This window comes from Aeromonas sp. 82P, assembly GCF_051919365.1.
GTDB lineage: Bacteria > Pseudomonadota > Gammaproteobacteria > Enterobacterales > Aeromonadaceae > Aeromonas > Aeromonas veronii.
Genome location: NZ_JBQBEV010000001.1, coordinates 2660516 through 2717546 on the forward strand (window position 1 = coordinate 2660516; position 57031 = coordinate 2717546).

Here is a 57031-nt window from a genome sequence, read left to right on the forward strand (position 1 = left end):
AGGCCGGGAATTTCTCGACCAGGTAGGCAACGATCTCTTTACTGTTCTTCAGCTTCTCAGTGTTTTCCATGTATAACCTTGGCTTTCATATAAACGCACGGGCACGTCCCGAGCACAACAAAGGCCCCATTATAGAGAGCTTGGGGCCTTTTGCGAACCATCTAGCAATGACTTAGAGCATGCTTTCCAAAATTTGCACCGTTTCTTCGAGGCCAATCCGGTCTTGCTGGTCGAAACGGTTAAAAATCGGACTGTCGATATCGAGTACCCCGATGATCTCGCCACCACGGCGCACCGGGATCACGATTTCCGAGTTGCTCGCACCATCGCAAGCGATGTGACCGTCGAACTGGTGGACATCGTCAATGAGCTGGGTTCTCCCCTCTGCCACTGCCGTACCACACACCCCGCGGCCGACCGGGATCCGCACGCAGGCCGGTTTGCCCTGAAATGGCCCCAATACCAGGGTCTCGCCCTGCAAGAGATAAAAACCGACCCAGTTGATCTCCTCCAGCTCCTGATTCAGCAGCGCGGAGAGGTTGGCCAGATTGGCAATCAGATCGGTTTCCCCCTCCAGCAGCGCCTTGGTCTGCTGGTTGAGGGTGCGATAAAACGGTTGTTTTTCAATCATGATTAAATGAACTTCACTCCCTGATGGTTTGGGGAAGGTAACGCCTGGCCGGGAAATTTCAAATATTTTTTCCACTCCCCACCTCTTGCGCCGTTATTCCCGGGCAACGGAAAGCGCCAATTGCTGGCGTTGACCATTACTCCACTCAATATTTAACAACCAGATCATGACGGGTGACGTACAGCTCCCCACCTGGGTTACCCCCTGCCACTGTCCATCTATTTGTTCAAAGCTCACCGGAATGGTGCCCATAAACATATCTTTGCCTTCGAGTGTCGCTTTCACCGGTTTGATGGCCGGATCGCCGCCGCTAATAGCGATGGCGAAGTCATGTTCAGCGCGCAGCGGTAATTCCTTGATGGCGACCGTCAGCGGCTTGTCACCAATCAGCGCGCTGCAAGGGGTGTGGGAAAGATCACAAATCTGATCTTTTTTCTGGTCAGCAGAGACGCTGTTATCGGCCGAAAACCAGGTGCGATAGGCCATCAGCGCCAATAACAGCGCCAATACCAGTACGAGGTGCAAAACTTTACGTGCGGTAAGTCTCTCTTTCATCAAAAACAGCCCGATTAAGATGCAATTAAAATAGTTTTTTGTGATCTCGAACAAGGTAAAAAACTGCCATAACGAGACCGGACGGAGCCAAATATATCACTGTTTATACTGTTATTTTACCTGTCAGTTCAGTATCATTCCCATGCAGTTTTCATTTAGCCATCTTTTGCTTTTCCTTTCGTTAACAGATGTTAACAACTGGTCGGCGGTGGCTGATGAAGCCAGTCCGGTTCTCCGGATACAAAACCAAACAACAGCAGCATCGGAAGCGGAATATAACGATGAGCCATACAACTAACCATCCTGAGTACAACTACACCGTTGTTCGCCAGTTTACCGTCATGACGATTGTCTGGGGAATTGTCGGCATGTCGGTTGGCGTACTGATCGCAGCCCAGTTGATCTGGCCTGCCCTCAACTTCGAGACCCCGTGGCTGACTTACAGTCGTCTGCGGCCCCTCCATACCAACGCAGTGATCTTCGCCTTCGGCGTCAGTGCACTGATGGCCACCTCGTTTTACGTGGTGCAGCGCACCTGTCAAACCAGACTGTTTGGTGGCCCGCTGGCAACCTTCGTCTTCTGGGGCTGGCAAGCAATCATTCTCTCTGCCGCCATCTCTCTGCCGCTGGGTTACACCTCTGCCAAAGAGTATGCCGAGCTGGAGTGGCCGATTGATATCGCCATCACTGTGGTATGGGTCGCCTATGCCATCGTCTTCTTCGGCACCTTGGTGAAGCGCACCACCTCCCACATCTATGTGGCGAACTGGTTCTTCGGCGCCTTCATCATCACCGTTGCGGTGCTGCACATCGTCAACAACATGGAAGTGCCGCTCTCCGGCATGAAGTCCTACTCCATGTACTCCGGCGCCATGGACGCCATGGTGCAGTGGTGGTATGGCCACAACGCGGTAGGCTTCCTGCTGACCGCTGGCTTCCTGGGGATGATGTACTACTTCGTGCCCAAGCAGGCCGGTCGCCCGGTTTACTCCTATCGCCTCTCCATCGTCCACTTCTGGGCGCTGATCTCCCTCTATATCTGGGCCGGTCCGCACCACCTGCACTACACCGCACTGCCTGACTGGGCTCAGTCACTGGGCATGGTGATGTCCCTGATCCTGTTCGTCCCCTCATGGGGCGGTATGATCAACGGCATCATGACCCTCTCCGGTGCCTGGCACAAACTGCGTTATGACCCCATCCTGCGCTTCCTGATCGTCTCCCTCTCTTTCTACGGCATGTCGACCTTCGAAGGCCCGATGATGGCGATCAAAACCGTCAACGCCCTCTCCCACTACACCGACTGGACCGTCGGTCACGTGCACTCCGGTGCGCTGGGCTGGGTTGCCATGGTCTCCATCGGTGCTGTCTATCACCTGATCCCGAACTTGTTCGGCCAGGGCCGGATGTACAGCGTCAAGCTGATCAACGTTCACTTCTGGCTGGCTACCGTGGGCACCGTGCTCTACATCGTTGCCATGTGGATTTCCGGCGTGATGCAGGGCCTGATGTGGCGTGCAGTCAACGAAGACGGCACCCTGACCTACAGCTTCGTTGAAGCGTTGCAGGCATCCTATCCCTTCTATTTCGTGCGCTTCCTGGGTGGCTGCTTCTTCGTCACCGGCATGTTGCTGATGGCTTACAACGCCTATCGCACCATCACTGCGCCCAAAGGTTCTCTGGAACCTGTCGCCCAGCCAGCATGATTGAAGAGGTCAACCCATGAGCAACAATAACCGTCACGAAATATTTGAAAAAAGCGTTCCCATGCTGGTGGTCGGCATCATCTTCGCCATCAGTCTGGGGGGCCTGGTTGAAATCACTCCGCTGTTCTTCCAGAAGCAGACCACCGAGCCGGTGGAGGGTCTCAAACCCTACACCGCTCTGCAGATGGAAGGACGCGACATCTTCATTCGCGAAGGCTGCACCAACTGCCACAGCCAGATGATCCGTCCGTTCCGTGCCGAAACCGAGCGTTACGGTCACTACTCGGTCGCTGGCGAGAGCGTCTGGGAGCACCCCTTCCTGTGGGGCTCCAAGCGTACTGGTCCGGATCTGGCCCGTGTTGGTGGCCGCTACTCCGACGAGTGGCACAAGGTTCACCTGATCAACCCGCGCGATGTGGTACCGGAATCCAACATGCCCGCCTACCCCTGGCTTGATACCAATGTGCTGACCGGTGAGATGACGGCCAAGAAGCTGGCGCTGTTCCGCGATCACTTCGGTGTGCCCTATACCGACGCCGATATTCAGGGTGCAGGCGAAGCCGTCAAGGGCAAAACCGAGCTGGATGCGCTGGTGGCCTATCTGCAATCACTGGGTCATGCCCTGAAATAAGGAGGCGAAGATGGACTACGGTACATTTCGCGGTCTGTATACCCTGCTGTTGATGGCCATCATGATTGGCATCATCGTCTGGGCATACAGCAAACGCCGCAAGACCTCTTTCGACGAGGCTGCCAATCTGGTTTTTGCCGATGATGAGCAACCCGGTGCTGATAAAAAGAACGCAGGAGCGAAACAATAATGAGCACTCTGTTTAGCATTTTTGTGACTGTCATCAGTCTGGGAACCATCCTCGGCTGCTTCTTGCTGCTGATGTGGTGCCGCAAGGACAAGATGGGTGTTGAAGAAGGCAAATCGATGGGTCACTCCTTCGATGGCATCGAGGAGATCAACAACCCGCTGCCGAAGTGGTGGACTTACATGTTCCTCTTCTTCATCGTCACCGGTCTGGTCTATCTGATCGCCTTCCCGGGGCTTGGCAACTTCAAAGGCCTGCTGGGCTGGCAAAGTTCCAACCAGGACGTGCGCTCGCTGGCCGAGTCCAAGGCTGCAACCGCATCGGCAAAGGCTGAAGGTCGCGCGGTGGAGTATGACCGCGAGGTCGCCAAGGCTGACGAGATCTACGGCGCCAAGTTCCGTGAACTCACCTACGAAGCGGATGGCAAAACCTATCGTGCCATTACCGAGATCGCCAAGGATCCGGAAGCCCTGAAAGTGGGTCAGCGTCTGTTCCTGCAGAACTGCTCCCAGTGCCACGGCTCCGATGCCCGTGGTGGCCGCGGTTTCCCGAACCTGACCGACAGCGAATGGCAATGGGGCGGCCAGCCTGATCAAATCAAGACCACCATCATGGGCGGTCGTCAGGGGATCATGGCTGCCTGGGGTGAAATCCTCGGCAAAGATGGCGTTCAGGAAGTGGCCTCCTATGTGCTGAGCCTCTCCGGTCGCAAGGTCGACCTGGTGGAAGCGAAGAAAGGTGAAGCACGCTTCGCCATCTGCGCTGCCTGCCACGGGGCCGATGCCAAGGGCGGTGTTGCCGTCGGCGCGCCAGATCTGACCAACAACACCTGGCTCTACGGTGGCTCCCGCGAAGTGGTAGTGCAAACCATCACCCACGGTCGTCACGGCGTGATGCCAGCCTGGAAAGATATTCTGGGTGAGGACAAGGTTCACCTGCTGGCCTCCTACGTTTACAGCCTGTCTCATCAACAGTCTGCCAAATAAGGTTCGCCCGTAACGTTGTAACATGTGATAAACACGTGATTACACAGCAAAAAGCCTCGACTCCTCGAGGCTTTTTGTTATCTTGTGTTGCGTAAAAACCATCTTCCACGTTAATCATTCGTTTCATGGCAGTAGCAATCATGACCCAACCTCTATCCAAACCGTGGTATCGCCAATTCTGGCCCTGGTTTATCATCGCCCTCCCCACTGCCGCTGTTATCGGCAGTATCGCCACCGCCATCATCGCCAGCAAGGATGGGGTCAATCTGGTGGCCGAGGACTATTACAAACAAGGGAAAGAAATCAATCAGGACTTGAGCAAGTTTGACCGCTCCGAAGCCCTCAATATCCGCTTTGGGCTGGAGGTTGACGGCAACGAGCTGACTCTCAAACCCATCAGCGGCGATATTCCTGCCGGGCAAGCTCTCTATCTCTCGTTGTTCCACCCGACCTTGGCCGGTCAGGACAGCGAACACATGATCACCGCCGATGCGAGCGGCACCTATCGCCTCCATTTCGACAAGCCGCTGGTCGGCAAGTGGCACATTCGGGTCGATGCCTTTGACCACGAGTGGCGATTGCAAGAGACCGTCCAGCTGCCCACCCTGGCCCCTGTCGAACTCGACCCGAAAGGACGCTAAGCCATGACCGGCTGTTCTCACTGTGGCGAGCCGGTTCTCGCCAGCGCCCCTGCTGCTTGCATTCTGCATTCAGGGAGGCATAACGCATGACCCCCTGTTTTCACTGCGGCGAGCCGGTACCCGCCAATAGTGGCTATTCCCTCGAGATAAAGGGGATTGTTCGCCCCATGTGCTGCCCCGGTTGTCAGGCGGTGGCGGAAACCATCATGGAGTGCGGCCTCGCCAGTTACTACGATCACCGCACCGCCCCCGGCACCAAGGGGGATCTGGTACCCGAGGAGCTGGCCGCCCTCACCCACTACGATCTGGCAGAAGTGCAACAGGAGTTTGTCACCGATAGCGGTACCCTTCGCGAAATCCAGCTGACAGTTGAAGGGCTCACCTGCGCCGCCTGTGCCTGGCTGATCGAACGCCACCTGATGACCCTTGGCGGCCTGCGCTACATCAACGTCAACACCACCACCCACCGGGCCCGCATCAAGTGGGATCCGGACCAGCTCTCCCTGAGTGACATCCTCAAGGGATTTGCCCAGATCGGCTATCGCGCCTATCCGTTCCAGACCCATCAACAGGAGGCGCTCTACGCCAAAGAGGTGCGCAGCTATATGTTCCGGCTGGCACTGGCAGGGCTTGGCTCGATGCAGGTGATGATGTGCGCCGTGGCCCTCTACATGGATCTGTTCATCAGCGTTGAAGATGAGTTCATGGTCTACTTCAAGTGGATAAGCCTGCTGCTCTCCACCCCCATCATGATCTACTCGGCCCAGCCCTTTTACGTGGGGGCCTGGCGCAGCCTGAAGCAGGGTCACCTGTCGATGGATGTGTCGGTGTCGCTGGCGCTGATCGGGGCTTTTATCGCCTCCATGTGGGCCACCGTGTTCAATACCGGCGAGGTCTATTACGACTCCATCACCATGTTCGTCTTCTTCCTGCTGCTGGGGCGCTTTCTCGAGTTGCGGGCCCGGCGCAAGGCGTCGGAATCGAGCTCCAACCTGGCCAGACTGGTGCCCATCATGGCGACCCGCATCGATGATGAAGGGGAACGTGAAGTGGCGGCCAAGACCTTGCAGGTCGGCGATCGGGTACGGGTGCTGGCTGGCGCCACCTTGCCGGCGGACGGCATCATTGTCGAAGGGCAAGCCAGCCTCAACGAATCCATGCTGACCGGTGAACAGCTGCCCCTGCTCAAACAGCGCGGTGAGCAGGTCTATGCCGGCACCATCAACACGGATGCGCCGCTACAGATCCGGGTGACCCACCGCATCGAAGAGTCGCGGATCGCCCAGATCATGCGGCTGCAGGATCACGCCCTCGATGACAAACCAGCCATCGCCCAGATGGCGGATCAACTGTCGCGCCACTTTATTCTGGTGCTGCTGATCATTGCCGCCGCGGTCTGGACCTTCTGGCACTTCCATCAACCGGATCAGGCGTTCTGGGTCACCCTCGCCGTGCTGGTTGCCACCTGCCCCTGTGCCCTGTCGCTGGCCACCCCGACGGCGCTAACCTCGGCCACCGCCAATCTGACCCGCAACGGCATTCTGCTGCGCCGTGGTCATGTGCTGGACGTGCTGACCAAGGCCAACCGGATCGTGATGGACAAGACTGGCACCCTGACCACAGGTGAGATCAGTCTGACAGGCACAACCACCTTGGCAGAGATGGACGAGACGCACTGCCTCGCCATCGCCCGGGCCATGGAGGCGCAATCCGAGCACCCCATAGCTCGCGCCTTCCGGCTACCTGCCGACAGTATCAGTGTGCTGCCATCCGCCCGCGAGATCACCCCGGTCATCGGTCATGGCATCACGGCGTTGGTGGATGGCGTACGTTACCGCATCGGCAGTGCCCGCTGGCTTGGGCTGGATCCGGCGCAAGAGCGCGGCCGCGGTCTGGCTATCTATCTGGCCAACGAGCAGCAGGTATTGGCCCACTTCAATCTGGAAGATACCCTGCGCCCCGATGCCAGGGCGCTGATCGCGGCATTCAAGGCGGCAGGTCTGCAAACTACCGTGCTGACTGGCGACAGCTCTTTGCAGGCAGACGAGATTGCCCGCGAGCTGGGAGTGGATGAGCTGGTCAAGGGGGTCTCACCCGATGGCAAGCTGGCCTACCTCAAGGCCCGGGAAGCCCAAGGGGATATCAGTATCATGGTGGGCGATGGCATCAACGACGCCCCGGTACTGGCTGGCGCTCACGCCTCGTTTGCCATGGCCGGTGGCACCGATCTGGCGAAAAACAGCGCCGACGCCATCCTGCTGGCCGATGACCTGAGCCGACTGCTCGAGGCCAGAGTGCTGGCAATGCGTACCCGCAAGATCATCATCGAGAACTTCGCCTGGTCCATCGGTTACAACCTGCTGGTGCTGCCGCTGGCAGCCTGCGGCTGGCTGCCCCCCTATCTGGCGGCGGCGGGCATGTCGCTCAGTTCACTCATCGTGGTAACCAACTCCATGCGCCTCAACCGATGAGGCTGGTGGCGGAAAATTGCTGAAAATGTGGCCTGCCTCCTATGCAGGCCACATTTCTCACTGATAGCGGCTGGCCCCCTGCCCGAACAGGGTTACCATAGGGGACGCTTGCCAAGGATGAACGCCAAGGTACCTCTCATGAATATAATTTTTGTCCTGATCCCCATCGCCATCCTGTTTGTGATCATCGCCGGGGTCGTCTTCTTCTGGGCCATTCGCTCCGAGCAGTTTGAAGATCTCGACCGGCAGGGTTCCAACATCCTGTTTGACGAAGAGCAACCTGCCCACAAACCGGTAAAGCCTGCTGACCATGACCCACAACCTTGATCTGGCCGGCGCCCTGCTGGTCGGACTGGCAGGCTCTGCCCACTGTATCGGCATGTGCGGGGGTGTCTCTGCCGCGCTCTCCATGGCGATCCCCGCCAACAAGCAGCACTTTTGGGGGCGACTCGCCTATCTGCTCAACTACAACCTCGGCCGGATCCTGAGCTATGTCATTGCAGGTGCACTGGTGGGCGGCCTGCTCGCCACCACCAGTGAGCTGGGCGCTGGCAAACACGCTATTGCCGGCTTGCGTCTCGTGGCAGCGCTATTGATGATTGCGCTTGGTCTCTATCTGGCGGGCTGGTGGCAAGGGATCTTGCTGCTGGAGCGGCTCGGCGCCAGACTTTGGCCCCGTATCAAACCGCTGGCGGGCAAGTTTCTCCCCTTCACCTCGCCTGTGCAGGCACTGCCCTTTGGCATGGTGTGGGGCTGGCTGCCCTGCGGGCTGGTCTACTCCATGCTGACCTGGAGTGCGGCGGCCGGTTCGGCCAGCGGCGGGGCACTGATCATGCTCTTTTTTGGTCTCGGTACCCTGCCCACCCTGTTTGCGTTGGGGGGGCTTGCCGATCGCCTGAGATACTGGCTCACCCTGCGCAGTTTGCGCCTTGGCGGTGCCCTGCTGCTCATTTTGTTCGGGGTGCATACCTTCTGGATTGGCATTGCTTCCTTTTGAAACCCTATCCAAAACGGATGAGTTGATGGTAAACTTGTTTGATATAAATCAATTATTCGTATGAGCCTATGATCCCGGAAAAGAAACCTGGCAGACGTATCCAGAGCGGTGGCTGTGCAATTCATTGCCAGGATTGCAGCATCAGTCAGCTCTGTATCCCCTTCACTCTGAACGACAACGAGCTTGATCAGCTGGACAGCATCATCGAGCGCAAGAAACCGATTCAGAAGGGTGAAGAGCTGTTCAAGGCTGGCGATGAGTTCAAATCGCTCTATGCCATCCGCTCCGGGACCATCAAGTCTTACACCATCACCGAGCAAGGGGATGAGCAGATCACTGCGTTCCACCTCGCTGGCGATCTGGTCGGTTTTGATGCCATCAACAAGCAGGCCCACCCCTCCTTCGCCCAGGCGCTGGAAACGGCCATGGTGTGCGAGATCCCGTTTGAAGTGCTGGATGATCTCTCCGGCAAGATGCCCAAACTGCGCCAGCAGATCATGCGTCTGATGAGTAGCGAAATCATGGGCGATCAGGAGATGATCCTGCTGCTCTCCAAGAAAAATGCCGAAGAGCGCCTCGCCGCCTTCCTGCACAATCTGTCGGTACGCTTCTCCGAACGCGGCTTCTCCGCCAAGGAGTTCCGTCTCTCCATGACCCGTGGTGACATTGGCAACTATCTGGGTCTGACCGTCGAGACCATCAGTCGTCTGCTCGGCCGCTTCCAGAAGTCCGGTCTCATCAGCGTCAAAGGCAAATACATTACCGTGCTTGATCAGGTCGCGCTGGGCATGATGGCCGGTGCAACTCGCCCGCCCTGCGGCTGATTTTTCCGCTTACTCTCCTGCTTTCTCTGCCGGATCCTTTCCTCTGGAATGTGATCCGGTACGTTCCCCATACCCTCCTCCTGCGCTAAGCTGTAATGGCTAAGATTCTGCTGTCATTGGACTTTTCCAAGGAGGAGAAGATGGTCAAATATCAGAATATTCTGGTGGTTATCAATCCAGAAGAGGAGCGTCAAATCGCCCTCGAACGGGCAGTCAAAGTCGCCGAGCTGGACGAAAACGCCCATCTGACCCTGCTGCTCACCATCTATGACTTCTCGTATGAAATGACTGCCATGCTCTCGGTGGACGAGCGGCAAGAGATGCGCGACGGCGTCATTTCACAGCGACGTGAGTGGCTGGACGAGATCCTGACCCCCTATCGGGCACAGGGGATAGAGTGCGAAGTGAAAGTGGTCTGGCACAATCGTCCCTTCGAGTGCGTGATCCAGGAGGTGCTGGAGCAGCGACACGATCTGGTTGTCAAAGCCACTCACCATCACAGCTTCCTGCAAACCTTCATCTTTACCCCCACCGACTGGCACCTGCTGCGCAAATGCCCCTGTCCGGTGCTGCTGGTCAAGGAGGGTCACTGGCAACGGGGCGGCAACATCATCGCCGCCATCAACTGCTCAAGCGACGATCCGGATCAGAAACTGCTCAACGAACGGATCACCCAGGAGGGGAGCGACATCGCCGAGCTGCTGGGCTCCAACCTCTATCTGGTCAATACCTACCCGGGCACCCCGGTCAACGTGGCCATCGAGCTGCCGGAGTTTGATCCCAACGCCTACAACGAAGCGATCCGCAAACACCACGAAAGCCTGCTGCTCAGCCATGCCGACAAGTTCGGGATCGGTCATCTCTGGACCCGGGTAGCAGAGGGGCTACCGGAAGAGGTGTTGCCGGATATGGCCGAAGAGCTCAAGGCAACCTTGATGATCATGGGCTGCGTCGGCCGTACCGGGCTTTCTGCAGCTTTGCTCGGCAATACCGCCGAACATGTGATTGACCGCCTCTCCTGCGACATCCTGATCCTCAAACCGGCGGACTATAGCTGCCCGGTCGACAGTCGTCGCAATCAATCATAAGGTGCCTGGCACCTTGCCCTCCCCCGGGACATGGCTATAATAACGCGCTTATTTGTGTCCCGGGTTTTACGAGCATGCTAGAAGAGCTGAACGCCAAAGAAAAATACAGTTTTAACAAACTGCAGAAGCGCCTGCGGCGCAACGTGGGTCAGGCCATTGCCGACTTCAACATGATTGAAGAGGGCGACAAGGTCATGGTCTGCCTCTCCGGCGGCAAGGACAGCTTCGGTATGCTCGACATACTGATGAGCCTCAAAGCCAGCGCCCCCATCCATTTCGATCTGGTTGCCGTCAACCTGGATCAGAAGCAGCCCGGTTTCCCCGAGCATGTGCTGCCCGAGTATCTGGATTCCCTCGGCATCGAGTACAAGATCGTCGAAGAGGATACCTACTCCATCGTCAAAGAGAAGGTGCCGGAAGGCAAAACTACCTGCTCCCTCTGCTCACGGCTGCGTCGCGGTATTCTCTACCGCACCGCCCAGGAGCTGGGTTGCACCAAGATTGCCCTTGGCCACCACCGCGATGACATCCTCGAGACCCTGTTCCTCAACATGTTCTACGGTGGCAAGCTCAAGTCCATGCCGCCCAAGCTGGTGAGCGACGATGGCAAGAACGTGGTGATCCGCCCGCTGGCCTACTGCAAAGAGAAGGATCTGATCCGCTACGCCGACGTCAAAGCCTTCCCCATCATTCCGTGCAACCTGTGCGGCTCGCAGGAAAACCTGCAGCGTCAGGCCATCAAGCAGATGATGCAGGATTGGGATCGCCGCTTCCCCGGTCGTATCGAGACCATGTTCACCGCCATTCAGGACGTGATCCCGAGCCACCTGCTCGACCACAAGCTGTTTGACTTCAAGAGCATCAACCGCGACTCCGGCATCATCGATGGCGGCGACAAGGCGTTTGATCCGCCCGAGATGCCAAAGGCGCCGCTGCTGGATATCGACGAGATGGACATGCTGGATGTGATTGAAGTGCGCTAAGCCGCGCTCACAGGGCAAATGCCAAACAATAAAAAAGGAGCGAACATCGCTCCTTTTTGCTTTCTGGATTAGCCTGTCACTGCGGTGACAGCGCAACCGATCTCACCCTTTATGCAGCCAGGGGGTCAGGCGCAACACGTCACCCTGCAGGCGCAGTTGCCCGGTCGCGAACGCGGCCAGCTGCTCATTGCTCAGCAGCAACTGCCCCTCCTCCCAGGGCAGCGCCTCCTGACGGGCGCCATCAATCAGATAAGCGGTGCCGCTCTGCTGCACCAGGGTAATGCGTACCCCTTCCATTTTCGGCAGGAAGTGCTTGCCGACCATGCCCGCCATCTTGTCGAGCAGCGACTGCATCTGCTGCTGACGGGCCGCCAGCTCGGCCAGCGGCAGCTCGGGTCCGTTTGGCGCATCGGCCATCACCTGTACCGTCATATCGCATGTGGCGTGCTCTTCTTTCAGGCCGACGGTCACGATCCCCTTGTCGAGGTTGAGATCCTCATCAAAAGGCAGGCGCAGTTCGCTATCGACCGTTACCTCGCCCGCCACTTCCTTACTGTCGGTTGCAACCCGGGCAAAGGTGAGGCCGCAGCGTTGGCCATTTTGCGGATCGGTCAGATAAAACCCCAGTCTGGCGTGACCAAACTCCCCTTTGGCAAAGGTCTTCATCTGGCTGTAGAAGGTGCTGTATTGCAGAGCCAGCACCGGCTCAGCCAGCGCCAGTCCTGGCAGCAAGAGCGTGGCCAGCAGGCTCTGGCGCACAGCCTTGGTCACTCCATATCGACGGGTCATTCAACGTCCTTTTGCATCATGCATTGAAATGGTTGGGGCCTTCTGTCACCTCGTTAACCTCTACCCCCACCCCGCAGAGATCCCGATAGAGGATCCCCTTGCAGTTGAAATAGAGCGGTGCCACCCAGATAAGCCCCAACCCCATGGGGATCAGAGCCAGGAAGAAGAGCGCGGTCATCACGCCGTGGAACAGCACAATGCTGGGCCAGCCGCGTGCGAAAAGCTTGAGAGAGACCAGAATGGCCTGGGGCGGCGTCAGGCCACGCTCAAGCACCAGCGGGACGGTAAAGAGCAGCCCCATGCCGATCAGGGCCGAGGGGATGAAAGAGAGTACGGCGGGCAATCCCAGCAGATCGAACAGCGGGCCAAACAGGCTGGTGAGCAGACTGCCAAGCAGGCTCAACATGCCGAGGCGTACAAAGTGGCGGAAGAAGTCGAACACCTGGTTGGCGCGGGCGCGCACCCCGACCGACTGCTGCAACCCCAGCATATCGAGGGAGCTGGTCATGGGGGCCATCACCACCGTCATCAGCAAGCTCAGCACCATGGCCACATTCATCTGGCTGTCATCCCCCAGATAGGGCAACAGCAGCACATTGCTGAGCAGGATCCAGATCGCCGTCACCCCGACAATCGCCAGCAGCAGGCCAAATCCGGTACGGCGGGTCTGTTGCCATCCCTCCTGGATGACCCCTTTCAGATCAAGGCGGTAGCCCTGGTTCAGAGACTGCTCAAGGGAGCCGCCAATACGCATTTTATTACTCAATTGACTATCCAATATCGAAAACGACCAAATCAGGTGGCACATTATAGCGATTTGGTCTGCTATTCGTAGCCGTTTTTCCTGCACACTTGCGGCTAATTCGGGCCAAAAAGCCTTTAATTTCATGTGTCGGCTGCATAGAATGCGGCCCTCTTTCAACACGATGGCCACTGGCTGGGGTGAGACTGGCGGATGATGAACAATCCACAGGTAATTGTCGCGCTGAACAAGATCAGCAAAAAATACGATGGCAAGGTGATCCTGAGTGACCTTGACCTTGAAATCTATGACGGTGAATTTCTTACCCTGCTGGGCCCCTCCGGCTGTGGCAAGACCACCCTGCTGCGCCTGCTGGCCGGGCTCGAATCGGTCGACGGTGGCACCATCCATCTGGCCGGTGACGAGATCACCCATATCCCCGCCGAACACAGGCACATCAACACCGTGTTCCAGAGCTATGCGCTCTTCCCTCATATGACGGTGTTTGAAAACGTCGCCTTTGGCCTCGAGATGCAGAAAGTACCGGCCAGCGAGATCCGCCAGCGGGTCGAGGAGACTCTCGCCATGGTGCAGCTCACCGAGCTGGCCAACCGCCGCCCGGATCAGCTCTCTGGCGGTCAGCAGCAACGGGTCGCCATCGCCCGTGCCGTGGTCAACAAGCCCCGCCTGCTGCTGCTCGACGAATCCCTCTCGGCGCTCGACTACAAGCTGCGCAAGCAGATGCAGAGCGAGCTCAAGGCGCTGCAACGTCGCCTTGGCATCACCTTTGTCTTCGTTACCCATGATCAGGAAGAGGCGCTCACCATGTCTGATCGCATCCTGGTGATGGAGGGCGGCAAGATCATCCAGCGCGGCACCCCGCGCGATATCTACGAATCGCCAGCCAATCTGTTCGTGGCCCGCTTTATCGGCGAGATCAACGTGATGGACGGCAAGCTGATCAGCCAGCGCGAGCCCGGTATCTGGCAGGCCGAGGTAGAGGGGCGCGAATGCCTGCTCCATACCGCCTTGCCGTTCCAGCCAGACGACAAGGTGCTGGTGCTGCTGCACCCGGAAGATCTGCGCATTCTCGATCAGGATGACGATCAAAGTGGCGCGCTGCGGGGCAATATCCGCGAGCGCAACTACAAGGGGGCGACGCTGGATTCGGTGATCGAGCTCGAAAGTGGCAAACAGCTGCTTATCTCCGAGTTCTTCGACGAGGATGACCCCGACTTTGACTACCGTCTCGGTCAGGAGGTGGCGATCCACTGGGTTGACAGCTGGGAGGTGGTGCTGCCCTATGAGCCTCACTAATCTGCGGGTAGCGCACAGCTTTGCCCACAACGGCTTTCGCAACACGGCCATCGCGCTGATCCTGGGCTGGCTGACGCTGTTTGTCTTCCTGCCCAACCTGATGATCATCGGTGTCAGCTTCCTCACGCGCGATGAGTCCGAGCTTATCGCGCCGCTCTTTACCCTGAGCAACTATGGCCGCCTGCTGGACCCCCTCTATTTCGAGGTGCTGCTCCACTCCCTCTGGCTGGCGCTGCTCGCCACCGCCATCTGCTTGCTGGTGGGCTACCCCTTTGCCTGGCTGCTGGCTCATCTGCCAGCGCGTATCCGCCCGCTGCTGCTGTTTCTGGTGGTGGTGCCGTTCTGGACCAACTCCCTTATTCGCACCTATGCGCTTAAAGTGCTGCTCGGCACCCGGGGGCTGATCAATGGCTGGCTGCTGGATATGGGGCTTATCGAGCGGCCGCTGCAGATGATGTATACCGAGGTGGCCGTCATCATCGGGCTGGTCTATGTGCTGCTCCCCTTTATGGTGCTGCCGCTCTACTCCAGCATCGAGAAGCTGGATGGCCGTTTGCTGGAGGCGGCGCGAGATCTTGGCGCCAACGGCTGGCAGCGGCTGGTACGGATCATCCTGCCCCTCACCCTGCCCGGCATCATCGCCGGTTGTCTGCTGGTGTTCCTGCCCGCCATGGGGATGTTCTATGTCTCCGATCTGCTGGGGGGCGCCAAACATCTGCTTATCGGCAACCTGATCAAGACCCAGTTCCTCAACAGCCGTGACTGGCCCTTTGGCGCGGCCATCAGCGTGATGCTGACGGTGCTGATGGCGCTCTTGGTCTACTGCTACTGGCGGGCGGGCAAGCTGCTCAGCAAGAAGGGGGAGCTGGCATGATGCGCGCACTGAAGGCTCTGTTCTTGCTGCTGGTGTTTGGCTATCTCTATGTACCCATCGGGGTGCTGATCGCCAACTCCTTCAACCTGTCGAAATATGGCATCGACTGGCGCGGCTTTACCTTGGGCTGGTATGAGAAGCTGTTTGCCAGCGCCAGCCTGATGCAGGCGGCCCAGCACTCCCTGACCATCGCCGCCCTCACCGCCACCGCAGCCACCCTGATCGGCACCCTCACCGCCGTGGCGCTGTTTCGCTACCGCTTTCGCGGCAAGCAGTACGTGAGCGGCATGCTGTTCGTGGTGATGATGTCCCCCGATATCGTGATGGCCATTTCGCTGCTGACCCTGTTTGTAGTCACCGGCATTGCGCTGGGCTTCTGGTCGCTGCTGATCGCCCACATCACCTTCTGTCTGCCGTTCGTGGTGATCACCGTCTACTCGCGGCTGTGTGGCTTCGATGTGCGGATGCTGGAGGCGGCGCGGGATCTGGGGGCTGGCGAGTGGATCATCCTGCGCCGCATCATACTGCCGCTGGCCCTGCCGGCGGTGATGGCAGGCTGGCTGCTCTCCTTTACCCTGTCGCTGGACGACGTGGTGGTGAGCTCCTTTGTTACCGGCCCTGCCTACGAGATCCTGCCGCTCAAGATCTACTCCATGGTCAAGGTGGGGGTCTCCCCCGAGGTCAACGCCCTGGCCACCCTGATGCTGGTCGCCTCCCTCGGGATGGTGCTGCTGGCGCAACTGTTACTGCGTAAACGGCAGGGTTAACCCTGCTCGTTTCGTCCCCGCCATCTTTGGCGAACTCTGTCACGGTGGGCCGCAAGGCCCCATAACCCCAAGGAGTTGTTGATGACAATCCAACACAAGGCCGGCGCCCTGCTGGCAGCCGCCCTCACCCTCACCACCCCGCTGCTGAGCCAGAGCGCTCACGCGGCCGACGACAAGGTGGTCTACTTCTACAACTGGTCGGAATATGTGCCGGACGGCCTGCTGGAGCAGTTCCAGCAAGAGACCGGCATCAAGGTGATCTACTCCACCTACGAATCCAACGAGACCCTCTACGCCAAACTGAAAACCTATGGCGACGGCTATGACGTGGTCGTGCCCAGCACCTATTTCATCTCGAAAATGGCCAAAGAGGGAATGCTGCAGCCGCTGGATCGCGCCCAGCTGCCCAACTTCAAGCACCTCGACCCCACCCTGCTCAACCACGAGTACGACCCGGACAACCGCTACTCCATCCCCTATATCTGGGGTGCGACCGGGATCGGCACCAACACCGACATCATCGAGCAGCCGGTGACCAGCTGGAAACAGCTCTGGGCACCTGAGTGGAAAGAGAGCCTGCTGCTGATGGACGATGCCCGCGAGGTGTTCCATATCGCGCTGGTGCAGTTGGGCTACAGCCCCAACACCCAGGACAAGGCGCAAATTGCCGAAGCGTTCGAATACCTGAAAAAGCTGATGCCCAACGTCAAGGCGTTCAACTCCGACAACCCGGCCGATCCCTTTATCGCCGGTGAGGTCAATATCGGTATGCTGTGGAACGGCTCGGCCTACGGCGCCCAGCGCGAATACCCCTCCATCCAGATGACCTACCCCGAAGAAGGCGCCGTGCTCTGGATGGACAACCTCGCCATCCCGGCCAAGGCCAAGCATGTGAAGGAGGCCCACGCCCTGATCAACTTCCTGATGCGCCCCGATGTGGCCGCCAAGGTGGCCGAGGCAATTGGCTACCCCACCCCGGTCAAGGATGCCATTCCCCTGCTCACCCCGGCGTTTCGCAATAACCCCATGGTCTTCCCGAGCGACGAGATCAAGCGCAAAGGCGAGTTCCAGTCTGATGTGGGTGATGCCTCCCGCCTCTACGAGCAGTACTTCCTGCAGCTGAAAGCCATGGTGGCCAAGGCAGGTTAAGTCTGCGGTTAGTCAGCCCTTATGGGCTTAATGGATAAAGGGGGCCATCGCCCCCTTTTTCGTCTTTCGAGTCTGCGAGCGGCATCACGACTGTACACAGATCGGACATATAGCGCACCTTGTACTAAACGCACATCAAGCTGGCCTGATGGCTTATACATAAAATTCGCCTCGACAGTGGGAATAGAATGGTAATACCATGATTTAGAAATGATTTTCACATAGCGGTTACACGTAGAAAACGGCGTTATACGGAAGAATCTATTATCAAATTTATACCGCCATCCATCTAGTCACTGTTAATTTCCCAAGGAGATTGTTGTGCCACTTAATCTAGTCGGTCAAAATGAACACAATGGGTTTATTCTTTCAGAGCCCGTTGCTTTTCATAGTGATATTGTTGTTCTAACAGGTAAGAACGGATGTGGTAAAACACGCTTTTTGGAAAGCATTCAAAAGAACATGTCACTTACAGAAATCAATGGAGAAAAACTACCCCCTCAAGACATAATACTAGTAGGACAAGCCAATTTAACCCCGAGTTTTGGCGGAGCATATAGTGATGCTCAATTTCAAACAAAAATAACATCAACTCTCCAAATGTATGATCGCATCAAGGATCAATTAGACAATCCTTTTTCTCAAGATAGTGCGAGAAGCTATAGCAGAATGCAGGAAGGAGGCATACCTTACGAATCGCTTTATAAACTCTGCAATTCAATTTCGCGTCAATTAGGTAAGAAAGCCAGCGAACTAACACATGATGAAATTAAAATTTACTTTGAGGATTATCTCCACAGCATACTTGGATTCCAAAACCTATCTTTAATCTGTAATCATTACATACAAAGGAAGCGTTTAAATAAATACCATCGTTATCTTGCGCAACAAGAACGAGAAGAGGTCGCCTACTTAACAGATGAGCAGTTTGTTCAAAAATTTGGCAATGAACCTTGGATTGTAATAAACGATATAATTAACTCAACATTTGATGGGAAATTTTATTTCTCCATTCCAGATGAAAAGTCTCATAGCTATACATATAATGCGACTCTAATTCAAAACGATACTGGTCAAAATGTAACAACCGATGTTTTGTCATCTGGCGAAAAAACCCTTCTATGGTTGGCACTAACACTATTTAATAGCCAATATTATGATCCTTCTGCGATTACTGCTCCTAAATTATTGTTGTTAGATGAACCTGATGCATTTTTACACCCTAAAATGGTTGTTAAAATGTACAATGTATTAAAAGTATTTTCTGAAAATTTTTCTGTCAAAATCATAATTACCACCCATTCTCCAACAACCGTCGCTCTTTCCCCAGAAAATAGTACCTTCATGGTTTGTAGTAATAACGTTATCTCCATTACTAAGGATGAAGGTATAGCTGAACTTCTGGATGGCATTACTCAAATTTCAATAAATCCAGAAAATCGCAGACAAGTCTATGTTGAAAGTCAATATGATGCAGATGTATACCAAGCTATTTTTTCAAAGCTCGTACACAATTCTGAATTAGTCGATTCAAAAATATCTCTCAATTTCGTAAGCTCTGGACCTAAAATGCCAGAACAACAAATAATTGAGAAAGCAAGAAAAATACTTAATATAAATGACAGTGTAATTCTGAAAGAATTTATTGAGGCAATAAATGGTATAGGTAACTGTGCCCAAGTTGTTGGTCAAGTTGAATCGTTGGAACAAAACGAGCACGAAACTGTTAGAGGGATAATAGACTGGGACTTGAAAAATCGTCCATCACACCGTGTAGCGGTACTAGCACAAAATTATGCATACTCTATCGAGAATATAACTTTAGACCCAATATGTATAGTTTTCCTATTAAATACATGCAATCCAGACTTGTACAAGATGGTCGACTTTTGTGGTCGAAACATTAATTGGCAAGATTGCCTAAACAATGATGAAATCCTTCAGGAATTGGTTGATCGCTTTATCTATAAAGTTTTAGAAAGAGAAAATAAAAAGGATTCTCAGCTGTCATATGTATCAGGGAAAATACTGTTCACTGACACTGAATACTTGACGATGAATGGGCATGATTTAGAAACAATCGTTAAGAATAAATACCAAGGTTTGAGGGCCCATTGTAAAAAAGGTAAGGATGGTGAGTTAAAATACTCAATTGTAAGCAAGATAATGCTCACATTAACAAATGGCGCTCTTATACCTAAAGCCTATGAACAAGTAATTTCGGATGTTCAAAAATAAAAAAGCGAACAACGGACATATTACAACGTTAGGATAACATCAATCAAGGTAACAACTATCCCCCAGCCTTTAACCGACAAGGCTGCCAAAGCCGATTAATTCTGCGCTTTTTCATTACCCCTTAGAGGTGTAGATTGGTTGGGGGCAAGCGTTGCCCCCTCTCTTTTTTCATGACCCCTCGAGGTATCACGGAAAACACGTTTTTCGCCGATATCGCGGGTGGCCTGAGCCAATCAGGAGTATTCATGTCCGATCTGACCCTCTATTTCGCTCCCGGCACCTGTGCCATGGCTGTGCAGATTGCCCTGCTGGAAGCGAATGCCCCGTTCCAACCCCGTCTCGTCAACCTCGCCGCAGGGGAGCAACGTGACCCCGCGTATCTTGCCATCAACCCCAAAGGGCGGGTGCCAGCCCTTGTCACCGAGCAGGGCACCCTGACCGAGACCCCGGCCCTGCTGCTCTATGTGGCGCAGCGCTTCCCCGATGCCAAACTGGCGCCACTGGACAACCCGTTCCTGCTGGCCCGCATGCAGGAGGTCAACAGCTTCCTCGCCTCCACCGTGCATGTTTCTCACGCCCACGGTCGCCGTGGCAGCCGCTGGGCCGATGACGAGCAAGCCATTGCCGCCATGCAGCAGAAAGTCGCCAGCAATATGCGCGATGGCTTTGCCCAGATTGAGCAGCACTATCTGGCTGGCCCTTGGGTGCTGGGCGAGCAGTTCAGCGTGGCGGACATCTATCTGTTCGTGGTCGCGGGCTGGCTGAAAAGCGATGGGGTCGAGATCAGTGAATTCCCCAAGGTTGCCGAGCATTATCAGCGCATGCTGAGCCGTCCGGCGGTCGCCAAGGCACTGGCCAACTAACAATAAAATCAATAGCTCGATAAATAACAAGGGTGTCAGGGCTCTGCTGACACCCTTCCAGCCTCCTCCCCTGCACTTCTTCTCCCGCCTTTGAGATCGTTTTCACATTTCCGTGGTTTTGCCGTGGCCCTTCCTTAGTAAAAAGCCTATCTTTGCGCCATGACGCAACCGGTTGCGTAACCGGTTGCCTAGCGGTTCACAGATTGACGGGCCAAGGCCTGATGAGGTGCTGTATGAAACGAGGCGTACTGCTCAATGCTCCCCTGAGTGCTCTGGTGGCACAGATGGGCCACACCGACGAGATCACCGTCTGCGATGCAGGCTTGCCCATTCCGGCAGGTCCGGAGCGGATCGATCTGGCGCTGATGGCGGGGACGCCCAGCCTTGAAACCGTACTGACCGCCCTGCTCACCGATCTGGTGGTGGAGAAGGTGATCATGGCAAGCGAAATCAAGCAGATCAGCCCCGCCGCCCATCAGGCGCTGGTCGATCAGCTTGAAGCCCACGCAGCCGCCCAGGGCAAGCCCATCACCATCGAATACTGCCTGCATGAGGAGTTCAAGACCCGCTCCCGCCAGAGCAAGGCGATCGTGCGCAGCGGCGAGGTGACTCCCTACGCCAACCTGATCCTCTGCGCCGGTGTGGCGTTTTAAGCCCCTTCAAGGAAGCTGCAAATGAGCACAACCTCCCCCCTCTCACCCATTCTGGAGCTGACCGGGATCGTCAAGACCTTCCCCGGTGTACGCGCCCTCGACGAAGCGGGTCTGCGGGTCTATCCGGGCCAGGTGATGGCCCTGCTCGGTGAAAATGGCGCCGGCAAATCCACCCTGATGAAGGTGCTGACCGGCATCTATCAGGCCGATGCGGGCAGCGTCAGCTACCGCGGTCAGTCGGTCCACTTCAAGGGCCCCCGCGACTCTCAGGATCAGGGGATCAGCATCATCCACCAGGAGCTGAACCTGCTGCCGGAGTTGTCGATTGCCGCCAACATCTTCCTCGGTCGCGAACCCCGTACCCGTTTTGGCAGCATCGACCACCAACAGCTGCGCGAGCGGGCAAGCGGCCTGCTGGCGCGACTTGGCGTCAAACATGGGCCGGATACCCGACTCGGGGATCTCTCCATCGGCGAACAGCAGATGGTAGAGATCGCCAAGGCGCTGTCGTTCGATGCCAACGTCATCATCATGGACGAGCCGACCGATGCGTTGACCGATACCGAAACCGAACAGCTGTTCAAGGTTATCCGCGAGCTGCGTGAGCAAGGTTGCGGCATCGTCTATATCTCCCACCGCCTCAAGGAGATCTTCGAGATCTGCGATCGGGTCACTGTGCTGCGCGATGGCAAGTGGATTGGCGAGAAGGCGGTGAGCGATCTGGATGAAGACAAGATCATCGAGATGATGGTAGGTCGCCGACTGGAAGAGCAGTACCCGCGTCTTGAGCGCGAGCTTGGCCCCGTCAGCCTGCAGGTGAAAGATCTGGCCGGCCCCGGCGTGCGCGGGGTGAGCTTCTCCCTGCGTCAGGGGGAAATTCTGGGCTTTAGCGGCCTGATGGGCTCAGGCCGTACCGAACTGATGAAGCTAATCTATGGCGCCAGCCCCATCAGCGCCGGTGAAGTGCAAGTTGACGGTCATGCGCTGGTGCCTAAAAGTCCGGCCGACGGGTTGGCCGCAGGCATCGCCTATATCTCCGAGGATCGCAAGGGGGATGGGCTGGTGCTGGAGCTGTCGGTGCGCGAAAACATGAGTCTCTGCGCCCTCGACGAGTTCATCAGCAACGGCAAGATTGACGGCAAGGCCGAACGGCAGGCGGTGAGCGACTATGTGCGCCTGTTCAACATCAAGACCCCGAGTCAGGATCAGCTGATAAAGCTGCTCTCCGGCGGCAACCAGCAGAAGGTGGCCATCGCCAAGGGACTGCTGACCCGGCCCAAGGTACTGATCCTCGACGAGCCGACCCGCGGCGTCGACGTGGGGGCGAAAAAGGAAATTTATCAGCTGATCAACCAGTTCAAGAAGGAGGGGATGAGCATCATTCTGGTCTCCTCCGAGATGCCGGAAGTGCTCGGCATGAGTGATCGCATCATGGTGATGCACGAAGGGCGCATCAGCGCAGAGTTCAACACCCGCGATGCCAATCAGGAGAAGCTGATGGCGGCGGCAGTCGGTAAACAGTGGCAAGCAGAGCAAGAGGCATCCCAATGACAACCCAAACCCTTTCCCGCCGTGGCGTCATGAGCAAGGCGTGGTGGATCGAGAACAAATCCCTGGTCGCGCTGCTGGTCCTGATTGGTGTGGTCTCCTTCCTGAGCCCCAACTTCTTCACCGCCGACAACCTGCTCAACATCCTGCGCCAGACCTCGGTCAACGCCATCATGGCGGTCGGCATGACGCTGGTTATCCTCACCGCCGGTATCGATCTGTCGGTCGGCTCGGTACTGGCCCTGTGCGGCGCGCTGGCCGCGACCATGGTCGCCATGGAGTTGCCAATCTGGCTGGTGGTGCCCCTCACTCTGGGTGCCGGTGCCCTGCTGGGCGGCGTCAGCGGTCTCATCATTGCCAAAGGCAAGGTGCAAGCCTTTATCGCCACCCTGGTCACCATGACCGCCCTGCGCGGCATCACCATGGTCTATACCGAGGGGCGTCCCATCTCCACCGGTTTCAGTGACGGCGCCGATCACTTTGCCTGGCTTGGTACCGGTTACCTGTTCGGTCTGCCGGTGCCCATCTGGCTGATGGCCATCGTCTTCCTGCTCGCCTGGTTCATGCTCAACCATACCCGCCTCGGTCGCTATATCTACGCGCTGGGCGGCAACGAGTCCGCCACCCGCCTCTCCGGTATCAATGTGGATCGGGTGAAGCTGGCGGTGTATGGTCTGTGCGGCGCGCTCTCGGCGCTGGCAGGGCTTATCGTTACCTCTCGTCTCTCCTCTGCCCAGCCGACGGCGGGCATGGGTTACGAGCTGGATGCCATCGCCGCAGTGGTGCTGGGTGGAACCAGCCTGATGGGCGGCAAGGGCCGCATCATGGGTACCCTGATAGGTGCCTTGATCATCGGCTTCCTGAATAACGCCCTCAACCTGCTCGACGTATCCTCCTATTACCAGATGATCGCCAAGGCCAGCGTGATCTTGCTTGCCGTGATGATCGATAACAAAAGCAATCGTTGATAAGACAAGCCACACACAAGGAATGAAATGATGAAAAAGCTCAATACCCTGCTCGCTGCCGCCATCATGTCCGTGCTGGGCACCGCCCATGCCGCCGATCAAACCCTGGCAATGGTGGTCTCCACCCTCAATAACCCCTTCTTCGTCACCATGAAAGAGGGTGCCGAAGCCAAAGCCAAAGAGCTTGGCTACGAGCTGGTGGTACTGGACTCCCAGAATGACCCGGCCAAAGAGCTCTCCAACATGGAAGATCTCACCGTACGCAAGGTCGGCGCCATCTTGATCAACCCCACCGACTCCGAAGCAGTCGGCAACGCCATTCGTCTGGCCAATCGCGCCAGCATTCCGGTGCTGACTCTGGACCGCGGCGCCGCGCAGGGTGAGGTCAAAGCTCACATTGCCTCCGACAACGTGGCGGGCGGCAAGCTGGCCGGTGACTTTATCACCGAGAAACTGGGTACCGGTGCCAAGGTGATCCAGCTGGAAGGGATTGCCGGTACATCCGCCGCCCGCGACCGTGGTGAAGGTTTTGCCCTGGCCGTAGCGGCCAACAAGCTGCAGGTGCTGGCTTCCCAGCCTGCCGACTTTGACCGCACCAAGGGTCTGAACGTCATGGAAAACCTGCTGGCTGCCCACCCGACCGTACAGGCGGTGTTCGCCCAGAACGACGAAATGGCGCTGGGTGCCATCCGCGCGGTGCAGGCTGCCGGTAAAGAGGTGATAATCGTTGGCTTCGACGGCACTGACGATGGCAAAGCCGCCGTAGCCAAGGATAAACTGGCCGCCACCGTGGCCCAGCAGCCTGCGCTGATCGGTGCCATCGGCGTCGAGACTGCCGACAAGGTGCTGAAAGGTCAGCCGGTCGAGAAATCCATTCCGGTACCGCTGCAAGTGGTCAGCAAGTAAGTGCTCGAGGGGAGGTTCGCCTCCCTTTTCCCTCTCGTTCAGGTGCCTCCCGGCTTGGGCTCACTCAATCACAGTGTTCAAGCCAAGATGCATCAGGAGTAGTCAACATGAATCGTCTCGTCGTTCTGGGCAGTGTCAATGCAGACCACGTGCTGCGCGTACCCCACTTTCCTCGCCCGGGTGAAACCCTGACCGGCCACAGCTATCAGGTGGTGCCCGGTGGCAAGGGGGCCAATCAGGCAGTCGCTGCCGCCCGCCTTGGCGCCCCCGTCTCCTTTATCGCCCGCATCGGTGATGACGCCATCGGCCACCAGATGAAGAGCGGCTTTGCCAAAGACGGTATTGACGTGAGCGCCGTCGAGCTCGATCCCAAGCTCCCGACCGGCATCGCCATCATCTATGTGAGCGATGAGGGGGAGAACAGTATCGGTATCTCCGCCGAAGCCAACGGCGCCATCACCCCTGCGGTGGTGAAAAGCCACGAAGCGATGATCGCCGACGCCCACACCCTACTGTTGCAGCTGGAAGTGCCGCTCGAGAGCGTCCATGAAGCTGCACGGCTGGCCCGCGCCCATGGCACCCGGGTGGTGCTCAACCCCGCCCCTGCCCGTCCGCTCTCAAGCGAGCTGCTGGCGCTGGTCGACCTTATCACCCCCAACCAGACCGAAGCCGAGCTGCTGACCGGCATCAAAGTCACCGACGAAGCGAGTGCCCGCGAGGCGGCTGCCCGCTTCCACCAGATGGGCATTGCGGACGTGATGATCACCCTGGGGTCGCAGGGGGTCTATTGCAGCAACGCACAGCAGCAACAGCTGATCCCGGGCTTTCGGGTCAAGGCGGTGGATACCACAGCCGCGGGCGATACCTTCAACGGCGCCCTGCTGGCGGCGGAACTGGCCGGTGCCGATTTCCACGGTGCGGTGCGCTTTGCCCACGGGGCGGCGGCACTCTCCGTCACCCGCTTCGGCGCCCAGAGCTCCATCCCGAGCAAGCAGGAGGTCGACGCCTTCCTGCTTGAGCAGACTGCGCAGGGGCACTGATGGCCAATATCAAGGAGGTGGCAGCCCTGGCGGGGGTCTCGACCACCACCGTCTCCCACGTCATCAACGAGACCCGTTTCGTGGCCGAGGAGACCCGCGAGCGGGTCTTTGCGGCCATGCGCGACCTCAACTATGCCCCGAGTCTGGTGGCCCGCAGCCTCAAGGTGAAGGAGACCAACAGTATCGGCATGCTGGTCACCACCTCCAGCAACCCCTTCTTTGCCGAGGTGGTACGCGGGGTGGAGCGCTACTGCTTCGAGCAGGGCTACAACCTGATGCTGGGCAACACCGAGGGTCAGGCCGAGACGGCCCTTTCCTACCTCAAGATGATGCTGCGCAAGCGGGTCGATGGCCTGCTGATCATGTGCAGCGAAGGCCAACAAGAGGTGTTCAACCAGCTCGACTGGCTCAAGAGCCTGCCGGTGGTGGTGATGGATTGGGGGCTGGTCAGCGAGGATGTGGATCTTATCGCCGACAACTCCTTCCACGGCGGTTATCTCGCAACCCGCCATCTGATTGAGCTGGGCCATACCGCCATCGGTTGCATCACAGGCCCCCACAGCCGCGCCCCCGCCAACCAGCGCCAAGCTGGCTTCGAGCAGGCGTTGCAGGAGGCGGGTCTCACGCTCAATCCTGACTGGATCCAGGAGGGGGACTTTGACTGCGCCAGCGGCCATCAGGCGATGACTCGTCTGCTGGCATTGCCCGAGCGTCCCACCGCCCTCTTTGTCTGCAACGACATGATGGCGATGGGGGCCATCAGTGCCGCCCATCAGGCGGGGCTGGTGATCCCGCGGGATATCTCCATCGTCGGCTATGACAATGTGGCGCTGGCCGAATTTATGTCGCCGCCGCTCACCACCGTCAATCAGCCCAAAGAGGAGCTGGGTCGCCTCGCCGTCACCCGCCTGCTGGCCCGCATCAACGGCGAAGCGGTGGAGAATCACCTGATCACCGTCGACCCTGACCTGGTGATCAGACAATCTTGCGCGCCCCGCCCCTGATTTTCAGGGGCAACAAAAGAACAAGGCGACCCAGAGGTCGCCTTGTTTCGTTTTATCTCTGCCGTGCAATACCGCTTTTGCCCTCAGGCCAGCGACCGGGTCTCCCTGGCTGCCAGCACTTGCAGTGGCGCCAGCCCCAATCGTCTGGCCAGAGGCTGCAACAACTCGCCATCATCATCCCCCTGCGGCAACCAGTAGCGAACAGGCCAGCCGGCTGCCAGCTGCGCCGAGGTGGTGCTGCCAATCTCTCTGAGCGCCAAAGTGCAACCCTGCTGCCGCAATCCCGCCAGCAAGGCACTATCCTGCTGCAGCGTCGGTATCAGCAACACCAGCGGCGTACGGGAAGCCTCCGGCAAATAGGCCAGTAGATGGGTCAGCTGGGCCTGATTGTCGAGCGGGACCAGCAGTGCCCGACCATCGGCATACTGCGCCTCGTGTGTTTGCAGCACACGGGCCAACACGGGCCCCAGTACGCCGCACTCCTGCAGCCAGCGCATCTGGCAGGGCGCCCCCAGCTCACGCCACTCAAGCGCCAATTGCCACATCTCGTTGCCCTGTCCGTCCGTCAGCGCCTGCAATGCCACTCGCAGCGGTGCAGGCTCGCGCCCCGCCAGCCACTCTCGCAGCTGATGAAGCTGCTGCTGACTCAACTGCAACTGCTGCAGCATGGCAGGCTCAAACCAGCTGATCGCCCCCTCCTGGCTGCGCTTGGCCTGGTTGAGGGCCAGGATGGCCTGATCCAGCAACCGGGCGGCATCCTGTTGCTGCGCCTTGGCGACCCCGAGTCGACAGGCCAGATCGAAGCTGCACTCCCGGGTCACGAACTCGAAATGGAGCAGATCCACCAGCTCATGAATGGCGGTTTCCTGCGCATCATCCGCCTTGGTCAGCACCACGGCAAATTCGTCACCACCGAGCCGGTAAGCGTGACTGCCATGGGCCTGTTGCAGCTTGTTGGCCACCATCTGCAACAACCGATCACCGACCTGATAACCCAGCAGATCATTGACCTGCTTGAAGCGCTTGAGATCGAGCACCACCAAAGCGCTCACCTCGCCGGCATGCAGAGCGCGAGAGAGCTGCTCCTGCAGGGCACGGCGGTTGCCAAGCTGGGTCAGAGGATCGAGCAGGGCAAGCCGACGGTTCGCCAGATTGGCGCGAATGAGGGCAGCGACCAGAGCGCCACCGGTCAGCAACAGGATCAGTTGCCAGATCTGCAGCCAGAACAGGCTGTTGCGGATCTGGCTGACCGAATGCTCCCGCTCTTGGCCGGAGAGGATCTGATCCCCTATCTGTTCGATGAGACGGGTCTGGCTGGCGATCGCCTCCTGCAAGCGGGCAAGCTCAGCCCCCTCGCGCAGCGCACCGGCCTCCATCTGGGGTTCGAGCTGCTTGATCTGCTCGAACAGGGTGGCCAGCACCTTGCCGAGCCCGTGCCGCTGGCGCATCTCGGCGGTTTCACTGCTGATGAGGAAGATATCGAGCCGGTTCCACAGCAGATCGTAATCAAGGCTCAGGGTCTCCATCGACAGTCTGCCAGCCCGATAGAGCTGCAAGTCGTAGAGGAAACGCTGGGATTCGAGCATTACCTGGCTGATGTTCCAGTGGACATTGCGGTAGAAGGTATCGACCAGTTGCTCCTGCCGATACTGCAGATAGAGGCTGCTGCCCGACGAGAGCAGAAACAGCAGCGACACCGCAACCAACAGCAGATTTTGGCGGGATAGCCCCATCAATCGACGATCTCGATGCGGGTCACCTGCCACACCATGCAGTTGTGAATGGCAGGCACGTCCAGCTTGGGATAGGTGGTGAACGGGATGAGCAGCCAGAGCGGCCCCTTGTTACGCCGGGTCAGCGGTTTGCCGTCCTCCTGACGCACCAGGGTCAGCGGCACGCCGTCGAACAGGGCCAGATCCACCACCTGCTGATAGCCGTTGAGGGCCGAGACGGCGATCTTGCGAGCATCCGGGATCCCTTGCGCTGCCAGCACGGCAGACAGGGTCGGCCCGCGATAGTGGTGGGCGCCCTGAGTCCAGGGAGTAGTCGTGGTGAATTCGGTCTGTGGCAAGGCAGAGATGGCCGCCTCATCGAGGGTCACCTGCTGGCCATCTGGCAGTACCAGGGTCATCAGGGGGATGGAGGCCGATGCGCTGGCACTGGCCAGCATCAGGAGAAAAAAAGCGATCCATTGCTTTACTGCGGTCATGGTAATTTGCGCCAACTGCGTCCCATTTTTTTAATGGTTGCCAGTGTGGCGATTTCACCGAACCATTGCAACTGTCCCGTCGCACAGTAGCTCAGGGACCGCGCATCTCCATCCAGTTGTGTCCCTCGACTTGCCTCGGTTGATGAATACCGCACGCCTCCAGCAACTCATCGACATAGGCGGGCACCAGCAGGGAGGCTGGGCCATAACGTTTCTCGTCAAACTGGCTACCCACCTCGCTCGGTTCGAGATTGAGCTCGATGGTGTGCGCCCCGTTCAATCCCGCCTCATGGACAAACCCGGCGGCCGGATAGACGGCGCCAGAGGTGCCGATGGAGATAAAGAGATCGCACTGGGCAAGCGCACTATAGATGCGATCCAGCCCGAGCGGCATTTCGCCAAACCAGACCACATGGGGACGCATCGGCTGGGGGAACTGGCAGCAGGAGCAGAGCTCGTCCTGATGGAGATCACCGCGCCACTCGATCACCTGACCGGACTCGGGGCAGCGGGCCTTGAGAAGCTCGCCGTGCATATGGATAAGGTTCTTGCTGCCCGCGCTCTCGTGCAGATTGTCGATGTTCTGGGTGACCAGAGTCACCGAACCGGGCAGCAGTCGTTCGAGGCGGGCCAGCGCATAGTGGGCCGGATTAGGGTGAACCTGGGGCTGTTGCAGCTGTTTGCGGCGGGAGTTGTAAAAGCGCAGCACCAGTTCGGGATCCCGGGCATACCCCTCGGGGGTCGCCACATCCTCGACCTTGTGCTCTTCCCACAAACCGTCGCAGGCACGAAAAGTCTTGATGCCGGATTCGGCAGAGATCCCCGCGCCGGTCAGGATCACGATATGTTTATATGACTGCGCCATAAGCTGCTCCGTCTATCCCCGCACAATAAATGTGACCTTAGCACAGGGAAAAAAGTGTCACTATTCGCCCTTGGTCTTAAGCGGCACCGCTGGCGGCACGGACAACCAGGCATCCAGTACCGACAGATCCAGCCTGACAAAGACCATCTCCCGTCCGGTCACCAGGGTCAGCGGCAAGCCAAGGCGCTTGAGCAGGGTCAGCATGGGCCGGTTCTGGGCCAGCACTTCCGCCGTCCACTCCCGGATCCCGTCCGCCCTGGCCAGCAGTGCCAGCGCCAGCAGAATGCGTCGCCCCGCCCCCTTGTGCTGGAAGTGATCCGCCACGATGCAGGAGAACTCCGCCCGATCGGGATGAAGGCGGCGGCGGATTGATTGCGCCTGAGCCAGCGGCTCACCAGCCAGATCGGTCAGCAACAGCGAAATCTGTTGTTCAGGATGGTAATTGAGAAATTGGGCTACCTGTTCCGGTGGCGGTGTCCGTTTCGGACGCATAAAGCGCAGATAGATGCTCTCTTCACTCAATGCATCGTAAGCAGCCAGCATGCGGGCAGGCGCCACCCCATGCAGCTCGCGCAGCAAGCAAGGCACCTCGGAGACCTCCATAGCCAGTGGCAACGCGGTCCGGGAAGCCGGATGAGGCCATCCATCCAGTCCTTTGCCAAGGCGCTCCCGGTGCATGGGCCAGCAGAGGTAGCGCGGCATGGCTTACCAGCGCCCCGTCATACCGCGCTCTCGCCACACCTCGACGTCGAGCAGGTTGTAAGGATCATCCAGATAGACAGCGATCCCCAGCTCCCGAACCCGGGCCATAAAACGCCCCAGCAGGGAGTCACCGGTCAAGGACTCCATCTCTGGCAAGATCCCCTGCCCCAGCAGCAAGGCTTGCAGCGGCAAACGCTCCAGCAGATCGAATGGCAGATGCTGGCTGTTATCGAGCAGCAGCGCCAGCTTGCTCCCCGCCAGACTGGCTTGCAGCACCAGTGCGAAGCGATCGGCATTGCCGAGCAGGTGGTCTCGACGGTGGATCAGCAGGGTCAGTTCGGCTGGGGTGCGCGACTGCTCCGTCAGCCAATCCTTGAGCGCTTCCCAGCGGCTGGGCAAACCCGTCACCGCCAGCCAGACCGGATGAGGGGTCGCGGGACTGGAGAGCAGCCCTAGCTGACCCTGCACCTCCCCCTGCCACCGGCGGATGGTGCGGCGCTGGCCGCTCAAGCGCTGTTGACGCAGCGGGCCCAGATAGAGTCGACGCAGCAACCTGAGCAGCTCGTCGCAATCAAGCGGCTTGGCCAGTGCTGCAAGAATGTTGAAACCGGCATCGTGCAACAGACGGCGGGCACCGTCGATCAGCGTCTGTTCATGGGCCGAGAGCAGCACAATGGGCAGCCCGGCCTCCTGCAACTGGGGCTGGTTCATCAGCAGACTGATGGCATCTTGCTCCACCAGACTGAGATCGCACACCAGCAGGCTGATGTCGCCCGCCGACAATGCCGCAAGACAGGCCGATTCATCCTGTACCCACTGACAGGAGAGCCCCAACCCGGCGATGGTCTGTTGCAATTGCATCCCCTGAAACGGGTGATCCTCGAGCAGCAGCACCTTGTTAGCGGCCATCCAGTTGCACCAGTTACGGTAACTGGCGGCAAGCCCCCCCAGCCAATCCTCGCCGATAGCGTAGATCCCCTCATGCTGCTGCAACTGGGGGAAATAGTCCGCCTGCTGATGAGCGGCGGGGTCGTAAAGGGCAATGGCACCTGCCGCAAACAACCCTTCCCACTGCCAGCAGGCATCCGGTCGGGTACGGTGCAGCGTGACATAGGAGGGCAATGTCATGGTGCTGGCCAACTCATGGGCGGTGCTGTCGAGGGCATAGAGCACAATGGGGCAAAATCCTGCCGCCTCATGCTCTTCCGAATCGAGCAACGCCAGTAATTCTTCATCAGTGATGATCATCTTGAGCCCTCTTTGAAAACTGCTGGCTGAACTCATCCAGTGCCCGGTTCAATCTGGCTTGCAGCATCGGACGGGGCGCCTGTTGCCACTCTTCAATGACCGCCACCAACGCAGTCGCCCCTACCATTCTGGCGGCCCCCTTCAACTTGTGTAAAGCAGCATTCACGCCAACTTCATCTTCTTCTGTGCTGCAGCGCTCAAGTTCGGCCAAATCATCACGGGTAGCCTTCAGATAAAGGGCAGCCAGTTCATCGGTCAGCAGCGAGGCAACCGGTGTCGGGGCGACAACATTGCTCCTCTCTTTGGCAATATGGCGCAGCAAGGTCGCCAGCTCCTTGAGGGCGACCGGCTTGTCCAGATGACCATCGCAACCGCAGGATTGCAGCTCCCTTGCCGCCTGATCACTGAGATCTGCGGTGATCACATAGACCGGCAGACGGGCCCAACAGGCGGATTGGCGCAATTTCCTGCACAGCTCGGCCCCGTTCATCACCGGCATCTGCAGATCGGTCAGCACAAAATCCACCTCCTGCTGTGCCAGCATCTCCAGCGCCAGCTGCCCGTTGGCGGCAGTGATAACGCTGGCACCAAGTTGCCCCAGTTGCAGGCTGATCAGCTCGCGATTGACATCGTGATCTTCAACCAGCAGTACCCGCATGCCAAGCCCGGGCTGGGTACCGGCCACCGGTTGATCCGGGGTCAACCGTGGCTGCAGCAGAGTGATGATGGTCCCGGGCACCCAGGACTCCCCTTGCCAGGCCCAATAGTAGAGCCCCTTCTCGTCCACCTCCGCTTGCAGCGTATCAACGGCGTTGCTGACGGTGGCGATCCCCAATCGACTGAGCCAGGGCGACAGCGCTTGCGCCTCACCGTGCGGTAAAGAGAGCGCCAGCTGCCGCACATTGGGCTGCCAGTCCGGCTCCTGCTGCACCCGCTTGAGGGGCAACTCGCAATAGAAGCGGCTACCACCACCGGCGCGCCCCTCGACATCGATAAGCCCACCCATCTGCTCGATCAGCTGCTTGCAGATCGCCAGACCAAGACCGGTGCCCGGCGCCCGCAACTGCCCTTCAACGGCAAACTGCTCGAACGGCATAAAGAGCGTGGTACGCATCTTGGCGGTGATCCCCGGTCCCTGATCATCCACACCAAAGCGCAAGGTCGATGCGACCACCTCGGCCCACAGCACCACTTCCCCACGCAGGCTGAACTTGATGGCATTGGAGAGCAGGTTGTGGAGCACTTGCCGTACCCGGTGAGGGTCGAGGGTCTGCTGGGCTGGCAGAGCCGGGTCCAACTTAAGGCGCAGTTGCAATCCCTTGGCCCGCGCCTTGGTCCAGTGCACTGCCGCCACGTGCTCACACAACTCGGCAAAATCGGTGGGTTGCGGCGAGAGGGAGAGTTTGCTGTTTTCGTTGCGGCTAAAGTCGAGCACATCGTTGAGCAGGCCGAGCAGCTCATCCCCCGCCTGACGCACCCGTGCCAGCGCAGAGTCTTGCTCTCTCGACAAAGGAGTACTGGCCAGCCACTCCAGCAAGCCGAGCATGGCGTTCATAGGCGTGCGGATCTCGTGGCTGATGGCGGCCAGAAAGCGCCCCTTGGCCAGAACTGCCTGTTGCGCCTGCTCATGGGAGTGCTGCAGTGCCTGATCCTGCTCGACCCTAGCAGTGGCATCCTGCATCACCGCATAGATCCGCCACCCCTGCGGCTGACTGCGGCCACGGCCATAGAGCTGCAACCAGCGCACACCCTTGGTCGGATGGTGATAGCGCATGGTGAACGCGAAGGGTTTGCCAGCCTGCAACATGGCGAACATCTCACGGCTTACCCGACGGCGATCCTCGCGCTCCAGCATAGTGAGCACCCTTTTGGGCTCACGTCGGATCTGCTGGCTCGCCAGCCCCAGCAGCTCGTAACAGCCCCGGCTGATAAACTCGATACCCCCTACCCGTCCCCGCTCGAACATAAACTGCAGCACCACGCCGGGCACGGTATTGGTCAGGGCGCGCAGGCGGCGCTCTGCCTGACGCAGAAAACGGGCCTGCTCACGCAGCACACTGATATCCGACAGGGCGATAAGATCGGTGGCTGGTGCCTGCTTGTCCAGCCGCAGTGGATGCTGGGCATAGGCGAAGACCTGATCCCCCAGCACCAATTCCCCTTCACTCTTCTGAGGTTGCACCGGCGGCAGCATCAACTGCTGCGAATAGCGCAGGGCCAGACGTCGCCCCTGTTTATTGGATTTGATCACCTTGCCTTGGCTGTTGCGCAGATAGACGGGCACCGGCAACGCCTGAAACATGGTTTCACGCAGCTCGCTCTCGATGGCCAGCGCCTTCTCGGCGGCGTGACGCTGGGCCACTTCCCTTGCCAGTTGCTGGCGGGAACGCCAGATCCCGCCGATGACGATACCGCTGATCAGCAGTGCCATGGCGATGGAGCCAAACCAGGCGGCGTAGCTCACGCCGGGCTGCTGCACGACGAGCAAGCGGCGCCAGCGCTGGTTAAGTTCGTCGAGCTGGGTGCTGGTCAGCGCCATCAGGTTGCGATCCATCACCCCGGCCAGTTCGGTCTGACTCTTGTTGATGGCAAAGCCAAGACTGAAACGATCTTCCAGCTCCTCGATATCGAGCCCTTCCAACAAGTTGGTACGCTGGGGATATTGCAGCTGATAAAGCTCGCTCAACATGGCGTCAGCCTTGCCCTGTTTGATCGCTGCCAACCCCTGCTCGATGCCGTCGGTACGAACCCACTCCTGATCACCGAGCAGGGCGAGCAAGGAGGGATCGTAGAGGGATTCCGGCACCAGAATACGCTGCCGCTTGAGTTGGGTAATGCGATCGGCAGCCAGCTTGCGCTTGCTGATCAAGGCAAACCGGTTGGTGGAGATCGTCCGACTGAAAATGAACTGATCCGTCAATGCCGGGGATTCCGGCAAGCCGGCCATCATATCCGCCTCACCACGGCGCAGCTTTTCTACGGCCTCCGCCTTGCTGGCGGCAGGCACCAGCTTGTATTTCAAGCCGGTCTCCTGGGTGACCCAGCGCAGCACATCCGCGCTCCACCCTTTCGCCTCCCCCAGATCATTGATGCCGCTATAGGGCATCAACTCGGGATTGACCACCAGGCGAATGGTGCGACCGCGGCCGGATAACCAGGCCTGCTCGGTATCGCTGAAGTGGGGCTGGTTGACATATAGCGACCCCTGATCGAGATAACGGGCCAGATCGGTATAGATAGTACCGGCGGGCATATGACGGATCAGGGTGTCCACCAGATTGGCCAACTCCGGCTGATCACGCATCATCAAGCGATAGCTGATGATCCGATCCTCACCAAACAGGCGGCGCAGGCGCAAACCATCGGCAGGAAACTCGCGCATCAGATAGCGCAGTTGCAGATAGTCCCCCAGATAGGCATCACCCTTGCCACTCTGCAGCGCGTCGTAGACCTTCTCTCCGCTTTTTAGGGAAATAATGCGTGCCTGAGGATAGAGCTCGTGCAACAGGCGGGCAGAGTCTGCCACCGAGTAGACCAGAAAGCGGGCCTGTTTGAGATTTTCACCCTTGTAGAGGATGGCGGCATCGGTCTCCATCATCGGACGACTTAACCGCATGCCCTCCACGGCCTTCTTGCGGGTTCCGACATAGGGAATGATGTCGCATTCCCCCTCTGCGAGCCCGTTGCGCAATGTCTGCCAATCGGGCAACTCTTTGAGCACGAGGGGAACCGGGAATAGCTCCTGCAACCGGGCGAGACGATCCTTGAGCAGTCCCCCCTCGGCCATCAGGTATGGTGGAGGAAGCGTCGCAGGATAACAGAGCGAAAGCTGACTCAGTGAATTTACATAAGCCTGGGTCGCCGGCGCCAACGGCAGCACTGTGGTCTGCAAAGGCTTGGCGTGCAATGGCAGTGCCAGTACGGCACCCAGAAGAAAAACGGGGAATTTGGTCATCTGAAAACAAAAGCCAGGCATCTGCCTGGCTTTTTATCACTCGTTGGGTTCAACATTTTCTACCCTGGCCTTGAGCTTCTGGCCAGGCCGGAAGGTCACCACGCGGCGGGCGCTGATAGGAATATCCTCGCCCGTCTTGGGGTTACGTCCGGGACGCTGATTCTTCTCACGAAGGTCAAAGTTACCGAAGCCTGAAATCTTGACTTGTTCACCACGCTCAAGCGCCTGTCGGATTTCCTCAAAGAAGGCTTCCACCATATCTTTGGCTTCACGCTTGCTCATCCCGAGCTGGGTGAACAGGTGCTCTGCAATGTCGGCTTTGGTAAGCGCCATAGATCAATCCCTCAAGGATGCATTCAACTCTTCACCAAGGGCCCGCACGACATTGTCTACGGTCTCGGCAATCTCTTTCTCCTCCAGGGTGCGCTGGGTATCTTGCAATACAAGACTGATGGCCAGGCTCTTCTTGTCCTCTGCCATACCAGCACCCTGGTATACGTCAAACAAGTTTATTCCAACTACCTGATTTCCGCCAACTTTTTTAATTACCGCAAGCACATCACCTGCCAGAACCTGACGATCGACCACCACGGCGATGTCGCGACGGTTCGCCGGGAACTTGGAAACTTCGGCTGCCACAGGCACCTTGGCCGGGGTCAGCTTGTCCAGCTCCAGCTCAAACATCACCGCGCGGCTCTTGAGGCCCAGCTTCTTCTCGAGGCTCGGGTGGATCACGCCGATGTGGCCGATGATCTCGCCATTGCGCAGGATGGCTGCGCTCTGGCCCGGGTGCAGGGCGCTGTGCTCGGTGCGCTCGAAGGTAAAGGTGGCCCCTTCGGCGGTCAAGTCCAGCACCGCTTCCAGATCCCCTTTTAAATCAAAGAAGTCGGCTGCGCGGGTTTTGATGTCCCAGTGCTCGTCGCTCTGGTTGCCAGTGATGATACCGGCCAGCATCGGCTCCTGACGGATGCCATTCTCGGCGCTTTCATCCTTGATGAAACGCAGACCCTGTTCAAACAGACGCACACGCGGCTGCTGACGGTTCTGGTTGTAAACAACGGCCTGCACCAGACCCGGGAACAGAGAGACGCGCATGGCGGACATCTCGACCGAGATCGGGTTCGGCAGTACGATGGCGTCACTCTGCGGGAACAGGGTTTGCTGGGTCTTGGGATCGACGAAGCTGTAGGTGATCGCTTCCTGGAAACCGCGGTCAACCAGCAGGTCGCGCACGCGCTTCAAGGTCACCTGCCCTTCTGCCTGCTCCACCATCGCCAGAGAGGCGGCGGGTTTGAGGTTCGGGATGTTGTTGTAGCCGTAGATGCGGGCCACTTCCTCGATGAGATCTTCCTCGATGGCGATATCGAAACGCCAGGAGGGTGCCAGCGCGGTCCAACCGTCAGCATCCACAGTGACTTGCATGCCAAGGCGGGTGAGGATCTCGACCACCTGAGCATCAGCCACGCTGATACCGATCACTTTGTCGAGCTTGCTGCGACGCAGCTTGATGGGTGCCGCTTTCGGCAGATGGGCATCGGATTTGACCTCGATGACCGGGCCGGCTTCACCGCCGCAGATATCCAGCAGCAAACGGGTGGCACGATCCATCACCTTGGCTTGCAGCTGCGGATCAACCCCGCGCTCGAAGCGATGGGAAGAGTCGGTGTGCAGACCGTAAGCACGAGCACGGCCGGTGATGGAGAGCGGCGCGAAGAAGGCGCACTCCAGCAGGATGTCGGTGGTGGTCTCGGATACACCGGTGCGGTTACCGCCGAAGATCCCGGCCATGCAGGCAGGGCCTTTGGCATCAGCAATCACCAGGGTGGTCTCTTTGAGCTTCACTTCGTTGCCATCGAGCAGGGTCATCGGCTCATCGGCGTGGGCACGACGCACCACCAGTTCCCCTTCCAGGGTAGCCAGATCGAAGGCGTGCATCGGCTGACCGTATTCCAGCAGCAGGTAGTTGGTGATGTCGACGATGGCGTCGATGGAGCGAATGCCGCCACGGCGCAGCTTCTCTTGCATCCAGAGCGGACTTTGGGCCTGCAGGTTTAGCCCCTTGATAACGCGCCCCAGATAACGGGGGCAATCGGCGGTTGCTTCAACCCGGATCGGGAAAGTTGCATCGATGGTGGCAACAGCTGGTGCCCAGGTCGGCTCGACCACGTCCACGCTGTTGAGCACGCCAATTTCGCGGGCCAGACCGGCGATACCGAGGCAATCGGCACGGTTCGGGGTCAGATCCACGTCGATGGAGACGTCGTTCAGATTGAGGTAGTCGCGAATATCGGTACCGATGGGGGCATCTGCCGGCAGCTCGATGATGCCATCGGCTTCAACGTCGATACCCAGCTCACTGAAAGAGCAGAGCATGCCGTGAGACGGCTGGCCACGCAGCTTGGCTTTCTTGATGGTGAAATCACCCGGCAGGGTCGCCCCTACTTTGGCCACACACACTTTGAGGCCCTGACGGCAGTTCGGCGCACCGCAGACGATGTCCAGCAGCTCGGCCTCGCCCACGTTGACCTTGGTCACCCGCAGCTTGTCGGCGTCCGGATGCTGGGCGCACTCGACCACTTCACCCACCACCACATTGTTGAACTGGCCAGCCACCGCTTCCACGGCGTCAACTTCCAGACCGGCCATGGTGATCTGCTCGGCCAGTGCATTGTCACTCAACTCGGTGCGGACCCACTCCATCACCCAGGATTTACTGAATTTCATGTTCTCTCGCCCTTACTTGAACTGCTTGAGGAAGCGCAGGTCGTTTTCGAAGAAGGCACGCAGGTCGTTGACCCCGTAACGCAGCATGGTCAGGCGCTCAACGCCCATGCCGAAGGCAAAGCCGGAGTATCTTTCCGGATCGATGCCGACCGAACGCAGTACGTTCGGGTGCACCATGCCGCAGCCCAGCACTTCCAGCCACTTGCCGTTCTTGCCCATCACGTCTACTTCGGCGCTCGGCTCGGTGAACGGGAAGTAGGAAGGACGGAAGCGAATGGTCAGGTCTTCCTCGAAGTAGTTGCGCAGGAAGTCGTGCAGAATGCCCTTCAGCTCGGTAAAGCTGGCATGCTCGTCAACCAGCAGGCCTTCAACCTGATGGAACATCGGGGTGTGGGTCATGTCGTAGTCGTTACGATAGACGCGGCCCGGTGCAATGATGCGGATCGGCGGCTGCTGATGCTCCATGGTGCGGATCTGCACACCGGAGGTGTGGGTACGCAGCATCAGATCAGGATTGAAGTAGAAGGTATCGTGATCGGTACGCGCCGGGTGATGAGCCGGAATATTCAGCGCATCGAAGTTGTGAAAGCCATCTTCAATCTCGGGACCACGGGCAACCTTGAAGCCCATCTCGCCAAACAGGCGCTCGATGCGCTCTATGGTGCGGGTTACCGGATGCAGACCGCCATTCTCGATGCGGCGGCCCGGCAGGCTGACATCGATGGTCTCGGCAGCCAGCTTCTGGTTCAGCACGGCGACTTCGAGCGCTTCACGACGCTCGTTCAGCGCATCCTGAACCTGCTGTTTGGCCTGGTTGATCACGGCGCCCGCGGCGGGACGCTCTTCGGCAGACAAGGCACCTAGGCCCTTCATCTGCTCGGTAAAAAAGCCCTTTTTACCCAGATATTTGACCCGGATTTCGTCGAGGGTAGCGATATCGCTCACGCCCTCAATTTCGGCTCTGGCTTGGCCGACTACTTCTTCAAGCTGTTGCATGTCTTCCTCGTCACCACTCCCGGTACAGGAGCCTTTAGGCTAAATAAGGTCAAGAGGGGAATAATACAAAAAAAGCCCCTTCGCTGACCATAGTTAAGGTGGGCTTTTCTCCCTACAAATCATTTTGTTATATCAAGCGAGTCTCATCGACTCACCGCCACTCCTGAAATATTAGAACTAGCATCTAGTTTGTTGGCATATAAGCCTTTTGTAGAACAGATCATCTCGCACATATCGCTTTGTATGTAGAGAAATCTATAACTCGTGCAAAAAGCGAACAAAACGTGGATGAGAGAAAGGAAATAGTGATGCAAAACAGATGGTTATAGATACAAAAAAGGAGGCCTGAGCCTCCTTTTAGCGTTTATAACAGAACTGGATTAAACCAGAGCTGCTTTAGCTTTTTCAACCAGGGCGGTGAAAGCCATTTTGTCGTGAACGGCGATATCGGACAGGATCTTGCGATCGATCTCGATAGAAGCCTTCTTCAGACCGTTGATCAGACGGCTGTAGGACAGACCGTTCTGACGGGCTGCAGCGTTGATACGCGCAATCCACAGCTGACGGAACTGACGCTTTTTCTGGCGACGGTCACGGTAGGCATACTGACCAGCTTTGGTTACCGCTTGTACCGCTACGCGGTAAACACGGGAACGGGCGCCGTAGTAACCTTTGGCGGCTTTCATTACTTTCTTGTGACGAGCTCGAGCAGTCACACCACGTTTAACTCTTGGCATTTTTCACATCCCCCCTTATGCGTACGGCAGACAAGCGACAACACGTTTGTGGTCGGCAGCAGAAACCATGAATTTCGGTCCCAGCTGACGCTTACGCTTGCTGCTCTTCTTGGTCAGGATGTGACGCAGGTGGTTGTGCTTGCACTTGAAGCGACCCGAGCCAGTCTTTTTGAAGCGCTTTGCAGCACCCCGGTTGGTTTTCATCTTCGGCATTTCATACTCCGCATTGTGAGTGACAACAAAATCGCAAGGCGAACCAACTCATGGGGCGAGCCCCATGAGCCAATTTCTTGTGGGCCTTAAGATTTCTTCTTAGGTGCGAGGACCATCACAGCTTGACGGCCTTCGACTTTCGGGAACGACTCAACTACGGCCAACTCTTCCAGATCGTTCTTGACGCGCTCCAAAACCTTGATACCAAGATCCTGGTGGGCCATTTCACGACCACGGAAGCGCAGGGTGACCTTAGCCTTGTCCCCGTCTTCCAGAAAGCGAACCAGGTTGCGTAGTTTTACCTGATAGTCGCCTTCGTCAGTGCCAGGACGGAATTTGATTTCCTTGACCTGGACGACTTTCTGCTTTTTCTTCTGTTCTTTGGTTGTTTTGCTCTTTTCGTAGAGGAATTTGCCGTAATCCATGATCCGGCAAACGGGCGGCTCAGCATTTGGACTGATCTCTACCAGATCAACTCCGGCCTCTGCGGCCAAGTTCAGAGCATCCTGAATGGAGGTAATGCCAATGGCTTCACCATCCAGACCAGTCAGACGAACTTCTTTCAGACGGATCTCTTCATTGATCCGGTGAGCGCGGGCTTGCGGTTGCTTGCCCAGTTTTTTTCCGCCTTTTATAGCTTATTCCTCCACTTTCTTTTGTCCGCGGGTCTGAACTTCCTGGGTCAACAGAGCGATGAACTCTTCAACAGGATAAGTGCCCAGGTCAGCCCCTTTACGAGTCCGTACTGCAATCTTGCCGGCTTCAACTTCTTTATCGCCGCAGACCAGCATGAAAGGTACTCGCTTCAAAGTATGCTCGCGGATTTTAAAGCCAATCTTCTCATTTCTCAAGTCCGCTTTTGCGCGAAGGCCCGCATCATTCAATGCTTTGGCTACTTTCACCGCATAATCGGCCTGATTGTCCGTGATATTCATGACCACAGCCTGAGTCGGTGCCAGCCAGGTCGGGAACAGACCGGCGTACTCTTCAGTCAGAATACCGATGAAGCGCTCGATAGAACCCAGGATGGCCCGGTGGATCATCACAGGTACATGGCGATCGTTGTTTTCGCCCACATAAGTGGCACCCAGACGACCAGGCAGGGCAAAGTCGAGCTGCACGGTACCACATTGCCACGCACGATCAAGGCAATCGTGCAGGGTAAATTCAATTTTGGGACCGTAGAACGCCCCTTCACCCGGCTGCAGATCGTACTTCAGACCGTTGAGCTCCAGCGCTTCGGCCAAGGCTTTCTCGGCGCGATCCCACATCTCATCGGAGCCGATACGCTGCTCGGGACGAGTGGAGAGCTTGACCACGATGTTTTCGAAGCCAAAGGTACCGTAGACGTCATAGACCATACGAATACAGCCGGAGACCTCTTCCATGATCTGCTCTTCGGTACAGAAGATGTGAGCGTCATCCTGAGTGAAACCGCGCACCCGCATCAGACCGTGCAGGGAACCGGACGGCTCGTTGCGGTGGCAGGAACCAAACTCGGCCATACGCAGCGGCAAATCACGGTAGGACTTCAGACCCTGGTTGAAGATCTGGACGTGACCCGGGCAGTTCATCGGCTTGATGGCGTACTCGCGGTTTTCGGACTGGGTGGTGAACATGGCCTGGGCGTATTTCTCCCAGTGACCTGAACGCTCCCACAGGACGCGGTCCATCATGAACGGACCTTTCACTTCCTGATAGTCGTACTCTTTGAGCTTGCCGCGGATAAAGGTTTCCAGCTCACGGAAGATGGTCCAGCCATCGTTGTGCCAGAACACCATACCAGGTGCTTCTTCCTGCATGTGATACAGGTCGAGCTGCTTGCCGATCTTGCGGTGGTCGCGCTTGGCGGCCTCTTCCAGACGCTGCAGATAGGCCTTGAGCTGCTTCTTGTCAGCCCAGGCGGTACCGTAAATACGCTGCAGCATCTTGTTGTTGGAGTCGCCACGCCAGTATGCGCCGGACATCTTCAGCAACTTGAAGTGGTGGCAGTGACGCATGTTGGGCACGTGCGGGCCACGACACATGTCGATGTACTCTTCGTGATGATAGAGACCTGGCTGGTCATCACGGGCAATGTTCTGATCCAGGATTTCGACTTTGTAAGACTCGCCGCGCGCCTCGAATACATCGCGCGCTTCTTGCCAGGAGACTTTCTTCTTGATGACGTCGTAATCCTTGGCTACCAGCGCCAGCATGCGCTCTTCCAGGGCAGCCAGATCTTCATCGGTCAAGGTACGGTCAAGATCAACGTCATAGTAGAAGCCGTTGTCGATGACAGGACCGATGGCCATCTTGGTCTGGGGCCAGAGTTGCTTGATAGCATGACCCAGCAAGTGGGCGCAGGAGTGGCGCAGGATGTTCAGACCTTCCTCGTCTTTGGCGGTGATGATGGCCAGCGCAGCATCGGCTTCGATCAGCTCGCACGCATCTACCAGTTCACCGTTTACCCGACCGGCAATGCACGCCTTGGCGAGGCCGGGACCGATGTCCGCAGCCACATCCATGACGGAAACAGAGTGGGCAAATTGACGTTGGCTGCCGTCAGGCAGAGTAATGATTGGCATTATGTGTTTCCTTATACAGTGGTGACCCCTACCAAAGGTCACATGCGGGATGGAAAAGAGATTCAAAAAGGTGATGTTTTGGTTCTCCACAGCACTTTGCGAAGACGGCCTGACACGTAAACCACATGTCTAACGTGACAAACCAAGCCAAAACGGCCCCATGCTACCAGAAGTCGGGCGTGCTGTATCGGATTTGCAGATATTTTCTACAGTCAAATGAGTCGCCTGCCGACTATTCGCCAAGCAGGGATTGCCAGTTGAAGTCAAAGTCACTGCTCCCCTCCTCTGCCAGCGCCAGCTCTTGCAGCACCTGAAGCGCCAGCTTGTTGCCCTTTTGAGCCGCCTGATAGAGCCACTGTTTCGCCTGAGGCAGATCGACCCTGCCGCTGACCCCCATCAGATGAAGGACGCCGACTTTCAGCATGGCCGGGACATCACCATTGCGGGCAGCCTGATCCATCCAGTGAAAGGCTTGGCGCAGATCTCGCTTGACCCCAACACCGCGCAGATAGAGCTCTGCCAGCCGATATTGGCCGAAGGGATCCCCTGCCAGCGCCGACTGGCGATAGAGGCTGATGGCCTGATGGATATCCTGCTCGCTCCCCTGCCCCACCTCATGGCTCCAGCCCATCAAGGCTTGCGCCCTAGGTTGCCCTTGCGCCGCCAGTGGCGACCAGATCCGGGTCGCCTCATCGAAGTGACCGGTACGCCAGGCACGGTTGGCAGCAGCCATCTCCTGCTCGGTGGAGAGCGGAAGCAGACGCCAGATAACTAGGGCAAGCAGACCGATAAACAGCCAGCGGGAAGTGGTGGGTCTCATGATGATTTCCGTGATCCAGTTCTCATTTTGTCTATGTAAACGAAATGTAGCGTTGCGATCAAGCAAGAGATCCCTGCGACAACCCTTTTTGCACCCGGTCGATCAGCAGTTGTTGTCATTTATCCGGTGCACCTGCAAAATAACTGTATGTATAAACAGTGTCGGTGCACACCATGGCAGGACGAGGCAGCCCCCACAATATCGATCACCGTTTTAGCGGCCCCCTTGTCGAAGCGGTTGATGACGGCTGGCAATCGTCCGATTGGGATGCCACCTTCACTCCTTCTGTGCCTGGCACCGAGGTGCGGGAGATCGATGCACGCAGCATCATCAGCTACAACAGCTCGCCGGATGTCCCCTTTGGTCGCTCCATCAACCCCTATCAGGGGTGCGAACACGGCTGCATCTACTGCTATGCCAGACCCAGCCATGCCTATCTGGAGCTCTCCCCCGGTCTCGATTTCGAGAGCAAGCTGTTTGCCAAACGCAATGCAGCCGACCTGCTGCGCCGGGAGTTTGCCAAACCGGCCTATCAGCCACAGACCATCTTCATTGGCGCCAATACCGACCCCTATCAACCCATCGAGCAGCGCTATCGCCTCACCCGGCAGTTGCTGGAAGTGATGCTTGCCCACCGCCATCCGGTCGGGCTCATTACCAAGAGCGCCATGATCTTGCGCGACCTCGATCTGTTGACCGAGCTGGCCAGAGAGGGACTGTGTCAGGTGATGGTGTCGGTGACGACCTTGAACGAAACCCTGCGACGACAGCTGGAGCCCCGCGCCAGCACGGGTGCCGGCCGCTTGAAAGTGATCGAGAAGTTGGCCAACGCTGGCGTGCAGGTGGGGGTATTGGCCGCCCCCATGATCCCGCGGCTCAATGAGCCGGAGCTGGAGCAGATCATCAAATCGGCAGCCGAGGCAGGCGCCAGTTGCGCCGATTACATCCTGCTGCGGTTACCCCACGAACTGGCGCCGCTATTTGGGGACTGGCTCGATACCCACTATCCGGGCCAGAAGGAAGTTATTTTGAATCAGTTGCGAGCCAGCCGCGGTAGCGGGCTCAACAGTACCGCCTTCGGTACCCGCATGCGCGGTGAGGGGCACTTTGCCGATCTGCTGGCCCAGCGCTTTCGCCTCATCAGCAAGCGCCTCGATCTGGGCAAACGTCATATTCAGCTCAGGCTGGATGGGTTTATCCGCCCCGGGGAGCAGCTGTCGCTCTTCTAATCCCCCTGCTCACGCCCTCACACATCAGGCGTGCCAAGAGGTTGAGAGGAAGACCTGCCACGACACATCCTGTGGAAACCCCGCTCTTCAGAATTTTTCTACGGATTGGCCATGTCGCCACAAGAAAGCACTACCCGCTAAAGAGAGGGCTAACGCCTTAGCCTGCGCGCTGATCCCGACCCTGTTGCACCATTTCAACCGGCAGCCGCGAGGGTTCATGGGCCACTTCGTGCTCATCCTCTTCATACTGCGGCACCTCTGACTCGCCCCATACCCGGCTCCACCAAATTTCCCACGTGATCCAACTGGTCATATGCAGCTCCTGACGGTGAAGGTGATGGCAACAACGCACCACTCGCCCGGCAGGATAGCGACTGGGGATGACAGGGAAATGACAAAAAAATCACTTGTAAAAAGGCAACTGGCGGTGGCGAGGAAAGCCGAAACAGTTCACATATTCGGCGAAATCACTCTGAAAGCGGTCACAAATCTGCAGGTTGTGGATTGCAGCTCACTCTATTCCCGCCAAAGCTGGCTTGCCCATTCAGGCATCTATAAAAACAGGGACACAATAATGAAACACACAGCGGGAATATGGGCGATCGCAGGCATGCTGATCGCCCCCTTGGCGCAAGCCGACGTCATACTGCACGCCTTCAACTGGAAGTACAGTGAAGTGACTGCCAAAGCCGATCTTATCAAGTCGGCCGGTTACAAACAGGTACTCATCTCGCCGCCTCTCAAATCCTCTGGCAACGAATGGTGGGCCCGTTACCAGCCGCTGGATCTGCGCCTCATCGATACTCCTCTTGGCAACAAACAGGATCTCGAGCAGCTGATCGCCGCCATGAAGGCGCGAGGTATCGCCATCTATGCCGATGTGGTACTCAACCACATGGCCAACGAAAGCTGGAAACGCAGCGATCTTAACTATCCCGGCAACGAGCAGCTGCAAAGCTACGCCAACAACCCGGCCTATTTCGAGCGCCAGAAACTCTTTGGCGATCTGGGGCAAAACTTCCTCTCCGGTCAGGATTTTCATCCCGAAGGGTGCATCAGCGACTGGGGCGATCCGGGTCATGTCCAGTATTGGCGACTCTGTGGTGGTGCCGGTGACAAGGGGTTGCCGGATCTGGATCCCAACAACTGGGTAGTAAGCCAGCAACAGGCCTATCTCAAGGCGCTCAAGGGGATGGGGATCAAGGGTTTTCGGGTCGATGCGGTCAAACACATGAGCGATTACCAGATCAATGCCGTGTTCACCCCCGAAATCAAACAGGGGATGCACGTGTTTGGCGAGGTGATCACCACAGGGGGCGCAGGCAGCACCGATTACGAGCGCTTCCTCAAACCCTACCTCGACAGCAGCGGCCAGGGAGCCTATGACTTTCCGCTGTTTGCCTCCCTGCGCGGTGCCTTCAGTTACGGTGGCAGCATGAACCTGCTGGCGGATCCGGGCGCCTACGGTCAGGCGCTACCGGGCAGTCGCGCCGTCACCTTTGCCGTGACCCACGACATCCCCACCAACGACGGCTTCCGCTATCAGATCTTAAGCCAGACTGACGAGAAGCTGGCCTATGCCTACCTGCTCGGCCGCGATGGTGGCTCGCCGCTGGTCTACTCCGATCACGGCGAGACCCAGGCCAAGGATGGACTGCGCTGGCAGGATTACTACCAGCGCGCCGATCTCAAGGGGATGATCCGCTTCCACAATGCGGTGCAGGGCCAACCCATGCAGCTGGTCGGCAGTGGTGACTGCTTCGTGCTGTTCAAACGGGGCAAACAGGGGCTGGTAGGTATCAACAAGTGCGACTATGAGCAAGAGTATTGGCTCGATACCGCCAGGTTCGAGATGAACTGGTATCGCAACTATCGGGACGTGCTCGACCAAGGGGCCGTGGTCAACGTGCAGAGCCAGTGGGTACGGGTCGCCATTCCCGCCCGCAGCGCCAGAATGTGGCTGCAGGAGTGATCCAGCCGTAAGATCAGCAGAGAGTCATAAAAAGCAGACAAATAAAAAGAGCGACCACCAGGGTCGCTCTTTTTGCTCAGAGACGTTGCTCGGGTAACTGGTGACGATTACTCGTCGCCCGCTTCCCCAGCATCGACCGCATCAGTGCCGGTCGTGGTATCGGTACCTTCAGATACCTCACCGTCAACGGCCAAAGCGTCGTTTTCGTCTTCGTCGCTCTCGGCGATACGCTGCAGGCCAACCACGGTCTCGTCTTCACCGGTACGGATCAGACGGACACCGCCGGTGTTACGGCCAATGACGCTCACCTCGGCAACACGGGTACGCACCAGAGTACCGCCGTTGGTGATCAGCATGATCTGATCGGTATCTTCGACCTGGATCGCATCGATCACCTTGCCATTGCGCTCATCCACCTTGATGGAGATAACGCCCTGGGTACCACGGCTCTTGGTCGGGTATTCGGCCAACGCAGTCCGTTTACCGTAACCGTTCTCGGTGGCGGTGAGGATGGCACCTTCGCCGCGCGGAACGATGAGGGAAACCACCTTGTCACCGGCGCCCAGCTTGATGCCACGGACACCGGCGGCGGTACGACCCATGGGACGCACGCCCTTGAAGGTACCCTTGCTTTCGGTGCCTTCGCCGTTGTCGCTGCCATCATCGTCATTACCGGCATCGTCGTCGGTTTCAACGTCATCGCTGACATCGGCATCAGCGCGACCGCTGCCTTCCGCGAAGCGAACAACTTTGCCCGCGTCGGAGAAGAGCATGATCTCGTTGCTGCCATCGGTGATATCCACCCCGATCAGCTCATCACCCTCTTTGAGGTTGATGGCGCGGATACCGGAGGAGAGCGGACGGCTGAAGTCAGAGAGGCTGGTCTTCTTCACGGTACCGTTGGCGGTGGCGAAGAACACATACTTCTCGGCGTCATACTCCTTCACCGGCAGGATAGCGGTGATACGCTCACCCTCTTCCAGCGGCAGCAGGTTGATGATCGGACGACCACGGGCGCCACGGGACGCTTCCGGCAGCTGGTAAACCTTGAGCCAGTAGACCTTGCCACGGGTGGAGAAACACAGAATGGTGTCGTGGGTGTTGGCCACCAGCAGACGCTCCACAAAGTCCTCTTCCTTGATCCGGGTGGCCGACTTGCCACGACCACCGCGGCGCTGGGCCTCGTAGTCGGAGAGCGGCTGATACTTCACATAGCCCTGGTGAGACAGGGTAACCACCACATCTTCCGGGGTGATCAGATCCTCGATGTTGATCTCGGCACTGGACATGCTGATCTCGGTGCGACGCTCGTCACCATACTGCTCGCGCACGGCCAGCAGTTCATCGCGGATCACTTCCATCAGACGAGCCGGGCTCGCCAGGATGTGCAGCAGCTCGGCGATCAGATCCAGCAGAGATTGGTACTCTTCCAGGATCTTCTCGTGCTCGAGGCCGGTCAGCTTGTGCAGACGCAGGTCAAGGATGGCCTGGGCTTGCTGTTCGGTCAGGAAGTATTGACCTTCACGGATACCGAACTCGGGCTCCAGCCACTCTGGCCGTGCCGCGTCGTCGCCCGCTTTTTCCAGCATGGCGGCCACGTTGCCGAGTTCCCAGCCCTTGGCAACCAGGCCCGCTTTCGCGTCGGCCGGGGTCGCGCTGTGGCGAATGAGCTCGATGATGGGATCAATGTTGGCCAGCGCAACCGCCAGACCTTCCAAAATGTGCGCCCGATCCCGCGCCTTGCGCAATTCGAACACGGTCCGGCGAGTCACCACTTCACGGCGGTGCAGCAGGAACGCATCCAGGATCTCTTTAAGGTTCATCACCTTGGGCTGGTTGTTATCGAGCGCCACCATGTTGATGCCGAACGTGGTCTGCATCTGGGTGTGCTTGTAGAGATTGTTCAGCACAATCTCGCCGGACTCGCCGCGCTTGATTTCGATAACGATGCGCATGCCGTCTTTGTCAGACTCATCGCGCAGGGCACTGATGCCCTCGATCTTCTTCTCTTTGACCAGCTCGGCGATCTTCTCGATCAGTCGAGCCTTGTTCACCTGATAGGGGATCTCGTGAACGATGATGGTCTCGCGACTGGTCTTCTCGTCCACTTCCACTTCAGCCTTGGCCCGCACATAGATGGAGCCACGACCGGTACGGTACGCCTGCACGATGCCGGAACGACCGTTGATAATGCCGCCGGTGGGGAAATCCGGGCCGGTGATGTAGGTCATCAGCTCGTCAATGGTGAGGTCGCCGTTTTCGATCAGCGCCAGACAGCCATTGACAATCTCGGTGAGGTTGTGAGGCGGGATGTTGGTCGCCATGCCCACCGCGATACCGGAGGAGCCGTTGACCAGCAGGTTGGGAACCTTGGTAGGCATGACCGCCGGGATCATCTCAGTGCCGTCATAGTTCGGCACCCAGTCCACGGTCTCTTTGTCCAGATCGGCCAGCAGCTCGTGGGAGATGCGGGCCATCCGCACTTCGGTATAACGCATCGCCGCGGCGCTGTCGCCGTCGACTGAACCGAAGTTGCCCTGACCATCGACCAGCATGTAACGCATGGAGAAATCCTGCGCCATCCGGACAATGGTGTCATACACAGCGATATCGCCGTGCGGGTGATATTTACCGATTACGTCACCGACCACACGGGCCGATTTTTTATAGGGCTTGTTCCAGTCGTTCCCCAACTCGTTCATAGCAAACAGAACGCGGCGGTGAACCGGTTTCAAGCCATCACGCACATCCGGCAGAGCTCGTCCTACGATCACGCTCATGGCGTAATCAAGATAGGAACTCTTGAGCTCTTCTTCGATGTTGACCGGCGTGATCTCTCTGGCCAGATCGCTCATAGAAAGCCTTATCCCTAATTAGTTGTTCTTTGGCTTAAACAGCGCGACATAGTAACACACTGAGCCAAATACCTTAAGCCACAAATCGGGTATCAGATCGGGCTGGTGTGACAAAGTCCGTCCGTTATAATGCCCGCCAGGACAATAGATTGCGCCCATGACTCAGAAGCGGGCGCCCTGCCACAGGATCTTCGAAAAATGAACAGTGATGCCAATGTCGATCTGACAGAAATCGCCAAGTTTGAAGCCATCGCCTCCCGCTGGTGGGACATGGAAGGTGAATTCAAACCCCTGCATCAAATCAATCCGGTACGCCTTGACTGGATCACCGACAAAAGTGGCGGTCTGTTTGGCAAGCGCATTCTCGATATCGGCTGCGGTGGTGGCATCCTCTCCGAGAGCATGGCCCGCCGTGGCGCCAGGGTCACCGGCATCGACATGGGCAAGGAGCCCCTCGGCGTCGCCCGCCTGCACGCCCTGGAGCAGGGTGTCGAGCTCGAGTACCGCCAGATCACTGCCGAAGCCCATGCCGCCGAAGTGCCAAGCCAGTATGACGTGGTCACCTGCATGGAGATGCTGGAGCATGTGCCGGACCCCGCTTCCGTGCTGCGCGCCATCGCTACCTTGGTGCGCCCGGGCGGCCGGGTGTTCGTCTCCACCATCAACCGCAACCCCAAATCCTATCTGATGATGATCATCGGGGCCGAATACCTGATGAAGATGGTGCCCAAGGGTACCCACGATCACAAAAAATTCATCACCCCGGCCGAACTGTGTCGCATGGGTGAAGCAGCTGGCCTGCTGGTGCGGGATATGAGCGGCGTCCACTACGCCCCCCTCACCAACCAGTTCAAGCTCGGCAAACATGTCGACGTCAACTATATGGTGGAGTTTGTCCGCCCGGAGCACGGTTGATGAGCGCCTCTCACCCGCAGCCCCTTGGCTGTGTGCTGTTCGATCTGGATGGCACCCTGCTCGACACAGCCCCGGATCTGGGGGCCGCCGTCAACCATGTACTGATCAGCGAAGGCTTTGCGCCGCTCTCTGACGACATCATTCGTCAGACCACCTCCCACGGAGCGCTCGGGCTGCTGAAAGCGGGCCTCGGCGACGAACTGCTTGAAGAGCTGGGGACCACGCGCCTGCGCAATGCCCTGCTCGACTACTACGCGGCCAATCTCTGCGTCGGTACCCGCCCCTATGAAGGAATGGTGGATCTTATCGAGTGGCTCGACGAGAAACAGCTCCCCTGGGGCATCGTCACCAACAAGCCGGGCTTTCTCACCGAGCCGCTGCTGGCGGCCCTGCCACAGCTCGCCAGCTGCGGCGTCACTGTCAGTGCCGATACCCTGCCGGTACGCAAGCCCGACCCCGCCCCCATGTTCTTTGCCTGCGAGAAGCTGGGGGTCGAGGCAGCTCACTGCCTCTATGTGGGGGATCATGAGCGGGATATCGAAGCGGGCCGCAATGCTGGCATGCGCACCGCGGTCGCTGGCTGGGGCTATCTCAATGATGAGGAAGATCCCGCCCAGTGGGGCGCCGATCTGCAGTTTGATACCGTGCAGGCCCTGCACCACTGGCTGCGCTATGAGTTGACGGCCAAAGCGTAACGCACAGCCTTACCGGCTGACATGCGATAACGGGGCGAAGAGACTCTCCGCCCCTTGCATCTCTTCCTTTACGTTCCTGCCTCCTGCGCCACCATCACTCGTCTATTCATGGATAATAAAGGCAGCTTTCTGCCTGTTAGATACCCATTTGACAAGCTCTCAACCGTCACAAAACGGCCACAAACCACCATCGTCTAATGCAAAGCCCTTGCCACGCTGAGCCCGCGGCTGCGACAACTGGACAGCTTTTGACCCTTGTTGCATAAGGGATAATCAGCCGCCGTTTGCTAGTAAAAAGCCCCCCGTTTCGCAAGCAAAAAAAGTTATTTAAATTTTCCATCTTCGATCGGGAGACTTGCATTTAGCGGAGCGGACGAATGAAAACCCGCTCACTGTGAGCGGTCACTAACTGATGGGGCAAGACTCACAATTTATCCACAGCTCGTCACTTATCCACACATTGCAATGGCAGGCTGACCTCACTATCTTGTAGCTCGAACTTAAAATAACACTACATCTTGTGATTCATCGCACAATCTCTACCCAACTCCCGCATACCGCCGGAGCCTGGGTGGCGCCATTGTGCGATGGTTTTTCGGGAATCAACTGAAGGTCATCAGCCAATGAACTTGTTTGTGACGAAGCGTAACGGACACAAAGAACCCATCGATCTGGATAAAATTCACCGCGTGCTGGACTGGGCCGCCGAAGGGCTCGACAACGTGTCGGTCTCCCAGGTAGAGCTCAAATCCCATATCCAGTTCTATGACGGTATCCGTACCGCTGACATTCACGAAACCATCATCAAGGCAACGGCTGACCTCATCTCCGAGCAGACCCCGGACTACCAGTACATGGCAGCCCGTCTGGCCATCTTCCACCTGCGCAAGAAGGCCTACGGCCAGTTCGAACCGCCCCACCTCTACCAGCACGTGGCTCGTCTGGTGGACATGGGCAAGTACGACAAGCACCTGCTGGAAGACTACACCCAGGCCGAATTCGAAGAGCTGAACACCCATCTGGATCACTGGCGCGACATGGATTTCTCCTACGCGGCAGTCAAACAGCTGGAAGGCAAATATCTGGTCCAGAACCGCGTCACCGGCGAGATCTACGAGAGCCCGCAGTTCCTCTACATCCTGGTAGCGGCCTGCCTCTTCTCCAAGTATCCGAAAGATACCCGTCTGGACTACATCAAGCGCTTCTATGATGCGGTCTCGACCTTCAAGATCTCCCTGCCGACCCCGATCATGAGCGGCGTGCGCACCCCGACCCGTCAGTTCAGCTCCTGCGTACTGATCGAATGCGACGACAGCCTGGACTCCATCAACGCCACCGCCAGCTCCATCGTGCGTTACGTTTCCCAGCGCGCCGGTATCGGTATCAACGCCGGTCGCATCCGCGGTCTGGGCAGCCCCATCCGTGGTGGCGAAGCGTTCCACACCGGTTGCATCCCCTTCTACAAATACTTCCAGACTGCCGTGAAGTGCTGCTCCCAGGGCGGCGTGCGCGGCGGTGCGGCCACCCTGTTCTACCCGCTGTGGCATACCGAAGTCGAGAGCCTGCTGGTACTGAAGAACAACCGCGGCGTGGAAGAAAACCGTGTCCGTCACATGGACTACGGCGTGCAGATCAACAAACTGATGTACCAGCGCCTCATCAAGGGTGGTGACATCACCCTGTTCTCCCCGTCCGATGCGCCGGGTCTGTACGATGCCTTCTTCGCCGATCAGGACAAGTTTGAAGAGCTCTACGTCAAGTACGAGCAGGATCCGGCCATTCGCAAGAAGACCCTGAAAGCGGTAGACCTCTTCTCCCTGATGATGCAGGAGCGTGCCGGTACAGGTCGCATTTACATCCAGAACGTGGATCACTGCAACACCCACAGCCCGTTCGACCCGAGCGTGGCGCCGGTACGCCAGTCCAACCTCTGCCTCGAGATTGCGCTGCCGACCAAGCCGCTCAACAACATCGACGACGAGAGTGGCGAAATCGCCCTGTGCACCCTCTCCGCCTTCAACCTCGGTGCCATCGAGAAGCTGGAAGATCTGGAAGAGATGGCCGATCTGGCCGTGCGTGCCCTCGACGCCCTGCTCGACTATCAGGATTACCCGATTGCCGCCGCCAAGAAGGGCAGCATGGGTCGTCGCACCCTGGGGATCGGCGTCATCAACTACGCCTACTACCTGGCCAAAAACGGTGCCCGTTACTCCGACGGCTCCGGTCTGGCCCTGACTCACCGTACCTTCGAGGCCATTCAGTACTATCTGCTGAAAGCCTCCGTGCAGTTGGCCCGCGAGTTCGGCCCCTGCCCGCTGTTTGGCGAGACCACCTATGCCCAGGGCATCCTGCCCATCGACACCTACAAGAAGGATCTGGATGCGCTGTGCAACGAGCCGCTGCATCTGGATTGGGAAAGTCTGCGTGAAGAGATCAAGTCCGTGGGCTTGCGCAACTCCACCCTGACCGCCCTGATGCCGAGCGAGACCTCCAGCCAGATCTCCAACGCCACCAACGGCATCGAGCCGCCACGCGGTCTGGTGTCGGTCAAGGCCTCCAAAGACGGCATTCTCAAACAGGTGGTGCCCGAGTATGATCGCCTGAAAGATCAATACGAATTGCTCTGGAAGCAACCGAGCGTTGACGGCTACCTGCAGCTGGTCGGGATCATGCAGAAGTTTGTGGATCAGGCGATCTCCGCCAACACCAACTACGACCCTGCCCGTTTCGAAGGCAACAAGGTCCCGATGAAACAGCTGCTCAAGGACTTGCTGACCGCCTACAAATACGGCCTCAAGACCCTGTACTATCACAACACCCGTGATGGTGCAGACGATGCCCAGACCGATCTGCAAGATGACGGTTGTGCTGGCGGGGCTTGCAAAATCTAAGTCACGGCAAGAACTGATAACCGGGCGGGAGCGACAAGCTCCCGCTCTCCTGTTTTCTCTATTCACATATTCTGGTAACCATGGCCTATTCAACTTTCTGCCAAACCCAAAACGACCAGCTCAAAGAGCCGATGTTTTTTGGCCAATCGGTCAACGTAGCCCGTTATGATCAACAAAAGCACGAAGTGTTCGAGCGGCTGATCGAGAAGCAGCTCTCCTTCTTCTGGCGCCCGGAAGAGGTGGATGTCTCCCGTGATCGCATCGACTATCAGGCCCTGCCGCCCCACGAGCAACACATCTTCATCTCCAACCTGAAGTACCAGACCCTGCTGGACTCCATTCAGGGCCGCAGCCCCAACGTGGCCCTGCTGCCGCTGGTCTCCATTCCGGAGCTGGAAACCTGGATTGAGACCTGGGCCTTCTCCGAGACCATCCACTCTCGCTCCTACACCCACATCATCCGCAATATCGTCAACACCCCCGCCCAGGTGTTCGACGACATCGTGACCAACGAGCAGATCTTGAAGCGCGCCGGCTCCATCAGCCACTTCTACGACGACCTGATCGAAGCGACCGCCCTCTACAACCTGCATGGTGAAGGGACCCACACCGTCGCGGGCCGCGAGGTGACCATCACCTTGCGCGAGCTCAAGAAGAAGCTCTATCTGTGCCTGATGAGCGTCAACGCGCTGGAAGCGATCCGCTTTTACGTCAGCTTCGCCTGCTCCTTTGCCTTCGCCGAGCGCGAACTGATGGAAGGCAACGCCAAGATCATCAAGATGATCGCCCGCGACGAAGCGCTGCACCTCACCGGCACCCAGCACATGCTGAACCTGATGCGCACCGGCCAGGATGACCCGGAGATGGCCGAGATCGCCGCCGAGTGCGAACAGGCCTGCTTCGAGATCTTCAAGGAAGCGGCCATTCAGGAGAAAGAGTGGGCCGAGTACCTGTTCCAGGACGGCTCCATGATCGGCTTGAACAAGGACATCCTCTGCCAGTATGTGGAGTACATCACCAACCTGCGCATGAGCGCAGTCGGCCTGCAGCCAGCCTTTGCCGGCACCAAGCAGAACCCGATCCCCTGGATCAACACCTGGCTCTCCTCCGACAACGTGCAGGTCGCCCCGCAAGAGGTAGAGGTCAGCTCCTATCTGGTCGGTCAGATCGACAGCGAAGTCAATGCCGATGACCTGGGTGATTTCGAGCTGTGAGTGACGCCACCAACATGCTGACCCCTGCCCCGCACGCGCCTGCTGAACAGCATGCGGTCGTGGCACCACGGGTACATACCCGGGATGGTGCCGTGTTGCACGCCCATCCCGGCGAAAGCGTGTTGGAGACCCTGGAGCGCCATGGTCATCATGTGGAATTCCAGTGTCGCAGCGGCTATTGCGGCGCCTGCCGCACTCCGCTGATGGCTGGCAAGGTGCACTACCCCAATGTGCCGCTGGCATTCGTCGCCCAAGGGGAGTGCCTCCCCTGCTGCTGCAAACCGGTCGGCGCCATCCGGCTGGATATCCAGAAGAGCTAACGCAGCCACAGACTGGCAACTCGCACAAAATAGAAAGCCGCCGGAGCAATCTGGCGGCTTTTTTTGTCTCTTCATCTTTGCTCGGGTTTGCTCGGGCGCCCGATGACAGACGCCCAAAGCCTCAGAGGATTACAACCAGGGGGCGGCAGTCGGCCCGTGGTGCAGACCCAGCTTCCAGACCCGGCCGAAGTGCTTGTAGTGACCGGCTGCGACACCAGCCTTCTCGCCCATACCGTGGTAGAGATCGAGGTGCCCCTTCTTCACCGCCCCGCCCACATCGAGCGCAATCAACAGCCGCAGCTGGTGCTTGCCGGTCCAGTTGCCCTCTTTATCGAGCAGGGGAACTTCAGCGAGGATCGGGGTCCCCATCGGCAGCAGGGTCTTGTCGGCAGCGACAGCCGCCATCGGCAGCAGCGGGATACCGGCGGCGCCGATCACATCATTGGTGGGTCGACGCTCGAAGAAGACATAGGAGGGGTTCTGCTCCACCAGCTCCTTGACGCTCTCCTCCGGCTGTCGGTTGGCCCACTCCTTGATGGCCTTCATCGACATCTGCTCTTTGGGCACTTCACCGCGGTCGATCAGTACCCGACCGATACTCACGTAACCGTGGCCGTTCTTGCCGCTGTAGCCCAGATATTGCAGCCGATCGTCATCCCCGTAGTGGACAAAGCCGGAGCCCTGCACATCCATCAGGAAGTTATCGATAAGGGATTTGCTGTAACCCAGCTCCAGCCCGCGGTTGGCCAGTGCTCCCTGATGGATCTCGGCCCGGGTCGGACAACGACCGCCACATTTGGGCATGGCATAGATGGGATATTTGTACTTGGCATCCGGGCGGTGGCGCACCTCCAGCACCGGCGAGTAGTAACCGGTAAAGAGCACGTTACCCATGCGATCGGCGCCGCCCAGCTGAGCCAGGCTGATGCCGTAACGGGTGATGTCGGCAGGATTGCCACCGCCCGCCACCCAGCGGGAGAGCTGATGATAGAGCTCGCCATAACGGCGGGTCATCTTGCCGGAGCGCTCCAATACCAGTCTGCTTTGCGGGCCAAACTTGCTGTAGTCGGCACGCGCACGGCTATTGACCCGATCCACCCTCACCAGATCCTCTGGCAAGGTCCCGTCCAGATACTGCTTGCCCAGATTTTCCGGCACCTCGCAGTTAAGAAAGCATCTGTTGTCGGTCTGCTTTTTGGGCACTTCTACTTTGTCAGAGTTGCCCGCACAACCGGCCAGTCCCAGCACTGCGGCGGTCAGCCAGTACGCGTGTTTGTTCATATGTCCTCATATAACGCCAAGAGCCATGCTCGGCGGGGAAGATGCCAAATTTGCAGGGGGAAAGC

General features: G+C 58.0%; 52 protein-coding genes (1 of these 52 only partly in view). 30 read left to right on the forward strand and 22 right to left on the reverse strand.

From position 1 onward, the window contains the following. From proQ to ACTG2S_RS12085, 3 genes are all read right to left on the reverse strand, one after another. Positions 1 to 70: the 5' portion of an RNA chaperone ProQ gene (gene proQ / locus ACTG2S_RS12075; RefSeq protein WP_005351923.1), read on the reverse strand. It extends 569 nt beyond the left edge of the window; the window shows 70 of its 639 coding nt (coding positions 1-70); it begins with the start codon at positions 68 to 70; its stop codon lies beyond the left edge, outside the window. Between the two features lie 102 nt (positions 71 to 172). Further along, positions 173 to 631: a GAF domain-containing protein gene (locus ACTG2S_RS12080; protein ID WP_258720515.1), complete on the reverse strand. Its 459-nt coding sequence runs from the start codon at positions 629 to 631 to the stop codon at positions 173 to 175. Positions 632 to 724: 93 nt separating this feature from the next. Next, the gene (locus ACTG2S_RS12085) at positions 725 to 1186 is read right to left on the reverse strand and encodes a hypothetical protein (protein WP_103252245.1); all 462 of its coding nucleotides are present in this window, start codon (positions 1184 to 1186) and stop codon (positions 725 to 727) included. Between the two features lie 281 nt (positions 1187 to 1467). On the opposite strand from ACTG2S_RS12085, the gene ccoN reads away from it, so the two are divergent. From ccoN to ttcA, 11 genes are all read left to right on the forward strand, one after another. Further along, positions 1468 to 2892, forward strand: coding sequence for a cytochrome-c oxidase, cbb3-type subunit I (ccoN, locus tag ACTG2S_RS12090; protein ID WP_439982565.1), 1425 nt, complete (start codon positions 1468 to 1470; stop codon positions 2890 to 2892). A gap of 16 nt (positions 2893 to 2908) precedes the next feature. Continuing rightward, complete coding sequence (gene ccoO, locus ACTG2S_RS12095; protein WP_005336618.1) at positions 2909 to 3523, forward strand: cytochrome-c oxidase, cbb3-type subunit II; 615 nt, start codon at positions 2909 to 2911, stop codon at positions 3521 to 3523. 10 nt (positions 3524 to 3533) lie between these two features. Beyond that, complete coding sequence (locus ACTG2S_RS12100) at positions 3534 to 3713, forward strand: CcoQ/FixQ family Cbb3-type cytochrome c oxidase assembly chaperone (protein ID WP_005336620.1); 180 nt, start codon at positions 3534 to 3536, stop codon at positions 3711 to 3713. Beyond that, the gene (gene ccoP / locus ACTG2S_RS12105) at positions 3713 to 4696 is read left to right on the forward strand and encodes a cytochrome-c oxidase, cbb3-type subunit III (protein WP_236322104.1); all 984 of its coding nucleotides are present in this window, start codon (positions 3713 to 3715) and stop codon (positions 4694 to 4696) included. Before ACTG2S_RS12100 ends, ccoP begins: the two co-directional genes overlap by 1 nt. Before the next feature lie 140 nt (positions 4697 to 4836). Further along, positions 4837 to 5337: a FixH family protein gene (locus ACTG2S_RS12110; RefSeq protein ID WP_439982567.1), complete on the forward strand. Its 501-nt coding sequence runs from the start codon at positions 4837 to 4839 to the stop codon at positions 5335 to 5337. A gap of 86 nt (positions 5338 to 5423) precedes the next feature. Beyond that, complete coding sequence (locus tag ACTG2S_RS12115) at positions 5424 to 7808, forward strand: heavy metal translocating P-type ATPase (RefSeq protein WP_439982568.1); 2385 nt, start codon at positions 5424 to 5426, stop codon at positions 7806 to 7808. 138 nt (positions 7809 to 7946) lie between these two features. Further along, a complete protein-coding gene (ccoS, locus tag ACTG2S_RS12120) occupies positions 7947 to 8135 on the forward strand; it encodes a cbb3-type cytochrome oxidase assembly protein CcoS (protein WP_005336630.1) in 189 nt (62 codons plus the stop codon). After that, a complete protein-coding gene (locus ACTG2S_RS12125; protein ID WP_019446375.1) occupies positions 8119 to 8805 on the forward strand; it encodes a sulfite exporter TauE/SafE family protein in 687 nt (228 codons plus the stop codon). Before ccoS ends, ACTG2S_RS12125 begins: the two co-directional genes overlap by 17 nt. A gap of 68 nt (positions 8806 to 8873) precedes the next feature. After that, entirely contained in the window at positions 8874 to 9629 is a 756-nt protein-coding gene (locus ACTG2S_RS12130) for an FNR family transcription factor (RefSeq protein ID WP_005351934.1), read from the forward strand. Positions 9630 to 9769: 140 nt separating this feature from the next. Next, positions 9770 to 10717, forward strand: a complete 948-nt coding sequence (uspE, locus tag ACTG2S_RS12135; RefSeq protein WP_005345417.1) for a universal stress protein UspE — start codon at positions 9770 to 9772, stop codon at positions 10715 to 10717. 74 nt (positions 10718 to 10791) lie between these two features. After that, entirely contained in the window at positions 10792 to 11700 is a 909-nt protein-coding gene (ttcA, locus tag ACTG2S_RS12140; RefSeq protein WP_005336634.1) for a tRNA 2-thiocytidine(32) synthetase TtcA, read from the forward strand. A 102-nt stretch (positions 11701 to 11802) separates the two neighbouring features. On the opposite strand, the gene ACTG2S_RS12145 is transcribed toward ttcA, so the two are convergent. Beyond that, positions 11803 to 12489: a DUF2987 domain-containing protein gene (locus ACTG2S_RS12145; RefSeq protein ID WP_274161713.1), complete on the reverse strand. Its 687-nt coding sequence runs from the start codon at positions 12487 to 12489 to the stop codon at positions 11803 to 11805. Between the two features lie 16 nt (positions 12490 to 12505). Continuing rightward, complete coding sequence (locus ACTG2S_RS12150; protein WP_005351939.1) at positions 12506 to 13243, reverse strand: hypothetical protein; 738 nt, start codon at positions 13241 to 13243, stop codon at positions 12506 to 12508. Positions 13244 to 13444: 201 nt separating this feature from the next. Between ACTG2S_RS12150 and potA the strand changes: the two genes are divergently transcribed. The 12 genes from potA (at position 13445) to ACTG2S_RS12210 (ending at position 26558) form a co-directional block, all read left to right on the forward strand. Beyond that, positions 13445 to 14548, forward strand: a complete 1104-nt coding sequence (gene potA / locus ACTG2S_RS12155) for a spermidine/putrescine ABC transporter ATP-binding protein PotA (RefSeq protein WP_439982570.1) — start codon at positions 13445 to 13447, stop codon at positions 14546 to 14548. Beyond that, positions 14535 to 15422, forward strand: coding sequence for a spermidine/putrescine ABC transporter permease PotB (potB, locus tag ACTG2S_RS12160; RefSeq protein ID WP_274161712.1), 888 nt, complete (start codon positions 14535 to 14537; stop codon positions 15420 to 15422). Before potA ends, potB begins: the two co-directional genes overlap by 14 nt. After that, positions 15419 to 16189, forward strand: coding sequence for a spermidine/putrescine ABC transporter permease PotC (gene potC, locus ACTG2S_RS12165; RefSeq protein ID WP_005336644.1), 771 nt, complete (start codon positions 15419 to 15421; stop codon positions 16187 to 16189). Before potB ends, potC begins: the two co-directional genes overlap by 4 nt. An 81-nt stretch (positions 16190 to 16270) precedes the next feature. Beyond that, on the forward strand, positions 16271 to 17338 hold the full coding sequence (locus tag ACTG2S_RS12170) for an extracellular solute-binding protein (RefSeq protein ID WP_274161711.1): 1068 nt from the start codon (positions 16271 to 16273) through the stop codon (positions 17336 to 17338). Positions 17339 to 17659: 321 nt separating this feature from the next. Then, positions 17660 to 19576, forward strand: a complete 1917-nt coding sequence (locus tag ACTG2S_RS12175) for an AAA family ATPase (RefSeq protein WP_439982571.1) — start codon at positions 17660 to 17662, stop codon at positions 19574 to 19576. 245 nt (positions 19577 to 19821) lie between these two features. Beyond that, on the forward strand, positions 19822 to 20439 hold the full coding sequence (locus ACTG2S_RS12180) for a glutathione S-transferase family protein (protein ID WP_139473318.1): 618 nt from the start codon (positions 19822 to 19824) through the stop codon (positions 20437 to 20439). A gap of 233 nt (positions 20440 to 20672) precedes the next feature. After that, positions 20673 to 21092 (forward strand): D-ribose pyranase, encoded by a 420-nt coding sequence (gene rbsD / locus ACTG2S_RS12185; protein WP_005351944.1) that lies wholly within the window; start codon positions 20673 to 20675, stop codon positions 21090 to 21092. Positions 21093 to 21113: 21 nt separating this feature from the next. Continuing rightward, positions 21114 to 22643 (forward strand): ribose ABC transporter ATP-binding protein RbsA, encoded by a 1530-nt coding sequence (rbsA, locus tag ACTG2S_RS12190; protein WP_439982572.1) that lies wholly within the window; start codon positions 21114 to 21116, stop codon positions 22641 to 22643. Further along, on the forward strand, positions 22640 to 23608 hold the full coding sequence (gene rbsC, locus ACTG2S_RS12195) for a ribose ABC transporter permease (protein ID WP_005336670.1): 969 nt from the start codon (positions 22640 to 22642) through the stop codon (positions 23606 to 23608). Before rbsA ends, rbsC begins: the two co-directional genes overlap by 4 nt. Positions 23609 to 23638: 30 nt before the next feature. After that, the gene (gene rbsB, locus ACTG2S_RS12200) at positions 23639 to 24514 is read left to right on the forward strand and encodes a ribose ABC transporter substrate-binding protein RbsB (RefSeq protein ID WP_274161709.1); all 876 of its coding nucleotides are present in this window, start codon (positions 23639 to 23641) and stop codon (positions 24512 to 24514) included. A 107-nt stretch (positions 24515 to 24621) separates the two neighbouring features. After that, positions 24622 to 25554 (forward strand): ribokinase, encoded by a 933-nt coding sequence (rbsK, locus tag ACTG2S_RS12205; protein WP_274161706.1) that lies wholly within the window; start codon positions 24622 to 24624, stop codon positions 25552 to 25554. Further along, positions 25554 to 26558 carry a substrate-binding domain-containing protein gene (locus tag ACTG2S_RS12210; RefSeq protein WP_019446363.1) on the forward strand — a complete coding sequence of 335 codons (1005 nt, stop codon included), beginning with the start codon at positions 25554 to 25556 and terminating at the stop codon, positions 26556 to 26558. Before rbsK ends, ACTG2S_RS12210 begins: the two co-directional genes overlap by 1 nt. An 83-nt stretch (positions 26559 to 26641) precedes the next feature. Here the strand turns inward: ACTG2S_RS12210 and ACTG2S_RS12215 are convergent, their stop codons facing one another. The 14 genes from ACTG2S_RS12215 to ACTG2S_RS12280 all read right to left on the reverse strand — a co-directional run bounded on the left by ACTG2S_RS12215 (position 26642) and on the right by ACTG2S_RS12280 (position 43594). Next, a complete protein-coding gene (locus ACTG2S_RS12215) occupies positions 26642 to 28291 on the reverse strand; it encodes a GGDEF domain-containing protein (protein WP_274161705.1) in 1650 nt (549 codons plus the stop codon). After that, entirely contained in the window at positions 28291 to 28767 is a 477-nt protein-coding gene (locus ACTG2S_RS12220) for a hypothetical protein (RefSeq protein ID WP_139733250.1), read from the reverse strand. The genes ACTG2S_RS12215 and ACTG2S_RS12220 overlap by 1 nt, the downstream gene beginning before the upstream one ends. A 91-nt stretch (positions 28768 to 28858) precedes the next feature. Continuing rightward, a complete protein-coding gene (gene cobB, locus ACTG2S_RS12225) occupies positions 28859 to 29632 on the reverse strand; it encodes a Sir2 family NAD+-dependent deacetylase (RefSeq protein WP_005336680.1) in 774 nt (257 codons plus the stop codon). Between the two features lie 60 nt (positions 29633 to 29692). Then, entirely contained in the window at positions 29693 to 30334 is a 642-nt protein-coding gene (locus tag ACTG2S_RS12230; RefSeq protein WP_274161704.1) for a GNAT family N-acetyltransferase, read from the reverse strand. Positions 30335 to 30337: 3 nt separating this feature from the next. Beyond that, positions 30338 to 31582, reverse strand: coding sequence for a response regulator (locus tag ACTG2S_RS12235; RefSeq protein WP_274161703.1), 1245 nt, complete (start codon positions 31580 to 31582; stop codon positions 30338 to 30340). Then, positions 31569 to 35558: a response regulator gene (locus tag ACTG2S_RS12240; protein WP_439982574.1), complete on the reverse strand. Its 3990-nt coding sequence runs from the start codon at positions 35556 to 35558 to the stop codon at positions 31569 to 31571. Before ACTG2S_RS12240 ends, ACTG2S_RS12235 begins: the two co-directional genes overlap by 14 nt. 15 nt (positions 35559 to 35573) lie before the next feature. Next, positions 35574 to 35870 carry an integration host factor subunit alpha gene (gene ihfA / locus ACTG2S_RS12245; RefSeq protein ID WP_005300715.1) on the reverse strand — a complete coding sequence of 99 codons (297 nt, stop codon included), beginning with the start codon at positions 35868 to 35870 and terminating at the stop codon, positions 35574 to 35576. Positions 35871 to 35873: 3 nt separating this feature from the next. Continuing rightward, a complete protein-coding gene (gene pheT / locus ACTG2S_RS12250; RefSeq protein ID WP_005360606.1) occupies positions 35874 to 38261 on the reverse strand; it encodes a phenylalanine--tRNA ligase subunit beta in 2388 nt (795 codons plus the stop codon). A 12-nt stretch (positions 38262 to 38273) separates the two neighbouring features. Continuing rightward, positions 38274 to 39257 carry a phenylalanine--tRNA ligase subunit alpha gene (gene pheS, locus ACTG2S_RS12255; RefSeq protein ID WP_047434976.1) on the reverse strand — a complete coding sequence of 328 codons (984 nt, stop codon included), beginning with the start codon at positions 39255 to 39257 and terminating at the stop codon, positions 38274 to 38276. A gap of 380 nt (positions 39258 to 39637) precedes the next feature. Next, entirely contained in the window at positions 39638 to 39994 is a 357-nt protein-coding gene (rplT, locus tag ACTG2S_RS12260; RefSeq protein WP_005336687.1) for a 50S ribosomal protein L20, read from the reverse strand. A 15-nt stretch (positions 39995 to 40009) separates the two neighbouring features. Continuing rightward, positions 40010 to 40207: a 50S ribosomal protein L35 gene (gene rpmI / locus ACTG2S_RS12265; protein WP_005336688.1), complete on the reverse strand. Its 198-nt coding sequence runs from the start codon at positions 40205 to 40207 to the stop codon at positions 40010 to 40012. A gap of 86 nt (positions 40208 to 40293) precedes the next feature. Continuing rightward, entirely contained in the window at positions 40294 to 40842 is a 549-nt protein-coding gene (gene infC, locus ACTG2S_RS12270; protein ID WP_026034907.1) for a translation initiation factor IF-3, read from the reverse strand. A 3-nt stretch (positions 40843 to 40845) separates the two neighbouring features. Next, positions 40846 to 42774, reverse strand: coding sequence for a threonine--tRNA ligase (gene thrS / locus ACTG2S_RS12275; RefSeq protein ID WP_439982575.1), 1929 nt, complete (start codon positions 42772 to 42774; stop codon positions 40846 to 40848). 232 nt (positions 42775 to 43006) lie between these two features. Next, entirely contained in the window at positions 43007 to 43594 is a 588-nt protein-coding gene (locus ACTG2S_RS12280) for a tetratricopeptide repeat protein (RefSeq protein WP_043820151.1), read from the reverse strand. 173 nt (positions 43595 to 43767) lie between these two features. Here ACTG2S_RS12280 and ACTG2S_RS12285 point away from each other — a divergent pair, with 173 nt between their 5' ends. Then, positions 43768 to 44823 carry a PA0069 family radical SAM protein gene (locus ACTG2S_RS12285; protein WP_439982576.1) on the forward strand — a complete coding sequence of 352 codons (1056 nt, stop codon included), beginning with the start codon at positions 43768 to 43770 and terminating at the stop codon, positions 44821 to 44823. Between the two features lie 157 nt (positions 44824 to 44980). Here ACTG2S_RS12285 and ACTG2S_RS12290 read toward each other — a convergent pair whose 3' ends face one another. Then, the gene (locus ACTG2S_RS12290; protein ID WP_005336695.1) at positions 44981 to 45136 is read right to left on the reverse strand and encodes a hypothetical protein; all 156 of its coding nucleotides are present in this window, start codon (positions 45134 to 45136) and stop codon (positions 44981 to 44983) included. A 261-nt stretch (positions 45137 to 45397) separates the two neighbouring features. Between ACTG2S_RS12290 and ACTG2S_RS12295 the strand changes: the two genes are divergently transcribed. Further along, on the forward strand, positions 45398 to 46795 hold the full coding sequence (locus ACTG2S_RS12295; protein WP_439982578.1) for an alpha-amylase family protein: 1398 nt from the start codon (positions 45398 to 45400) through the stop codon (positions 46793 to 46795). Positions 46796 to 46902: 107 nt separating this feature from the next. Here ACTG2S_RS12295 and gyrA read toward each other — a convergent pair whose 3' ends face one another. Then, entirely contained in the window at positions 46903 to 49650 is a 2748-nt protein-coding gene (gene gyrA / locus ACTG2S_RS12300; protein ID WP_019838754.1) for a DNA topoisomerase (ATP-hydrolyzing) subunit A, read from the reverse strand. A gap of 198 nt (positions 49651 to 49848) precedes the next feature. Between gyrA and ubiG the strand changes: the two genes are divergently transcribed. The 5 genes from ubiG to yfaE all read left to right on the forward strand — a co-directional run bounded on the left by ubiG (position 49849) and on the right by yfaE (position 55685). Next, complete coding sequence (gene ubiG / locus ACTG2S_RS12305; protein WP_438374156.1) at positions 49849 to 50565, forward strand: bifunctional 2-polyprenyl-6-hydroxyphenol methylase/3-demethylubiquinol 3-O-methyltransferase UbiG; 717 nt, start codon at positions 49849 to 49851, stop codon at positions 50563 to 50565. Next, on the forward strand, positions 50565 to 51260 hold the full coding sequence (locus ACTG2S_RS12310; protein ID WP_439982580.1) for an HAD family hydrolase: 696 nt from the start codon (positions 50565 to 50567) through the stop codon (positions 51258 to 51260). The genes ubiG and ACTG2S_RS12310 overlap by 1 nt, the downstream gene beginning before the upstream one ends. A gap of 623 nt (positions 51261 to 51883) precedes the next feature. After that, on the forward strand, positions 51884 to 54151 hold the full coding sequence (gene nrdA, locus ACTG2S_RS12315; RefSeq protein ID WP_005352124.1) for a class 1a ribonucleoside-diphosphate reductase subunit alpha: 2268 nt from the start codon (positions 51884 to 51886) through the stop codon (positions 54149 to 54151). Positions 54152 to 54231: 80 nt separating this feature from the next. Further along, a complete protein-coding gene (nrdB, locus tag ACTG2S_RS12320; RefSeq protein WP_005336708.1) occupies positions 54232 to 55365 on the forward strand; it encodes a class Ia ribonucleoside-diphosphate reductase subunit beta in 1134 nt (377 codons plus the stop codon). Then, the gene (yfaE, locus tag ACTG2S_RS12325) at positions 55362 to 55685 is read left to right on the forward strand and encodes a class I ribonucleotide reductase maintenance protein YfaE (protein ID WP_236297158.1); all 324 of its coding nucleotides are present in this window, start codon (positions 55362 to 55364) and stop codon (positions 55683 to 55685) included. The genes nrdB and yfaE overlap by 4 nt, the downstream gene beginning before the upstream one ends. A gap of 129 nt (positions 55686 to 55814) precedes the next feature. Here the strand turns inward: yfaE and mltA are convergent, their stop codons facing one another. Next, positions 55815 to 56966: a murein transglycosylase A gene (gene mltA, locus ACTG2S_RS12330; RefSeq protein WP_439982581.1), complete on the reverse strand. Its 1152-nt coding sequence runs from the start codon at positions 56964 to 56966 to the stop codon at positions 55815 to 55817. Positions 56967 to 57031: the final 65 nt, after the last annotated feature.

Excerpts from the sequence above, each read along its gene's own strand:
- ACTG2S_RS12080 (WP_258720515.1), bottom strand. The coding sequence starts at position 631 with ATGATTGAAAAACAACCGTTTTATCGCACCCTCAACCAGCAGACCAAG.
- ACTG2S_RS12085 (WP_103252245.1), bottom strand. The coding sequence starts at position 1,186 with ATGAAAGAGAGACTTACCGCACGTAAAGTTTTGCACCTCGTACTGGTA.
- ccoN (WP_439982565.1), top strand. The coding sequence starts at position 1,468 with ATGAGCCATACAACTAACCATCCTGAGTACAACTACACCGTTGTTCGC.
- ccoO (WP_005336618.1), top strand. The coding sequence starts at position 2,909 with ATGAGCAACAATAACCGTCACGAAATATTTGAAAAAAGCGTTCCCATG.
- ACTG2S_RS12100 (WP_005336620.1), top strand. The coding sequence starts at position 3,534 with ATGGACTACGGTACATTTCGCGGTCTGTATACCCTGCTGTTGATGGCC.
- ccoP (WP_236322104.1), top strand. The coding sequence starts at position 3,713 with ATGAGCACTCTGTTTAGCATTTTTGTGACTGTCATCAGTCTGGGAACC.
- ACTG2S_RS12110 (WP_439982567.1), top strand. The coding sequence starts at position 4,837 with ATGACCCAACCTCTATCCAAACCGTGGTATCGCCAATTCTGGCCCTGG.
- ACTG2S_RS12115 (WP_439982568.1), top strand. The coding sequence starts at position 5,424 with ATGACCCCCTGTTTTCACTGCGGCGAGCCGGTACCCGCCAATAGTGGC.
- ccoS (WP_005336630.1), top strand. The coding sequence starts at position 7,947 with ATGAATATAATTTTTGTCCTGATCCCCATCGCCATCCTGTTTGTGATC.
- ACTG2S_RS12125 (WP_019446375.1), top strand. The coding sequence starts at position 8,119 with ATGACCCACAACCTTGATCTGGCCGGCGCCCTGCTGGTCGGACTGGCA.
- ACTG2S_RS12130 (WP_005351934.1), top strand. The coding sequence starts at position 8,874 with ATGATCCCGGAAAAGAAACCTGGCAGACGTATCCAGAGCGGTGGCTGT.
- uspE (WP_005345417.1), top strand. The coding sequence starts at position 9,770 with ATGGTCAAATATCAGAATATTCTGGTGGTTATCAATCCAGAAGAGGAG.
- ttcA (WP_005336634.1), top strand. The coding sequence starts at position 10,792 with ATGCTAGAAGAGCTGAACGCCAAAGAAAAATACAGTTTTAACAAACTG.
- ACTG2S_RS12145 (WP_274161713.1), bottom strand. The coding sequence starts at position 12,489 with ATGACCCGTCGATATGGAGTGACCAAGGCTGTGCGCCAGAGCCTGCTG.
- ACTG2S_RS12150 (WP_005351939.1), bottom strand. The coding sequence starts at position 13,243 with ATGCGTATTGGCGGCTCCCTTGAGCAGTCTCTGAACCAGGGCTACCGC.
- potA (WP_439982570.1), top strand. The coding sequence starts at position 13,445 with ATGATGAACAATCCACAGGTAATTGTCGCGCTGAACAAGATCAGCAAA.
- potB (WP_274161712.1), top strand. The coding sequence starts at position 14,535 with ATGAGCCTCACTAATCTGCGGGTAGCGCACAGCTTTGCCCACAACGGC.
- potC (WP_005336644.1), top strand. The coding sequence starts at position 15,419 with ATGATGCGCGCACTGAAGGCTCTGTTCTTGCTGCTGGTGTTTGGCTAT.
- ACTG2S_RS12170 (WP_274161711.1), top strand. The coding sequence starts at position 16,271 with ATGACAATCCAACACAAGGCCGGCGCCCTGCTGGCAGCCGCCCTCACC.
- ACTG2S_RS12180 (WP_139473318.1), top strand. The coding sequence starts at position 19,822 with ATGTCCGATCTGACCCTCTATTTCGCTCCCGGCACCTGTGCCATGGCT.
- rbsD (WP_005351944.1), top strand. The coding sequence starts at position 20,673 with ATGAAACGAGGCGTACTGCTCAATGCTCCCCTGAGTGCTCTGGTGGCA.
- rbsA (WP_439982572.1), top strand. The coding sequence starts at position 21,114 with ATGAGCACAACCTCCCCCCTCTCACCCATTCTGGAGCTGACCGGGATC.
- rbsC (WP_005336670.1), top strand. The coding sequence starts at position 22,640 with ATGACAACCCAAACCCTTTCCCGCCGTGGCGTCATGAGCAAGGCGTGG.
- rbsB (WP_274161709.1), top strand. The coding sequence starts at position 23,639 with ATGAAAAAGCTCAATACCCTGCTCGCTGCCGCCATCATGTCCGTGCTG.
- rbsK (WP_274161706.1), top strand. The coding sequence starts at position 24,622 with ATGAATCGTCTCGTCGTTCTGGGCAGTGTCAATGCAGACCACGTGCTG.
- ACTG2S_RS12210 (WP_019446363.1), top strand. The coding sequence starts at position 25,554 with ATGGCCAATATCAAGGAGGTGGCAGCCCTGGCGGGGGTCTCGACCACC.
- ACTG2S_RS12215 (WP_274161705.1), bottom strand. The coding sequence starts at position 28,291 with ATGGGGCTATCCCGCCAAAATCTGCTGTTGGTTGCGGTGTCGCTGCTG.
- ACTG2S_RS12220 (WP_139733250.1), bottom strand. The coding sequence starts at position 28,767 with ATGACCGCAGTAAAGCAATGGATCGCTTTTTTTCTCCTGATGCTGGCC.
- cobB (WP_005336680.1), bottom strand. The coding sequence starts at position 29,632 with ATGGCGCAGTCATATAAACATATCGTGATCCTGACCGGCGCGGGGATC.
- ACTG2S_RS12230 (WP_274161704.1), bottom strand. The coding sequence starts at position 30,334 with ATGCCGCGCTACCTCTGCTGGCCCATGCACCGGGAGCGCCTTGGCAAA.
- ACTG2S_RS12235 (WP_274161703.1), bottom strand. The coding sequence starts at position 31,582 with ATGATCATCACTGATGAAGAATTACTGGCGTTGCTCGATTCGGAAGAG.
- ACTG2S_RS12240 (WP_439982574.1), bottom strand. The coding sequence starts at position 35,558 with ATGCCTGGCTTTTGTTTTCAGATGACCAAATTCCCCGTTTTTCTTCTG.
- ihfA (WP_005300715.1), bottom strand. The coding sequence starts at position 35,870 with ATGGCGCTTACCAAAGCCGACATTGCAGAGCACCTGTTCACCCAGCTC.
- pheT (WP_005360606.1), bottom strand. The coding sequence starts at position 38,261 with ATGAAATTCAGTAAATCCTGGGTGATGGAGTGGGTCCGCACCGAGTTG.
- pheS (WP_047434976.1), bottom strand. The coding sequence starts at position 39,257 with ATGCAACAGCTTGAAGAAGTAGTCGGCCAAGCCAGAGCCGAAATTGAG.
- rplT (WP_005336687.1), bottom strand. The coding sequence starts at position 39,994 with ATGCCAAGAGTTAAACGTGGTGTGACTGCTCGAGCTCGTCACAAGAAA.
- rpmI (WP_005336688.1), bottom strand. The coding sequence starts at position 40,207 with ATGCCGAAGATGAAAACCAACCGGGGTGCTGCAAAGCGCTTCAAAAAG.
- thrS (WP_439982575.1), bottom strand. The coding sequence starts at position 42,774 with ATGCCAATCATTACTCTGCCTGACGGCAGCCAACGTCAATTTGCCCAC.
- ACTG2S_RS12280 (WP_043820151.1), bottom strand. The coding sequence starts at position 43,594 with ATGAGACCCACCACTTCCCGCTGGCTGTTTATCGGTCTGCTTGCCCTA.
- ACTG2S_RS12285 (WP_439982576.1), top strand. The coding sequence starts at position 43,768 with ATGGCAGGACGAGGCAGCCCCCACAATATCGATCACCGTTTTAGCGGC.
- ACTG2S_RS12290 (WP_005336695.1), bottom strand. The coding sequence starts at position 45,136 with ATGACCAGTTGGATCACGTGGGAAATTTGGTGGAGCCGGGTATGGGGC.
- ACTG2S_RS12295 (WP_439982578.1), top strand. The coding sequence starts at position 45,398 with ATGAAACACACAGCGGGAATATGGGCGATCGCAGGCATGCTGATCGCC.
- gyrA (WP_019838754.1), bottom strand. The coding sequence starts at position 49,650 with ATGAGCGATCTGGCCAGAGAGATCACGCCGGTCAACATCGAAGAAGAG.
- ubiG (WP_438374156.1), top strand. The coding sequence starts at position 49,849 with ATGAACAGTGATGCCAATGTCGATCTGACAGAAATCGCCAAGTTTGAA.
- ACTG2S_RS12310 (WP_439982580.1), top strand. The coding sequence starts at position 50,565 with ATGAGCGCCTCTCACCCGCAGCCCCTTGGCTGTGTGCTGTTCGATCTG.
- nrdA (WP_005352124.1), top strand. The coding sequence starts at position 51,884 with ATGAACTTGTTTGTGACGAAGCGTAACGGACACAAAGAACCCATCGAT.
- nrdB (WP_005336708.1), top strand. The coding sequence starts at position 54,232 with ATGGCCTATTCAACTTTCTGCCAAACCCAAAACGACCAGCTCAAAGAG.
- mltA (WP_439982581.1), bottom strand. The coding sequence starts at position 56,966 with ATGAACAAACACGCGTACTGGCTGACCGCCGCAGTGCTGGGACTGGCC.